Origin of the sequence: Pseudoalteromonas sp. GW168-MNA-CIBAN-0100 (genome assembly GCF_040309225.1) — a bacterium.
Classification (GTDB): domain Bacteria; phylum Pseudomonadota; class Gammaproteobacteria; order Enterobacterales; family Alteromonadaceae; genus Pseudoalteromonas; species Pseudoalteromonas arctica.
This window is the reverse complement of the sequence record NZ_JBEOOL010000015.1, coordinates 57,672-115,342: the sequence shown is the minus strand read 5'-3', so window position 1 is coordinate 115,342 and position 57,671 is coordinate 57,672. Positions and strand designations below refer to the sequence as shown.

Here is a 57,671-nt window from a genome sequence, read left to right as displayed (position 1 = left end):
CACTTTGATCAGCCATTGCAGCAGCTGAACATGTTAATAGTGAGCTAAGAGCGATAGTTTTGATAAGTGTAAGTTTCATGGTCATATTCCTGATTAGTTAAGCCGTGCTTGTTGCCGACAACTGAACTTTAGTGAATTACCACAACCCCGACAAACGATTAAAACAAACCTAATAAGTGAGAAAAATTAACCTATAGACCTTAGTCTAATACGTTTAAACTTTTTCTATATATTTAAATAACTTACGCACCATCTTCCGTGCCTAAAATCGCTACTTTGCATTTTAAAATACATATAATTATTTATGCTTTTATTTAGTCGGTTTTATTTTAAGCACCTTGTTTTTGCATAGCTGAGTAACAATCAAACAAATTTATACATTTAATTACATGCAATACTAAGTTATGTATTTATAATTACGGCTCTGGTAACTTTTCATCATTAATGGGTTAACTTTTTTGAAACACACACTTCCTCTTTTTGTTTTATTAAGCACGCTTTTATCATTTAGCCAAAATGTTAACGCAAGGCTTTTGCTCGGTAATGACATGCCTAACACCGGTATGTTTATAAAATCAGAATTTAATGGCGATAGCAGCATTACATCTGCGGGTGTAGAAATGATGGTCAAACAAAATTACAGTAACTTTGGTGTTGTTTTTACCAGCGCAATTGGCGCGGCAGTAATCAATAATAAACAAGGCGAGCAAGAAGAATTTATAACGTGGGACAATGGCATGAAGCTTGGTTATTTTAATGACTTTTTTATATACGCCGAGCTTGGCTTAGATCTGTTCGAACTCGCCTTTAAAAACGATAGAGGCGATAACACCTACCAAATAGAAAAATCGAACAACGACATAGACGGTTACGCAGGTATAGGTGCGGGTTATCACTTTAAGCCATTTAAAATAGAAGTATTTACCCGAGCACGCCAAATAGATGGCGACTACTGGGCAGCACAAGAACATATTTACAGCGGTTTGCAGCTCAGCTTTACGTTTTAATTACCCTTTTTTATAAGAAAAATAAAAAGCGTGTGAAATACAGCTATTTCACACGCTTTTTAAAAAATTACATTTAACAGGTTTGATCCAACCAATTTATATTTAACGGATAGTTTTGGCTACTTTACCAATACTCAAACCCTGAATTAAAATTGAAAACACCACAACCGCATAAGTGAGAGCCAATAAAATATCGCGCTCGTTCCCATCAGGTAACTGCAATACCAGTGCAACCGAAATACCACCACGCAAGCCACCCCAGGTTAAAACTTTCCATGCGCCAGATGGCAACTCTAATTGCTTATTAAATGTAGTGGTTGTTATACCCACAACAATTAAACGTGCGAGTAACGCTATTAAAATTGTTAAGCCACCAGCAATAAACAAATTACTCGAAAATGCAATCATGACGACCTCAAGCCCTATGAGTACAAATAAAATGGCATTTAAAATTTCGTCAATCAGCTCCCAAAATAAATCAACGTAATGGCGTGTTTTGTCGCTCATAGCCATACTACGACCATGATTGCCCACCATTAGCCCCATCATTACCATTGCAAGTGGGCCCGACAAATGCCAATGGCTTGCAAGTGCATAACCACCAATAACGCCCGCCAAAGTAAGTAATACTTCTTCTTGGTAACTATCAATACTTTTAAGTAAGTAATATAAAATACCACCTAATACCAAACCAAAAACAATACCGCCACCGGCTTCAACCGCCAGCGAGTGTGCTACATAATAAGTTGTAGGAATATCACCACTTGATAAAACACCCAATAAAAGCACAAAAATAACCACGCCTATACCATCGTTAAACAACGATTCACCCGCAATCACGGTTTCAATACTTTTAGGCGCCCCCGCAGATTGTAAAATTCCCATTACCGCAATCGGATCGGTTGGCGAAATTAATGCGCCAAACAGTAAACACCAAATAAACGCTAAATCAAAACCAAGCAAAGGAAGTACTAAATAAAGCGCGCCTGCAATAATAACCGTTGATAGCAACGTACCAACACAGGCCAAAATACCGATTGGCAATTTATAGCGCCTTAAATCGCTAACATTTACATGTAGCGCCCCAGCAAAAAGCAGCATAGAGAGCATGCCATCAAGCAAAACTTCAGTAAAATCTAACTGATCGAGCAAGCTCACTTCGTAATCTATAAGATCATCAAACCCTAAAAAGCCCAAAAATATAGCGCCGATAGATAAAAGCATCGAAATAACCATAACGCCAATGGTTGTTGGCAAGCCAATAAAGCGATGGTTTACATAGGTGAGTAACGCGGTAATTGATAAAAATATCGCACTTATTTCAAGTACGCTTAGGCTGGTTCCTGGTGCCATGGTTTAAATCTCAATATTTATTTAATGATGCCTTGCTCAAAATAAGCAAAGCAGAAGGGTTATTAGTTTTTATACGGTTATCTCGCATTATATTCGCGTAGCCTAAACAAGCATACCCAAAATATTAATTATAAATACACACCCTACTCTATTAACATATTTAAGGTATTAACTTACGCATTAAATAAAACAAAAAAGCCCATGTTAGGAATTAACCTAACATGGGCTTTTTTACTCTCGCTATTTTATAACATGCTTTTGGTAAGCACTTTATAAAGTGTTTATAAAGAAAGCTCTTCTTTAGCGCGAGTTAAGTTGTGCGATACCATTGTACTTGTAGACATTTGGTTTGCTTCGTATAAATCAGCAAGGCCAGCAGTGTCGTTGTTCGCTTTTAAACGTGCAACACCACGGTTACTTAATGCAAACGATGTAAGTTGGCGTACTTTAAATTTAGGGCCATCTGCGTCTTTTAAAAGCGCAATTGCTTTAGTACAAATTGCTTCAGCCTCAGCGTAATTTTTTGACTTAACATTCAGTGCGCAGCTATTAAATGATTGCTCAAGTGGCTGTGGCGCTGTTGCAGTTTCAATAACCATTAATTTGTAATCACTTTGCTCAGCCATTGCAGCAGCTGAACATGTAAGTAGTGAGCTAAGAGCGATAGTTTTGATAAGAGTAAGTTTCATGGTCGTAGTCCTGTTGGTTAAGCCGTGCTTGTTGCCGACAACTAAACTTTAGAGAATTAACACAAAACCGACAAACGATTAAAACAAACCTAATAAGTGAATAAATCTAACCTATAGACTTTAGTCTAATGCCAAATTACTAATTTATGAAAATTGATATTTATAAAAACAACCAACGAAACTTAAACTTATTGAGTGCGTTCAAGCAACTTCACTACTTGGGCTACAACCATTTCTGGCTCATCATTTTGCGAGTAGTGATAGCTTTTATTTGTGGTAAATTATTCATAATCAAAGATGAAGCGACATGATTTTCAGAAGGAAAGGCACTAATACTAATAAACAGGGTAGCTTTATTGATATTAGTGATTAGCCTAGACTCAATGTCAATAAATACGAACTTATACTTTTGTAATTAATTTTCTGAATTCAGAAGTAGTTAATATATTGAGTCAAATAAGTTATCTAAATGGATATTCCTGATTTATGACCCTTTAACTTCTTGAAGGTATGTTATCAACTCATGCATATTTGTACTTGGGTTCATATTATTTGACCCTTTTGCTCTATCATATATCTGCTGAGAATAATTTAGTGCTGTATTTAATGAACCATTATCAAGTGATGTTTTAAAAATACCTTTTTGAGTTTTTTTATACTTTGGCATATAAACTTTCAAGTCATCTATTACTTGATCTCCTACACTTTTACCCTGTTTGGGTTGATACGGTTTCGTTGAATAATTGAAATGCAACAACAACCAAAATTCAAAAGATGGATCTGAATGAATTGCATTAAATATAGGCTCATTACTTATATTTTCTTGAATAAGGTTATTATTAAGCACATCTACATATTTTATTGCTTCTAAATAAGTAGTGTGATTATCCCTGTCAAACACACAAAACACTTGATTGTATAGCCCTCCACTAAGAACTTCCTTTTTGAATATAGATTCTGCATGCTTCACTACTGATATAGGACTCGAACCACAAGTTCCATCGATCATAATATTCGCAGAGTCAAGCTCTAGTTCAATTCGAGCTTCTTCAAGATATATTGGTTCAGTTTTACTACCTTCGCAGACTATTAAAATACGATCGTAAGGCTTTCTTGATGAAACCTTACGTTCTAAATCTTTCTGTCTTTTAGCTTTATGTTTATGAAATAAATCCTCACTACCCAAAATTTATTCTCCAATATATTCTAATGCTGAGATTAAAGGCAAAGCACCATATCTACCTGTCAAATATGCTTTTTCTAAATTTTCAACACCTTTTCTAGGACTGAAATCTGTTAATGGATAAAGCGATGTAGATTGATTCTTTTCTTTATTACAAAACCATACTTGATCTCTTCTAAAGATATTTTGATCTAAAATTGATGTTTCATGTGTAGTAAAAATTAGCTGAGCGTTATTAGGATTTGTTTTTTTATCATGAAACAAGCTAACTAAAAATTTAACAATGCTCGGATGTAAACTATCATGTAACTCATCAATAAAGAGCACTTTACCTTTGTTTAAACTATCAATCCAAGGTCCCGCAAACGCGAAGATCTTTTGAGTTCCATCAGATTCGTCACTTAAATCAAATGACATGTTTTTACCTGAAGAAGTTTTATGTATTGTCTTAATTTCGTGGAACTCTTCGCCTTCTAATTCTTCTAACATTTTTTCTTTGATAGAAGCAGGTAGTTCATCAGGAAAATATGTTTTGTCCATTTTCTTTGTATCAACCCTAATATCATCAATATCTAAATCAGCAGCTTTTAAAAAATTTAATACATGCTCTTTGCTCTCATTTTTTTGACAAAGTTTAGCTGTATATTCCATATTCCATCCACTAATACCAGATAGCTTAAGTGTTTTATAAAACCAATCGTAAACTGGTTTTAATTGCTCACTATTCAACATAATTGCAGTAGATAGAAACAATGAATTTGATCTAGTTGCTTCTTTCCAGAGTTGTTTCTTCCCCATTAGATAAGACCCAAAATCCCAAACATATTCACTAGTTTCTGGATCTAATACACGAATAAACCATCTTTGGGGCTTTCCGTTTGGAAAAGCGTATAACCACTCTGCTGTGATTTGTGTTGAGTTTGTAGAAAAGCCATATTGATATTTAACACTATCAGCAATAAAAGTAACCTCAAACTCAGTTGGCTCATCTATAGTTGAGTCACAAAGTTTAAAAGGCTGGACGGGTAAATTATAGCCCCTTTGTCTATCTTTAGCAGACATAATAACTATTTCTTGCATTGTTGATAATGCAAGGATGAAATTAGATTTTCCCGCAGCATTTGCTCCATAAATTGCAGCACTTTTAAGTAAATCCGATGTCCCAGGGGCTAGTGGATTAAATGAATTGTTATCTGCATCTCCAAAGTTAGATTTTACAAGACTTAAACGTTGTTTTTCTTTAATTGAACGAAAATTTTCAACTACTAGCTCAATAATCATATACAAACCCAATTAAAAGTCTTTTTTTGGCTATAAATGCCATATTAGACAGAATTATTGCTATTTAAGCTTACTTATACATTGTTCTAACATTTATGCAAGTAAAGTTTTACTCATACTTTGATTCAGTTATTTATAAATAATTTTGCTCCTCAAGCAGACTTTAAAGTTAATTAGTTAATATATAAAAGTAGAGACAAAAGAATAAATTCTTGTCTTACATACTTGAAAAAGATCAACCTGTACATCATTTATCATCCAAACCTATAAACTCCCTCGCCCATATGCCATAATCTAAATAATTCATTATTTTAGTAACTTGGCACGCATTTAGGCGTTTTTAAGTTAACTACTCAGGGTTTTCAGCATGGCATATCAAGAGCAAAATCAAGCAACAATCTACTGGCACGACTACGAAACTTGGGGAGCAAGCCCTCAAAAGGATAAGCCGAGCCAGTTTGCGGGTGTTCGTACCGATCTTGATTTAAATATTATTGGCGAGCCGCTTATTGAATATTGTAAGCCGCAAGCGGATTACTTGCCTCACCCTGAGGCGTGTTTAATTACGGGTATTACGCCACAAGTGGCGATGAAAAAAGGCTTAGTTGAAGCTGAGTTTATAGCAAAAATTCATGCCGAATTTAGCGTGCCAAACACCTGTGTTGCCGGTTATAACAGTATTCGGTTTGATGACGAAGTAAGCCGTTATAGCTTTTACCGTAACTTTTACGACCCATACGAGCGTGAATACAAAAATAACAATAGCCGCTGGGATATTATTGATTTAGTACGTGCTTGTTACGCACTGCGTCCTGAAGGCATTGAATGGCCGTTAAAAGAAGACGGCAGCCCAAGCTTTAAGCTAGAACATTTAACCGTAGCCAATGGTATTGAACACGCCGCAGCGCACGATGCACTAAGCGATGTAACCGCCACTATTGCACTGGCTAAGCTAATAAAAGAAAAGCAACCAAAGCTATATAACTTCTTTTTTGGGCTGCGTGGCAAAAAAGCCCTTGCTGAATTGGTTGATGTATTTAACATGACGCCGCTTGTGCATACCACGTCGCGCATACCTGCAACACAAGGCTGTACAAGCTGGGTTGCACCAATGAGCTTTCATCCAGTAAATAAAAACGCGGTTATTTGTTTTGATTTAACCCAAAACCCGCAAGTGCTCATTGATTTAAACGTAGAAGAGTTACGCAAACGTTTATACACCAAACGTGTAGATTTAGCCGAGGACGATTTACCTGTTGGCTTAAAGCTTGTGCATTTAAACAAGTGCCCTATTTTAGCCCCAGCTAAAACATTATTGCCTGAAAACGCCGCCCGCCTTGGGATTGACCGCGAGCAGTGCTTAGCTAACTTAGCTATTTTAAAAGCCAATACCGACCTTCGCGATAAAGTAACCGAAGTGTTTAACGAGCAAGGCGATTACAGCGCAACCACTAACGTTGACTACTTACTTTACGATGGGTTTACAAGCCATGCTGACAAAGCTAAATTTGCTATTATTCGTGATGCTAAACCAGATGAATTAGCTGGGTTGAAGTTAGACTTTGAAGATAAAAAGTTTAATACGTTGTTGTTTAGATACCGCGCCCGTAACTGGCCTGAAACGCTAAACCAGCAAGAGCTTGATCAATGGCGCCAGTATTGCCAAAACAAGTTAATGCACGGGGAAGATCAACCGTCGATTAATGCGCAAGATTTTATGATCACCCTTGAAAACCTAGCGCATGAACATGACGACAGCGAAAAAAATCTTACAATTTTAAAGGCGCTGTATAACTACGCTCAAAGCATGTAATTTACTTTAATTTTGTTTATATAACGCATTAAAAACGCGACACTTTAGCAATAAAGTGTCGCGTTTTTTGTTTATAAATATCTGTACCACTTCAAAAAAAGAAAAATCTATTTCACAAAGAGAAGCGAATGAGGAGTAAATGAGAAACATAAAAACAATAATTTTTTAGATCTATTACTTCCTCTAAAAGCGCAGCGCCTCATAACCTCTTTGTGAATAAGTCACTTTACGGGCTTTGCCCATCACGCAAGCAAGCTTCGCGTCTCCAAAAACAACCATAAATCTATACTTTGGGGTAAACGTAGAGCTTGCTCACGTGAAAAGCACAGCTTTTAATTACTTAAATAAAACACTATTCACAAAGAGAAGCGAATGAGGAGTAAATGAGAAGACATAAAACAATAATTTTTTAGACTTATTACTTCCTCTAAAAGCGCAGCGCCTCATAACCACTTTGTGAATAAATTACTTTACGGGCTTTGCCCATCACGCAAGCAAGCTTCGCGTCTACAAAAACAACCATAAATCTACACTTTGACGTAGACGTTGAGCTTGCTCACGTGAAAAGCACAGCTTTTAATTACTTAAATAAAACTCTATTCACAAAGAGAAGCGAATGAGAAGTAAATAAGTAAACATAAAAGCAACAACCGTTTTAGACTTATTACTTCCTCTAAAAGCGCAGCGCCTCTAAACCTCTTTGTGAATAAATCACTTTACGGGCTTTGCCCGTCACGCAAGCTTGGCGTCTACGAAAAAAACACAAATCTATACTTTGGCGTCTACATCTAAATACTCAACGTAAACGTTACTTTTTATGCAGCGCTTCAATGCGTGCTAGTAAGCTTGAGGTGTCGTGTCTGCCGCCGCCAAGTGCTTGTACATCGGCGTAGTATTGATCGACCGTTGCGGTCATTGGCAGTGTTGCGCCGTTGTTTTTAGCTTCATCGAGTGCAATGCCTAAATCTTTACGCATCCAATCTACGGCAAAACCAAACTCATATTCACCCGCCCACATTGTTTTGTAGCGGTTTTCCATTTGCCACGAACCGGCTGCACCTTTAGAAATGGTTTCTATAACTTTTTCACCATCAAGCCCTGCTTGTTTGGCAAAATGTAAGCCTTCGGCTAAACCTTGCACTACACCAGCAATACAAATTTGATTAACCATTTTACAAAGTTGTCCTGAGCCAACGCCACCTAGTAATTGGCTAAAACGACTAAACGCCGCCATAACTGGCTGCACTTTAGCAAATACAGCTTCACTACCACCCGCCATAACCGTTAATACGCCGTTTTCGGCGCCAGCTTGTCCGCCCGATACAGGCGCATCTATAAAGTCGATATTTTGCAGAGCCGCTTTTGCAGCCACTTCGCGTGCTACTTCGGCAGAGGTTGTGGTGTGATCAACCAAAATAGTGTGCGGCAACATGCCCGCTAACACGCCATCGTCGCCATACACAACTGAGCGTAAATCGTCATTGTTACCAACACATATAAATACGATGTCGGCATTGCTTGCAGCTTCGCGCGGGGTTGGTGCAAGGCTTCCTGAATGTTCTGCAGTCCACGCCTGTGCTTTAGCTTGAGTACGGTTATAAACGCATACGCTGTGCCCTGCTTTTGCTAAATGCCCCGCCATTGGGTAACCCATTACGCCTAAACCTATAAATGCGACTTTCATTGACATAAAAATGACCTATTTAACTGATAACTTAGAAACTAGACCTCGATTATGTCAATCGGTCGATAAAAAAGCGAATGAAAGTCTTTATAAAATTTCCTTAGCGGGAAAGGTAAGTAGGTAACCTATGGACAGTATTTATCAATTTAATGCACCACTTTTTAACAGCGAAAATTTTTCTCTTAGCCAATTACAGGGCAAAACCGTCCTTATTGTTAATACAGCGAGTAAGTGTAATTTTTCGGTGCAATTAAATGCGCTCGAAAAGCTCTATCAGCAATACAAAAGCAATGGTTTTACTGTACTTGCGTTTCCCTGTAACCAGTTTGGCCAAAATGAGCCGCTTGATAATTTAGCCATTAAAGACTTTTACCAAGATCAATTTAATACCTCGTTTGAGGTATTTGGTAAGGTAATGGTAAACGGGCCAGAAACACATCCGTTGTTTAATTATTTAAAGTCGCATACGCGAGGTATTTCGCAAAATCGTGCAATTAAGTGGAATTTCACTAAGTTTTTAATTAACTCACAAGGGCAACTTGTTGCACGCTATGCACCGCGTACTAAGCCCGAAACACTTAAACAAGTAATAGAAAGCAACCTACTGCAAGCCGCAAAGTTAAGCGCTGCTAGAGGTGGTAAAAAAGTATCGTCAAAAATACCTTTGTTTACCTCAAGTAAGGCTCCGCTTAGGGCTTAATTTAAATCAATAAAATGCGTTTTACTTGGGCGCTTACTTGTAAAGTAGTTTAGTGTATTAAAGGTTAACTACCCTACAAACACTCAAGCGTCGAGGCTATTACCATGAACATTGCTTTTTTTAGTACTCAAAAGTACGAACTGCCTTTTTTTGAACAAAGTACACGCGGTCACCGCGATATAAAAATAACGTATTTTGAACAAGCCCTGAGCGAACAAACGGCTATTTTAGCAAACGGGTTTGATGCCATATGCGTATTTGTTAACGACACTGTAAACGCCACTGTTATTGAACAATTGGCAAGCCAAGGCATAAATACTATTTTGCTACGTTGTGCAGGATTTAATAATGTTGATTTACCTGCAGCAAAAGCACATAAAATTAAAGTATTACGCGTACCAGCATACAGCCCAGAAGCAGTAGCCGAGCATTGTATTGCACTTATGCTAACGCTTAGCCGTAAAACCCATAAAGCGTATAACCGCGTACGCGAAGACAATTTTGATTTAAACGGATTACTAGGCTTTAACTTGCACAATAAAACCGTGGGTATTGTAGGTTGCGGTAAAATTGGCCTAGCGCTGTGCAACATTTTAAATGGCTTTGGCGCTAAAGTATTAGTGTGCGACCCCTACGCACAACCTGGCAATTATACAATTACCGATATAGACACCTTACTTAGCCAAAGCGATGTGATTTCTTTGCATTGCCCTTTAACGGAGCAAACTCATCATTTAATAGATGATGAGGCATTTAGTAAAATGAAAACCGGCGTTATGCTTATTAACACCTCTCGCGGTGCACTGCTTAACAGCAAAGCGTGCATTAATGCACTTAAAACTAAAAAATTAGGCTACTTGGGGCTCGACGTTTACGAGCAAGAGTCGGAGCTGTTTTTTAAAAACCACAGCGACGAAATAAATCAAGACGATATATTTTCGCGCTTAGTGAGCTTTAAAAATGTTTTAGTAACGGGGCATCAGGGCTTTTTTACCCAAGAGGCACTCACAGAAATTGCTAATACAACAATACAAAATGCACTTGAAGTAAATGAAGGTAAGCCTCTAACTAATGAGGTTTTATAAATACCTTGGCTGTACCTAAATAACAAGCACAAAAAAGCGAAGTGCGTTTTAAGCTCACTTCGCTTTATTAATCTATTTTTAGGGTTTAGATAAAATTAACCAAAGGCAACGTTTGCAAATACCAAGGTCATTAATATTGGGCAAACAAAACGAATATACTGAGCAAACCAGTAATGTACGCCGGTTGTTGCTTGGTGTAATTTATTACCACGCTGCCACATCCACCCTACTGTAATAAAGTAAAACAAGCCCATAAGCGGTAATTGGTATTGGGTGAATAGCATAATAACTAAGCCAAATAACCAATCAAAATTTAATATAATCGCGCTTGCACACACGAGAACAACGGCGCTCACTGCCCATGTTGCTTTGGTGCGGCTAACGTTGTGGTTTTCGACTAAAAACGCTACCGGAATTTCGGTGGTCGATATTGTTGACGTAACCGATGCGATAGACATTAATACAAAAAACAATAAACCAACTAATAAGCCAATTTCGCCCATGGTGCTAAATAGCTCAGGTAAAATAGCAAAAATAAGTTGCCCTTCGCCAATCAGTTTACCACCACTAAATACCTCTACACCGTTGTGCTGCGCCACATAAATAGCAGGAATAATAAGTAAGCCCGCTAAAAACGCGACACTGGTATCGAGTAAAGCAACACCTGCGGTGAGCTTTGGTAAATTAGCATCTGGCTGTAAATACGAGCCGTAAATCATCATACAGCCTACACCTAACGAGAGCGAAAAGAACGCTTGCCCCATTGCGGCAATAATTAAGTTAGGGTCGAGTATTTGGCTAAAATCAGGAATTAAATACGCAGCAAAGCCTTCGCTTGCGCCATCGAGTGTTGCAATGTAGGCAATCAAACCAACAAGCAATACGAGTAGCAGTGGCATTAAACGGCGCGACCAGGTTTCGATTCCCGATTTAACACCTTTTAAAATAATACTGGCAGTTAAAATAAGCATAAGCGGCGTAAATACAAAATTACGCAACACTGAGTCGCTATGTAAAAACTCGCTTGCGCCTGTAAACCCAAAAAAGGTGGTTATGGGTTCAATAGCGTATGAGAGCATCCACCCAGCTACTATTGAGTAAAAACTTAGCATAACAACTGCGCCCGCAAGGCCTATATAACCTGCCGCAGCACCAACCTTACGGTTAGTGTTTTGCCATGCATCGCCCAATGCTTTTACAGGGTTAGCTTGTGCTTTGTGACCTAAATAAAGTTCGGTATACAGCGCAGGAAGCGCAAGTAAAAATATAACAATAAAGTAAACCAGTAAAAATGCACCGCCACCATGGTTGGCCGCTTGCGTAGGAAAACCCCAAATATTACCTAAACCCACTGCTGCGCCAGCAGCGGCTAAAACAAAACCAAGTCGGCTTTGAAACCCATCACGCACTTGTGCCATACATCTACAAATCTGTTATTATTTTGATTATTGTGAATTAAACCATATTTCATGCCAGCTGAGTAATAAAATTGTACCCAGTCTGTATTAGTGGCGTTAACCGCTCACAATATCAGCGACTTCTTTTGCTTTAGGGCTTTTATGACTGAACACTATTTTAAAAACGCCTTGAGTATTACTTCAACTCAATTGGCAAATTTGTCTTTTGCGAGTAACAGTATTTTATTATTTAATGCTAAAACACTTGAGCTTAGTGACTTTAATTTGCCCGATTGCTTAAGCCCATTTGAGTTAAACATTATAAACCGCCGTAAAAGCCCACAAGCTAAGCAAGAGTATTTAGCGACGCGGTTATTGTTAAAACACCTTATTAAAGTAGCGCAGCCGCAACATGCGCACGTAGCCCTTAATAAAATGAGTACCGAATTTGACGAGGCAAGCTCAAAGCTGCAAATACACGTAAATGGTGATGTTATTAATACCTGTATTTCGCACTCGCATGGTTTGGTTGGCGTAGCGCTAAATTTTGATAAAAGTGAGTTTGGGTTTGATATTGAAAAAGTAAGCCTAAAGCGCCCGTTTGAAAAGCTCGCTAAGCATTTTTATCATAATGATGAAATTACACTTATCACCAAGCCTACTAATACCCAAGCCCAAGCAGATACATTTTTTAGAATTTGGACATTAAAAGAGTCACTTGCTAAAGCCACCAGCCGCCCTATTGCAAAATTACTTAGCCCCAATGTGTTTGACGAATTACATAGTGCAAAGCTGAGTGCTTGCAGTAATCGCGTTACTGTAGTTGATAGCAGTGACAGCAATGTTTGTTTTGATGTAAGTGTGGTGCATAAAAAAAGCATCGACTGGCGATGCTTTTTATTAAATGATTTTGTTAAGTAACTTTATTAAGTGACTTTACTAGGTAATTTTACCAGATAATTCCCCTTAATAACCGTTACTTACGCAGCAAAATCATTTTCTAATAAACGGCTATGAATAGACTGTACTACGTTATCTGACTCAGTTTGCTCTACTAAAAAGCACAGGTTGTGCTTACTAGCACCGTGACAAATTAATCGAATGTTAAAGTCTTTTAGTACACTCATTAAGTTCATTTCGTGTTGGCGTAATTGAATCTCAGAGCCAATAAGTGCCACCAGTGTTAGGTTGTTTTCTACCGAAACATGGCAAAACTCTGCAAGCTTATCTAGGCATTCTTGATCAAGCTCTGGGCGCGATGCGTTTTGCGCGTTATCAAGGGTTATAGCTACGCTGATTTCTGATGTGGTTACCAGGTCTACCGATATATTGTATTCACTTAATAGTGTAAATACGCGTGCTAAAAAGCCGCTTGCTAGGAGCATTTCTGGGCTTTTAAGCGTAAGCAATATTTGGTTTTTACGTTGCGTTACTGCGCGTATACCTGGTTGCTGCGATTTTTCGCGCTCAATCCACGTACCGCCACGCTCAGGCTCTCGGCTAGAGCCTACAAATACATTAATGTGGCTACGGCTCGCTGGTAAAATAGTCGCTGGGTGCAATACTTTTGCGCCAAAGGTCGCCATTTCAGCGGCTTCGTCAAAACTTAAACGTGCAATTGGCGTCGCTTTTGCGCACAAACGCGGGTCGGTGCTAAAAATACCCACTACGTCGGTCCAAATATGCACGCTTTTAGCGTTGATTGCTTCAGCTAATAATGCAGCGCTATAGTCAGAACCACCACGTCCAAGCGTTGTGGTTTGGCCGTATTCGTCACTGCCAATAAAGCCCTGAGTCACAATTACTTGAGCGTCTAATAACGGAATTAAATGCTCTTTAGCAGCTTGCGCTGTGGCTGCAACATTAGGCGTTGCTTTACCAAATTGGCTGTCGGTTTTAAGCACCTTGCGCACATCAAAGCGATCGGCGTTTAAACCTTGTAAACGCAGTACCTGAGCAAACAAATACGACGATAAACGCTCACCAAAGCTAAGTAGCTCGTCGTGTTGCTGATCGGTTGTTAGTGGCTCTTGAGCCAATGTTTGAAATGCTTTTAGGGTTTCGTTAAAGCCAACCGCTAAATCGGCATCTAGCGATAACTCATCTAAAATAGTTTGTTGAATAGCAAGCACGCCGTTTATGTGCTCTTGGCGCTCACTTGAGGTAATGCTTGATTTACACAGTGCAACTAAATGATTAGTTACGCCGGCACTAGCGCTCACGGCAACAATACGTACGCTTTTATCTGCAACAATAATTTCGCTACAGCGACTCATCGCTTCAAAGTTTGCAACACTTGTTCCGCCAAATTTGGCAACGATGTAGTCTGATTTTGCGCTTAACTCTGTTTGAGGCACTGTTTGTGGCGCTGATTGGGTAGTCATTTAGTCTCCTTTCGCGATATCCAAATCGCAATAAAACAAGAAGAACTTGGCAAAGGAATGCTTGAAGATAAGTCCACTGCCAGAAGCTCTCCACCTATATTGGTGACAGTTTTGAGGATTCAGCCCCATAAACCGAAAAATAATGACGACGTACCATTATTTTCCTCGGCGAGTACTTCCCTCCTTAATGATCATCGGCTTTCGTCGCCTAACATTAAGTACCTAAGTATCGCACCTCTTCTGAATGCTTTATTAACCAGTGGCTAATAAAACAAAACCCCACTAAGTAGCGGGGCTTTGAAAGTTATCGTTTAGACGTCTAGCTGTCAAGCATTTAATAATTTATGAGTTAAATAAAACTGCCCATGTAATACGAGCCCGCATATCCAACCGTGTAACAAATTAATAAATGCAGCGATAAACGCAAGTAGCTCATAAAGGTAAGCGCTTTAACTTTGCTCATGGCAATAATGCCCGCAGCCGACCCAATGATAAGCATTGAACCGCCCACGCCCGTTGCATAAGTAAACGACAACCAGTGTTGTTGGCTCATTACTATATCGGCTTTTAATAAAGCAGCAGTAAGCGGTACGTTATCGACCCCTGCTGATAATATGCCCATTAAGTAGTTTGCGTATTCAGGTGCCATTACCGTATATAGGTCGGTAAATTTACTCAACATACCAATTTCTTTAAGTGCGCCAACAAGTAAAAGTACACCTACAAAAAACAATAATGTGTCGTATTCTATATCGCGAACAAAATCGATTATGTCTTTGTTAATGTCTTTTTTGCGCATTAAAAATTGCGCTACTAAAAACATCACTGATAAGCCAAACAAGAAGGTTAATAAAGGCGGTACGCTGTAAACTACACTCAGCATAAGTGTGCTCACTACGGTAGATAAAAATATAACGGCGATGGTAATGTCGGTTTTTTCAATGCGGGTTTTACCTGCACCAGCAAACTCAACACGCCCTTTCATACCGATAGACAGTAACGCAGCTAGCAGCATAACGCTTGCAAGAGCTGGCGCTATAAGTAGTAATAAATGAGCAATGGTTACTTTGCCATCTAAAAATATCATCAGTGTGGTTACGTCACCTGTTATTAGCGATACCCCACCTGAGTTAACCCCAAACACAATAAGCGTGGCGTATTTAATGAGCTTTTTAGGTTCAAGTTTTAACGACATAACAACCGCGAGCGATATAAGCGTAGCTGTTACGTTGTCTGAAATCGACGAAAACAAAAATGCAAAACCACCCACCAAAAACATGAGCTTTTTTTCGCTAATACTTTTTGGCATAACACGGTGCACAATATTTTCTATAAACCCCTTTGAATTTAAATACGCTACAAAGGTCATTGCAGCCATTAAAAATAGCCATAGAGAGGCAATTTCTAAAATATTTTCGTTTAAAAGGTGTTGAATCGTATCGGGGCTTTGCCCGTGTAGAGGGTATATAAAAAGAAGAATCCAGCAAAGCGTACCAAAAAACAGCGTGGTTTTAGCTTTATTGACATGGATTATATCTTCTATAACGATCAGTAAAAATGCAATCGCTATCAGGGTTAGAATAATCGAGGAAACCATGGTAGTTAAACAACCTTTGATATAGTTTTAAAGAACACACAAATAACATTCCATTTCATGTGCCTATTTTCGGCGCGAATTTTAGCACTGCCTCTATGCAAAAACTATTATTAAATGGTCTTAAAAACGAATACTATATACAGACAAGGTTAATTAAAAATACGTAATAATGAGTCTTCTAAAAGAACTCAATAATAAAATACTAGGATGTTGTAACCTCTTATGATCCCAGCTAAAAAGCTGCTAAACACCATAACCGAACATTGGGGTGTATTAGAGCTATTATTTAAACGTTTTAAAATGGCTGACTTTAGCCTAAAAGACGTACAAAACGCGATTAAGCAAAAGCAGCCTACGTGGTCAAACGAACGCATTTATAAAGAAACAAATCGTTTGTTAAACCAAGATATTTTAATTCCACTGGCTAAATCCTCACAGCTTGAAATAAATCGTGCCATTGCCGATTTTGCTACGTTTTTACTGCAAGAAGAGCATTTAGGCTTAGCGCAAGAAATTAGCGTATTAGTCGACGACCTCGCACGTTTAGGTAACCGCCTAGATAACGCTGGCGAAATAGAAGACTTTGACGATTTACGGCGCTACAGCCGCATTATGGATGATCGGGTGCGTAAAATAATGAAGCTCTATACGCACAACGAAAACGCTATTTTAAATATTGTTGAACAAGCTAAATCTAATAATGCGGTGCAATCGCTGCAAAAGCGTTATAAAGCGGTAATAGAAGCGTTTGACGAATACATAGAGCCCATGCTTGAAATGATTGATATTCGTGGTGAATTTCATGCGTGTTTTACCCTCATTGAAGAGCAAATAAGTAAGCAAATACTGCACATTGAGCGCTCAGGTAAAGCGTACAACGACAAACGTATGCTTGAGCAATTACGTACCCGTATACTCGAAATGCATTTAGTGGGTCGAGAAAGCTTACGTAAAAGTGCCGATATGCTTATGCCGCTGCGCGAAGAGTTACGCCGTAATAACTTAATTACTCGCCAAGCAGCCAAAGTACTTGGGCTTGTGCGCAAAAATGGCGTAGACAATATGCTAAGTGCGGTGCAGCCACATTTTGTGAGCGACGCACAGCGATATTCGCTTGGTCAGCAACGCCATATTGTGGCTTACATGGCAAGCTTGGTTGAATTTGAACACGAAGAATACCAATTGCCAGATCAACAAGACGTGCCTGCATTTGTTACGCCTAATATTCCTGACTACAACGATGTTAAAACTAGCTTTGCTAAGCGCTTTAATAAAAAACGCAAAAAGCCACAGCCCTTGCTGCAATTTTTAGACGAAAGCTACCCAGATCTCGATGCCGACGAAATGCTATTTTTGTATCAAAAATTGGTCAGCGACAGCGATATTAAAATAATTCAAAGCGATGAAAAAGCCCGCGTAAAAATTGCCGGTCAGCACTTTTCTTTATATCCATTTAATTCAGAGCCTCAGCCAGATTCAAAGGCAGGTAAATAAACCATGACACACATAAACTTAGACGAGCTAACCCACCTACAAGCCATTAATAAAAAATTAGTAGCGGGTTATCACATTTGCGAGCAAGACAACGTAATGTGGCAAGAGCTTGACCAACACATAGAAGACTACACCGCCCTATTTACCGCTTTAGGTAACGATTTAAAACGCGACAGCCGTGGCTTTTATTACTTTGGTAGCGACGAAAGCACACCCAATATGGGCAAAATATCTCGCGCTATCGCACTCACCATTTACATTTTAATTGAGCACTACGCCAATACGGGTAAAGACCCAATGCGCGCATTGTTTGACGACGTAAACGATTTAGAGCTTATGCAAACGCTGGTGCAAATTAACAAACATTTGTTTGATCAGCTTGAGATATTTTCGGGATCTGATTTGCGCAAAGACGTATACCTGCGCATGGTGCGCTTGGGTTTAGCCCGTGAAGTAGAAGGCGGCTTTATGTTACAAGCGCCAATTCACCGCTACATAGATGCACTCATGGAAGTAAACGAAGAAACCTACATTACAGAGGACGAGGAATGAAAAATCTATACGGACTAAGTAAACTCGCCCTACTTAACACCGCAGGCTATGCAAAATGTGTGATCCCGCTTGATAAAAGTAGCTCTATTTGCGCGCCCAATAACACCGGTAAAAGCTCGGTTATTAACGCCCTGCAGTTCCCGCTTATTAACGATTTACGCTTAACAGAATGGGACGGACACGATTTAGATGAAACCCGTAAGTTTTATTTTTCATCCGATCAGTCGTACATTTTACTAGAAGCTAACTTGCCTCATGGCTCGGTAGTAATAGGCGTTGCGGGACTTGGTAAAATTGCCGGTTACGCGCATCAGTACTTTTGTTACCAAGGAAAGCTTGATTTAGAGCAGTACACGCAAGGTAAAACTATTATTAAATTTACCAAGCTGTTCAACCATTTAAAATCGCTTAACTACAACCCTATTGAGCTTAAAGCACAAGAGCTAAACGCACTACTTACTGGCGGCGCAACGCCTTTTGACGGCGACATTAACTTAAAAATGATCCCGCTCAATAATGTGCAAGACTCCTCTATTTATAAAGAAATATTTAGACGTATTCTTAATTTACACAAATTAGGCGCAAGCGACGTAAAACGCTTTATGCTACGCGTGTTTGAACGCCATATGTCGAACTCTAAGGTCGATTTTTATGAAGTATGGCGTCGCTCGTTTGATAAAGTAAATCGCTCAAAACGCGAATTAAAAGCCCTTGAGTCAATGCAAGAGCCAATAGCCGCGCTTGAATCAATGCTTGAAAACCAAACCGTGCTTAAAGGTAAATTAGCCGCGTATGCGCCTAAAATTGACCAAGCACTGATTGATTTTGATACCTATCAAGAATCGCAACTTAATGAGCTGGGTATAGCGCTTGAAGATATAGAGCACGAAAAACACGAGTTTGAGCAAAAGCAAAGCCTATACGTACAGCAATCGCGTGATATAGAGCGCAGACAAACTCAAATTGAGCAGTGGTTTTTAGATTACGATGCGCTTAAAAGCGAATTTGAACTGGTAAATAAAGCCACGCTTAAAACCAGCCTGACTCAGTTAAAGCAAGATTACGAGTCGCTTTCACACTCTATAACCAGCGCACAAGGACAAAGCCTACATACGCTTGACTACCGGATTAGCGAAACACAAAAACAAATTAAGAGCTTAAAGCTGCAACTTAAAAACCTTGAGTTTAATTTGTTTACCCGTATGCGCGAAGACCTCTCGTTAAAAGAAGTAGAAGAAATATCGCGGATTTTAAACCCAGATATTCTCTCGTTTGCAACCACCACTAATGGCGATATAACCATTGATGACGAAGATGCGTTTGGGGAATTTTTATCGCTGTTAAGTGAAAACGTTAAAGGCGGCGTATTAACACTACCAGGTGCGAGCATTAAGCTTAAAAAGCTCTCGCCTGTGCAAATGCAAAGCGGCGAAAACAAAGAGCAATTAACCGCTCAGCTCAGTGCACTTGAGCATTCACTTAAAGAGTTTAAGCAACAGCGCGATGTTGCTGCAAACGTTGCCGACAAGCAAAAAGAAAAAGACGCGTTATACGATGAGCTTATGAGCGCAGAGAGCGCCCTAAAACGCTTAGAGCAGTTTGAGGTAATGCAGCAGTCGGTTGAAGCGCAAGCCATGCTAAAAGAGCAATTATTAGCTGAGCGCGAACAAGTTGACGACTACTTGCAAGATATTCAAAAAAATAGTGGCTCAATTGCCGATCGTCGCTCGTTAATTAAATCGAAACAAGAGCAAATTAATCGCCAAACTGAGCGCTTACGCCAAGTTAAAAGCGAGCGAATTGACCACACGCTTGATTTATACAGCGGCAAAGTGACCCCGTACATGATTGATATTACGGTCGACTTTGATAACTTAAGCGATCTTGTTCATCACTTTAATAAAGACTGCCAAGAGCTGCGTAATTTTGACATAAACGTGCGCAACACCTATTTGCATGTATATAACGCGGGTATAACTAAATTCGACAACGAAAACGACGAATATACTAAGTACCAAAAGCTAATAAGCGCCTTTCATAATATTGATAACGAACGCGACGCGGTTGAGCGCCAAGCTCGCGTTGCGCTTACCGAAGTGGCCGCAACTATTAAAGGCTTGCGAGAAGATTTAGACCGCCTTCGCCGCGAAATGAACAGCTTTAATAAAGGCATAAGCCAGCACCGTATTTCAAACCTGCAAGCGTTTAAAATTAACGTAATACCGCGCAAAATGCTGGTTGATAGTATAGATACCATTATCAGCACGTCGCATCAGTTTGAGCAAGGTGACACGCTTGATTTACTTAGCCAAGAACCGTACAGCGAAAGTGCGGTAAACGAAGCGAAAGATCACTTAATTAAACTCGCCTCAGATAAAGCGGGTTTAACACTTACCGATTTATTTGATATTCGATTTGAAGTGGTTAACCGCGCAGGTGAAACAGAGCACTTTGAAAAAATAGATTCGGCGGGTTCAAACGGCACACGTATTACGATTAAGTTATTGTGTGGCATGTTGTTTATTCGTTACTTATTGAGTGACCAGGAACAAAACCTATACCGTATACCAATTTATATAGATGAAGCGGCCGACATTGACCCACAAAATCAAAAAGCAATTATAGAAACCGCACTAAGCTTTGGTTTTGTGCCTATATTTGCCTCAGTTAAGCCACAAATAAGTTGTGACTACATTGTGCCTATTCGCTCGGTAAAAGACGGTGCACAAAACTGGGTAGATGAAAAAGATTGGATTGAAGTTGAACACAATTAATTGGCCGTTAAGGCAAACCAACTAAACTAAAATATAGGACGTTTAAATAATACACATTTAAACTATGTGTGTTATTTTAAATTAATGCATTTTATTGGAGCAAACGTAATGAAAAATATACTTATTGTTGCAGCGCTAGCACTTCTTACAGCCTGTACACAAACCCCAGATTGGGATTACGATAAATCAGCTAACTTTAGTAATTTTAAAACATTTGCTTGGGTAGAAAACGCCAGCCTAACTAAAGACACAAATAACTATCAAATTAATGGCCTAATGGAAAAGCGTGTTCGCACTGCCGTTAATGCAGAATTGAGCCAAACACTAGGTATGAGTTTAGTTGATGCAGCGCAAGCTGATGTACTTGTTAACTATCATGCATCGGTAGACAAAGAGCTTGAAGTAGACAACTTCAATATAAACTACCGCCCGCATTGGGGTTATTGGGGTACTGGTTTTCAACGCGATACAACTGCGCGTGAATACGAAGTGGGTACACTGATTATCGATATTGTGGATCGTGAATCTAACCAGCTAGTATGGCGCGGCGCAAAAGAAGGTCGATTAAAGAAAAATCAATCGCCAGAACAACGTGAAGCATCAATTAATAAAACAGTGAGCGAAATTTTAAGTAACTTCCCGCCGCAAAAGCAGCAGTAAGTTAAAATTAGCTATAAGTAAGTTTTAAAAGAGCTCACAGTACGTGAGCTTTTTTGTGGGTGTGTATTTTTGGGAATTTTAAAATAAAGTAATTACGAGCTACGCCCGTCACGTCAGCAAACTGCACGTCTACAAAATAAACACCGGATTAAACTTTTTACCTGTAGGCGCTAAGCTTGCTTGCGCGAGAAGCGATAGCTTCTAATTACTTATCTTTGTGCGCTTACACTACTCAAATTTACGATTTATACTTATGCAGTAACTCAAGCGGTATGTGGCAGTAATCATCAGGATGATTAGTTAAGCGGTCTTGATGCTCAGGATCGCTTGGCACGTAGTTAGTTAGCAGCTCTACTCCTACCACAATCTTATCAGCATCACTTCGCTGGCTTATATAATTGCTAGCAACCTTTAAATGATCTTGGCTTTTGCTATAAATGGCAGTGCGATATTTAGGGCCTACGTCATCCCCTTGTTTGTTAACGCTATACGGATCAATAATCTCAAAAAAGAAGCCAAACAGCTCGTTTAAGCTAACCGCTTTTGTACTAAATATTACTTTTACACACTCAGCATAACCGTCGTATTCACCTTGTGTATTATCGTTTTTTCCATTAGCCCGCCCTGCTTCAGTACTTATCACACCAGGTAAGTGCTTTAAAAACTCTTGCACGCCCCACAGGCAGCCACCTGCAAAGTAAATAGTATCTTGCTGTTTTATATTCATAATAAATGTGACCAAATTTGTTAGATGCATTAACGTTGCAAATGATTATCAAATGCAGTTTTTAATGAATTAATGTACAATCGCGCCAAAATCGCAGTTGTTTAATTGAATTATTTTATCACGCCTTAAAAGTGTGTTCTGAATTTAATTGTTACCGTAATTGCATATAAAAAATGAGACACACAACATGAAATGGTCACCGCACTTTATACTCCCTGCACTGCTATGCAGCGCGAGCAGTTTTGCCTACGGCGAAGCTATAACTGATAAAACTGAAGCATCACCGGCAATAGAAAAAATAACGGTTGAGGCATCGCCCACTGCAAACACATTACCTGTAGGTACATTTGACTCTCCAGTATCTAATTTAGAGTATGACCCACGTGTTGATTTGCAATCACGTAATATGGCTGAAGCGCAAGCCGATGTAACTATACGTGGCGGTATTTTTGAAAATACCGGCTTTAGAGTTGGTAGTGCTACTTTACTTGACCCACAGTCTGGGCATTACTTTGCTGAAATTCCTATTGCACCGCAAATGCTTACCGGCCCTTATATTTTAACAGGCGCAGACAATGCGCTTAATGGTGCTAATAGCTCTGTAGGCACTGTATCGTTTGGCTGGAAACCAATTAGCACGGGCGGCAGTGTATCGGTAGGTACTGGCACAAATGATTTTAACTTACAAAGCTTACATGCGGGTGTAAGTATGCCCCTAGAAGGCGCAAAGGATTGGAAGCTTGGTTTTGAAGGCGAGATTTCTCACTCACAAAGCGATGGCACTATTGATAACGGCGATCACGACTTTACACGTGCATCGGGTCGCGTTCAATTAGCTGGCGCTGATTCTCAAACCGATTTGTTTTTTGGCTCACAAGATAAGTTTTTTGGTTGGCCAAATTTGTACACTCCATTTGGCGTTAACGAAACAGAAGAGCTAGAAACCCGCTTATTAATGCTAAACCATAAGCAAAATTATGCGCAGGATAGTAACTTTGAAGTGTCGGCTTATTACCGCACACACGACGATCATTATATTTACTCTCGCGAAAATCCAAGCGCTTTTGAAGCGTTTCACAAAAGTGAAGTTAAGTCGTTAGCGCTATCGGGGCATCATGCTCAAAGCGATGTATTTGCTGTAAATTATTCAGCACAGTTTATTGACGACTCAATTGAATCTACCACGCTTGAAAACAACTTTACCTCTCGTAAGTATTATAAATTAAGCGTATTGCCTGAATACAAAATGGCGCTTGAGGATAATAAACAACTTACATTTCGTTTAGGCGCTGCGTTTGACGATACAAATAGAGACGACTCTGAACTGTCACTTATTGGTGATATAACGCTTAATACACAAAACAGCAAAGGTTTTGAGCGCACGTTTTATTTATCGTACGCAGAGGCAAGCCAAGTAGCAGGCTATACCGCCATTGGCGGAAGTGATTCGGGCGGGTTATTTAGAAGTAATTACACCCTTGAGCGCGAAACGACTAAAAGCCTAGAGCTAGGTTTATTAGTTGATGAGCAAACTTGGCAACTTAATTCGGCTATTTTTTATCGCAAAGATGACAACTTAACCGATTGGACGTTTAATTTTGATTCAAGCTCTGCGCGCTTTGCAAACCCTGTAGATATAAATACGACGGGCATTGAGTTCTTAGCAACTAAACACTTTGAAACAACCGAAATTGTAGCGAGTTACACCTACCTTCATAAATCAGAAAATTACGGTGCGGCAGATATTGACGCTAGTTTTTACGCATTAAACTTTCCTGATCACCGCCTAACACTCGGCGCAGTGTGGAATCCTACTGATATATTGCAGTTTAGAATAGATAACGAGTGGCGCAAACAGCACGAAAATGCGCTGCGCGGTAGTGACGACGATGCTTTATTTACCCATTTAACGTTAAAAATTACGCCGCCAATGCTAAAAAACTTATTTATTACTTTAGCAGCAGATAACTTATGGGGTGAATCGTTTGAAGAGATACCTGGTACACCAGGGCGAGGTGAGCAATATACGTTAAGCGCAACGTATAGTTGGTAGAATTGAGCTATCACATTCAAAGACCTGTTTATTTAAGACAGGTCTTTGAATAAATATTCAGCAAAAAATAAACGGCATACTAAATATTAAGAGCTTTGATTACTCAGCTTATATTGAACCAGAACGACATTGTCTTTTTCTTAGCTCATTATCAATTTGTAAAGGGCGACTAAGCTCATCTGTAAGAACCTGCGAAACAACCGTACCGGTTTCAACTTCTTGTATCCAGATTGATATTTTATCCCCTTCCCTTTTTCTATTTAGCATGTAGCTTTTATCAGAATCTAAATTAACGTTAAAATTAACAAAAGCTTCTTTTTGACTATTTAAAACATCAGGGTTTGAAACACTCGCCTTTACCCATAAATCATGATCACCACTGATATACTGCTTTGGTTCAGCCCATTGTGTAGGTTTTTTGTTAAAGCACATCAAGTGGACATATTCTAGATCTACTCCCTGCTCTCTTTTAAAGTTTTCGAGTCTAAAATGGTCTTCTTTAATATCGGTTTTAATGGGTAAGTTTGAACAACCTAATAAAGTCACACCTAATGTAAATGCTGTAAGTAAATTTTTCATTTTTCTTTCCTTTTAAAAATTAAGATTGAACGAAATCACCTATAAATGAGATTTATAAAAAGTATCTTACAATTTCCTATATTAGCAACAAAATTAAATATGTCTAATATTTCACCATCAAATAAATTAACGACTGCTTTTAATAACCTTGTGAAGATTTTTATTAATAATATATTGTAAATAGATGTGTATTAAAAACGAGGATTAAGTTAGCTCTTCAAGCTCTGTAATAAGTGCTAAAGCTTGTGCATTTGTTGACCCGCACACATCAAGCGTGGCGCTAAAATCACTGCATACTTTAGGTCGGCTTGAATCACCAAATAACTTACATAAATTACGTTCGTCCAGCTGAATACAGCGCTCTCCGGCCTTTTTACCATTTGGCATACCTGGAATAGGCGAACTAATACTTGGCGCAATACAACATGCGCCGCAGCCTAGCCTGCAACTCATCGATTCGGTTTTCATAATATCCTCTGAATAAAACACACTTACTTTAATTCCTTTTTAGGAACGTAATTAGCCGCATGTTGAGTTGTAATGTACATATGTAATGCTTTGTTACATCTTAAAACGCCTTGTAAACACTTTATTGCGTATTATTGCTCTGTCACCACCAATTATGAAGGAATGCCTTGTGGCTACTACAAAACAAATAATACTCCCAATTGCTGTTTTAGCAGGCGGTATTGCTTTAGCTTTCGCCTTTATGGCAATGAAAAAACCACCCGAAGAAAAGCCAGAGCAAGATTTACGCCCTTTAGTTGCAACACAAAGCATACTTTTAGATTCTATAACGCTCGATGTTAAATCGTACGGCATAGTAAAACCAAAGGACCGTACCGAGCTGATAGCACAAGTTAGTGGGCAAGTTATTTCGGTATCAGATCAATTTGTTGAAGGCGCGTTTGTAAAGCAAGGCGATATTTTAGCACGAATTGATGCAAATGATTACGAGGCAGACTTTATTGAAGCGCAAGCAGGTTTAGCACAAGCAAGCTCAGCACTTGAAATAGAACGCGCACAAGCACATGTAGCAAAAGCTGAATGGGAGCGTATTAAATCGGACTCAAGCGAAGCTATCGCCTCAGAACTTTATTTACGTAAACCACAACTGGCCGAAAAACTAGCGCGTTACCGCTCTGCTCAAGCAAGTGTTAAACGTGCTAGCCGCAATCTTGAACGTACTTATATTAAAGCCCCATACGATGCCATTATTAATGAACGCACAATTAGCTTGGGTTCAGTAGTAAACCCAGGTAATAGTTTTGGTGCATTGAGTGCAACCTCAGTTGCAGAGGTACGTTTACCCGTTGCCGACCAAGAACTACAATATTTAAAAAACGGCGGCGTAGGCTCAAATGTTACATTTAACGCAGAATACGCGGGTAAGCAAACAATGTGGCAAGCCAAAGTAATTCGCACCGAAGGTGTGGTTGATCAAACAAGCCGTATGAGCTACTTGGTTGCACAACTTGCAACACCTTATGGCGATAAAACACGCCCTCTTCGTTTTGGTTCATACATTAACGCTACCATTGAAGGTCGCCCGCTTGATAACGCAATTATTGTTGCGCACCATTTAGTTAAAGATAATAAAATTGTAATTTTAAATGACGATTTAACATTATCGTTTAAAACTCTCAATATTATACGCGAACAAAACGGCATGATTATAGCCAGCCAAGGGCTAAAAAATGGCGAGCAAATTGTTACCTCAGCGCTTGAGTATCCAACTGAAGGTATGGCAGTAAAAGTTGAAGATATTGCGCCTGATAAAACTGATGTAACTCAACTTGCGCTGAAAGAGGAATAATCATGAACACTCGTGAAACAGGGTTAATAGCATGGTTTGCCCGAAACCCGGTTGCTGCCAACCTACTAATGATATTTATATTAGTCGGTGGTATTTTAATGGCGATGACAATTCGCAAACAAATGTTCCCACAGTTTGAAAGTAACTGGATAAGCGTACAAGCGGTTTACCCAGGTGCAGCCCCGCAAGAAGTTGAAGAAGGAATAACCATAAAAGTTGAGGAAAACCTCGAAGGTATTGAAGGCATTAAACGCCTAATTACTTACTCTAACCGTGGTTTTTCACAAGCGTGGATTGAAATAGAAGAACAATACAATCCACAAGAAGTACTTGATGAAATTAAAGTACAAGTTGATTCAATAAACACCTTTCCTGCGGGAATGGAGCGCCCTGTTGTTCGCCGCGATAAGTTTGAGCAAGAGGTAATGATACTCGCGCTTTATGGCGACATGAGTAACTACCAGTTAAAAGAGCTTGGCAACGATATAAAAGACGAGTTACAAGCACTGCCTCACGTTAACCTTGTTAATTTTAACGGCGGTTTAGAGTACGAAATTGGCATAGAAGTCAGCCCTGATAAACTGCGCGAATATGGCTTAACATTTAGAGATATTGCAGGCGCTGTACAAAACTTTTCGGCCAATATGTCGGCGGGGCAAATACGATCTGAAAACGGTTATATTTCGATGCGTGTTGAAAAACAAGCCTACCGTGGTTTTGAGTTTGAAAAACTCCCCCTTATTACCCTTGCTGATGGCGCACAAATTTATTTAGGCGATGTTGCAACTATTAATGATGGCTTTGAAGAAGGTCTGCAGTATTCAAAATACAATGGTAAAAATTCACTCTCGTTTGAAGTTAATGCATCAAAAGATCAAGATATTACCGATGTAGCAAAAGTTCTTAAAAGCTACATGGCGGCTAAAGAGCCACTTTTACCAGCAGGTGTTAAGCTATCCCCTATTGTTGATTTAACTTACTACCTTGAAGGTCGACTTGATATGATGGTCGATAACATGATTTGGGGTGGCTTGTTAGTAATGATAGTGCTGGCACTATTTTTACCACTACGCTTGGCATTTTGGGTAATGATGGGCTTACCGGTGTCTTTTCTAGGTGCCTTTTTGTTTATGCCCATTGGCTTTTTAGACGTAACAATTAACCTAGCCTCTCTTTTTGCCTTTATACTTGTACTCGGGATTGTAGTGGATGACGCCATTGTTGTGGGCGAGTCAGCCAGTGCCGAAATAGAAAAATACGGCCATACACTTGATAATGTAGTACGCGGCGTAAAACGTGTTGCGATGCCAGCAACCTTTGGTGTACTAACAACTATTGCGGCATTTTTACCACAAACACTCGCAACCGGCCCTGGTGCTGCTTTTTCTAAGGCAATTGGTGGCGTGATTATTTTATGTTTGATTTTTTCACTCATTGAATCAAAACTTATTTTACCTGCGCATATTGCAGCAATGAACCCGCGTAAACCAAATCCTAAAAATCCATTACATCGCTTACGTATGGTGATTGATAGTGGTTTAAAAGGCTTTGTGAATAACTACTACCTTCCTTTTGTTAGCCGCTGTATTCACTACCGCTATACCGTAATTGTTGGCTTTATGTGTTTGCTTATTGTAAGCGCAGGTATGTTTGCAGGTGGTTTAGTTAAGTTTGTACCAAACCCTAAAATACCGCACGACTTTCCACGTATTGATATAGAAATGAACCTTGCTTCATCTGAGCAAGCAACGCTTGAAACTGCACGTAAAATAGAAAGCGTGTTGTTAAAGGTCGATCAGCAACTACAAGAGCAATACGGTAAACCGATGATCCGCGATTTATCGGTAAGCCTGCGCGGGCGAACTGAAGCAAATATTATGGCCATTTTGGTAGAGCCTGACTTACGCCCTATCGACACCTTTGCCCTAAGTGCATTATGGCGTGAGCAAATGCCCGCTTTACCAGGCATTAAAACCATGACCATTCAAGACAGTATAATGAATGGCGGTCGAGATGATGGCGACGTTAGCTTTAAACTTGAAGGCAAAAATGCTGACGAGCTAAAAGAAGTGGCTGGTAAATTAAAAGCCAAATTACAAACAATGGAAGGCGTTGGCGACGTAAACGATTCAATGCAAAGCGCTACCGACGAAGTGCAACTTGATTTAAAACCACTCGCTTACAGCATGGGTTTAACGCTTGCTGATGTAGCATCGCAAGTTAGCTTTAGTTACTACGGCTTAGAAGCGCAGCGAATATTGCGTGAAGGCGAAGAAATTAAAGTTATGATCCGCTATCCAGAAGACGAACGTAACTCAATAAGTGACATAGCAAGTGTGCGTATTATTACACCTACTGGCGCTGAAGTACCGCTAAGTGAAGTAGCCGAAGTTAAGCTTGTTGACGGTGTTAACCGTATTCGCCGCGAAAACTCTAAACGTACTGTAAACGTATGGGCTGCGGTAAATACTGACCAAGCCGAACCATTTGCAATTGCAGAAGAAATTCGTGATGAATACTTACCAACATTACTTAAAAGCTACCCTGGCGTTACAAGTGATGTAGCTGGGCGCATTCAAGAAGAGATGGATAGCGCTTCAGAGCAGCTTCGTGATTTTGGTATATCAATGATGATTATATTTGCCTTGTTAGCCATTCCGCTTAGATCTTACTCGCAGCCACTTATTATAATGTCGGTTATTCCGTTTGGTGTAGTTGGCGCCATGTTTGGGCATATGATTTTAGGCATGACCATGAGTAGCTTATCTATGTTTGGCATTATTGCTGTAGCGGGTGTGGTCGTAAATGACTCCCTCGTTATGGTTGATTTTGTAAACAAAGCCCGCGCTGAAGGTGTTTCGATTAAGGATGCTGTAATGCAAGCCGGTGCTCGTCGCTTTAGAGCAATATTACTCACCTCAATCACTACCTTTATTGGTGTAATGCCAATTATTTTTGAAACGAGTTTACAAGCTAAAATTGTTATCCCAATGGCTGTATCACTTGCTTTTGGTGTGTTATTTGCCACAGTAATTACACTGATACTTATACCGTGCCAGTACGTTGCACTAGAAGATGCTAAACGATTAGTACGTAAAATGCGTGGCAAGCCACCACTATTAGATGCTCAACCAGCGCCTACTCACAGCTAAATTAAGTAACATCCCAACCAAAAAAGCTCGGCATATTATGCCGAGCTTTTTATTTTTAGCTTAAAAATAATATTCACCTATTTACTAACAATACTTCTATTACTTATTTTTTAACACGCAGGATAACTTTGGCAACAGTCCTAATAATTGAGAGAAATATTGCTCGTTTTTTATCCCTAATACGTTATGGTATTTAAATAATAAATAGACATAATAAAATTAAGGAACAGCCATGAATACATCTCCCTCTGATCATATTCCTCAAGAAGCCTTTGATTGGTATGACGAATACGCCCACGGTTTAATGGACCGACGTACTTTTATGAAAAAACTCGGTGGCCTTGCTGCTCTTGGCTTTTCGATGGCTGTACTTACATCAGCATTATTACCTAACTATGCACTTGCTGAACAAGTATCGTTTAATGACGATGATATTAAAGCAACATACGAAGAATTCGATTCGCCAGACGGGCACGGTAAAGGCAAAGGTTACTTAGCAACCCCTAAAAACATAGAAGGTAAGCTTCCTGTTGTACTTGTGATACACGAAAACCGTGGTTTAAATCCTTACGTAAAAGACGTAGCAAGGCGCTTAGCTAAGGTCGGTTTTATTACGTTTGCTCCCGACGCGCTCTTTCCACTGGGTGGCTACCCTGGTAATGATGATGAAGGACGCGCTATGCAAAAAACCATGGATCGCGCTAAAATTCAAAACGATTTTGTTGCCGCAGCGCACTTTTTAAAATCGCATGCTAACAGTAACGGTAAGTTAGGCGCTGTCGGTTTTTGTTTTGGTGGCTATATTGTTAACTATTTAGCGGCTGTAGATAGTAATTTAATCAGCGCCGGCGTACCTTTTTACGGCACTCCAGCCAGTGGAAGTTTACGTAAAAATATTAAAGCGCCGTTAATGATTCAATTAGGCGAGCTGGATAAACGTGTAAACGCGTCGTGGCCACAGTACGAACAAGACTTAAAAGCCAATAACGTTGAATACACTATGCATATGTATAAAGGGGCAAATCATGGTTTTCATAACGACTCTACAGGTCGATATGATAAAGACAATGCCGAGCTTGCATGGCAACGTACCGTTGAGTTTTTTAATAAAAAGCTAAGTTAGCTAATAAAGAATAATGCCACTAGCTCTAAGCCAGTGGCATTATTAAAAATACTTAGTTTTTTATTAACTTTAATTTTTTTTGCTACGCATAACTAATAACGACAACAAAACGAGTAAATAAATACTCAAAGAGCCACCGCTACTAGAGCCATCTTTATTTTCGATTTTTGCAATTTTTTCTTCTTTAACACGTGTTTTAAAGCTTGCTAGTTCTGCATCTAAATTAGTACTCATATCACTAACCGCTAGATTAAAACCTTCAGCCGACTTTTCAGATAACGTTTCATCAATACCTATTGCTGTTGTTCTTTTTTCAAGCTTACTTATACCAGGTGCTCTAAATAGCATTTTTCTACTTTTAATATCAAAAACAGCTGTATCCACAAAGGTTTGTATTGTATTTTCATTACCTGGAATAGCGTACATACCCACTATTGTCCAATAAAGTAAGGCTGCATTGTTTTCATAAGATTGCGTAACTTGATCATATGAAACCAGTGCCATTACATCTACATCGTAAAGCCTCCCGACTTGCTCGAGTGTTGCGAAGCCTTCACCTCCTTTTAAATAGGTACTTGGTATAACTTCAATGCGGTCAATGTAATCATATTGTAGAAATGACTTTTTTACTTTTTCGAGTAACTCAACTTGGTTTTGGGTCTCTAACCCGTCTGGCTGCCAGTTTTTAGACGGTACAAATGCAATTCCAACAGTAACAGGGAGTTTTAAAACAGGTATTTCAGGTTTATAGGTAGAGCGACTTTGTTGATCAGGATATAAGAAATCCATTAAGCTACTAGATTGCGTATTTTTACCTGTATTGTTGCTCACAAACGAACTACAAGAAGCCAGTAAGGTCGCCATAAAAATGATTATATATTTATTAAATTTCACATTTATTCCTTTTTTATTTTTAATTTAATTCAGTTACGTGCCAAAGCTCACCCGATGGTCCCCATAAGTAAATAACGCTACCCCAAGGTTCTTGTTTTATACCCTCAAAGCGGATATCAAAACCGTTTAGGTTACTAATGAGTTCGTATGCTTCATCTATATTTAACACACAAAGTTGCAGCATTAAGTTTTCAGCAAACGTTTTATTATAATAACGCTGTAAAAAGAACGTACATTCGCCAAAGGTACACACACATAAATCATTTGAGGCATCTTCAATCTTAAATCCAAGCGCTTTATAAAAGCGCTGAGATTGCTCATAATTTTTACAGGGAATAAAAATTCTAATATCATCAACTTGCATAACTCTTCCTTAATTAGCTCAGTACGCTTTTATTAATAATTCCTTTATTTACCAACTGTTGCAAAATAGCTTGGGATTTTGCTCTGCATGCATCACGTAGTAAACGCACCGCTGGGGTTATTGACTGCCTACTTGGGCAAATAAGCCAAAGTTCACCATTAACATGTTGATAATTTGGCATAACAGTAACTACCCTGTCATTAAGTAAATCGTCAGCTATATCAAGTGCCGACTTTACAGCTAAGCCCTTACCCGCAACGCACCAGCGCCTGACTAAATCGCCATCGTTTGAGGCGCGCCTGCCATCCATTTTAACTTTATATTTTGATTCACCATCGGTGAATTCCCACGTATTATTTATAATATCCTGCAACTGATAAAACAAACCTTGATGCGACGCTAAATCATCGGGATGCACAGGGCTTCCATTTTGTAGCAGGTATTCTTCGCTAGCACACAACAAGCGCGGTACGTTACAAATTTTAAAACCATAAACGCTTGCATCATTAGGCGAGCCATAACGAAGCGCTATATCAACTGAGTCACGGTAAAAGTCGATATTGCTATCACTTATATGGGTTCTTAAACTTAGCTTTGGATAAGTGTCCATGAGTTCATCAATCCATGGGATCACCAAGTTACGCCCTAAGTCAGATGAAAGTGCAACACGCAATTCGCCTTCTATTTCGTCGTGTTCACCTTTAAGGTTTTGTTTTGCGAGCTCAAGCACTGCTAAAGCCTGTTCACATTGTGGTATGTAGCGCTCCCCAGCAGCCGACAACCTCAAATGACGTGTGGTACGAACAAACAGCTCGCTACCAAGCGCTGACTCCACGCGTTTAATAGCGGCGCTTGCTGTGGCTGTACGCATATCTAACTTAGCAGCTGCTAGCGTAATACTTCTAAACTCAGCGACTTTTAAAATAAGTTTTAAATCTTCTATGTTCATATTATCTATTTATATTTGATAATGATTCAATAATTATGCTGTTTATCTAATGCAAAGCAAGCTGTATTATCTTCGCATAAAGTAATTAACACGTACTTTTAATCGCAAACCCTATAACTTTTGGAGATTAAAAATGGCTCACCCAATTATTAATGACTTAGAAAAACGCTACACTGCAAAACGTTACGACGCCACTAAGCGCGTATCGCAAGACGATTTAGCCGTTATTTATGAGGCTATGCGATTGTCTCCTTCATCTATTAACTCGCAGCCTTGGAAGTTTATAGTTATTGAATCTGATGAGGCTAAAGAGCGTATGCATAGTACATTTGCTAATAAATTTGCGTTTAACCAGCCACACATTAAAACAGCTTCGCATATAATATTATTTGCTCACAACCCTAAATATACCCGCGATGATTACGCACAAGTAATTGATGCAGATATTAAAAATGGTCGTACTAAAGCAGAAAATCGCGAACAAGCTTTTGGTGCTTACGCGTTTGTTGATATGAATACTGATGAGCAAGGCGTTAATGAAGAGTGGACTAAAGCACAAACTTACATTGCACTGGGTAACACTATGCATGCAGCTGCACGCTTAGGTGTTGACTCTACTCCAATGGAAGGCGTAGATGCCGAGCTGATTGGCGAAGTTTTTGAAAAAGAACTTGATGGTTACGTATGCGACGTGGCATTAGTACTTGGCTATCACGATAGCGCTGAGGATTATAATGCTAAATTACCTAAATCTCGCTTAGCAAAAGAGCAAGTTATTCAGGTTTTATAAGTAATACGTTATAAACTTAAATGATAACAATATTAAAAAACCACTTATTTAAATAAGTGGTTTTTTGCTTTAAAGCAGTTTAACTTACTTGAAGCTGCGCAGCCTGAATGTATTGCACTAAATCTTCAATAGAAACCACAGTCATATTATGTTTATTAGCATAATCACTCACCTCAGGTAAGCGCGCCATTGAACCATCTGGATTTGTTAGTTCGCAAATTACGCCAAATGGTTTTAAGCCGGCAAGTTGCATTAAATCAACGGATGCTTCGGTATGACCACGACGAACTAATACTCCGCCCGTTTGTGCTTTTAAACCAAATACATGCCCAGGGCGCGATAAATCACTTGGTTTAGCGTTATCGCCTGTCGCTGCTTTTATAGTAGTTACTCTATCAGCAGCAGACACACCTGTTGTAACACCATGCTTAGCTTCAATAGTGACTGTATAAGCGGTGTTATTTTGACTGGTGTTGTGGGTTACCATTTGCGGTAAGTCGAGCTGTTTAATGCGCTCCTCCCCCATGCATAAGCAAACAATACCGCTGCCTTCGCGGATCATTTCGGCCATTTGAGAAGTCGTTAAATGCTCAGCTGAAAATACAAAGTCGCCTTCATTTTCACGGTTTTCATCATCAACAACAAGTACGCCTTGCCCTTGCTGTAGTGCAGTAATTGCGCTTTGTACGCGGATATGGCTTTCGCCGAATTGAGTAAGTAGAGACTGAATCATCATTATATTCCAAATAAAAAATAATAGATTCAGGACTGTGAAAGGATCAGTAATATATCGCTTTAAATTTAAAACGATCACTACCAAAATAGCTTAAATAAAATAACAAAAAGCACGCAGCAAAAAGCAGCGTACAGTGTTATACCAACGGCATTAAATTAGTGACCTATTATAACGCTAGAAAAATAGCTCACTTAACGCGATACAATGATCGTGTCTTTAATAAAATTGATATTAGTATAATAAGCCATATTCTCTTTCATCCGGACTGTAACCGTCGGCTCTGGCATCTCACCAGATCTGCTTGACCTTTACTTAACCGAGAAAATAAGTTAAATAAAGCGCTCGCGGGCTCGTTTAAGTTATAAATAACATTAAACATACCGCCGGTGGGGAATTTCGCCCCGCCCTGAGAATGTACTTTTAGAACTAAAGCGCTATAAAAGCGGGCTTATTATACCCTTTAACTTAATTACTTATCAAAGGTAAGTGAATAAACTTCTAACAAAGCTCGGTATTTAATGAGGCTTTGACTACTTTACCTTCATTTATATCAGCGGTGATTGTACAAGTAGCGCCGTTTACTAAATTTAAGTTAGGTGGAGCATGACCAATATCGGCATCAACAATCACAGGAAATAAACACCCACCTAGTGCAACATCAAGCGCGTGGCGGTAATCAAAAGAAGCATCTTGACCTTGAGTGATCACGCTGCGACCAATAATAATACCGTTTATATCGTCAAATATACCTGCTAATTTTAATGAAAGTAAAAACCGTGCAACGGTTGTTGGCGTCAGCTCTGAGTTTTCTAGGTATAAAATAAGCCCTTCGGGTGCACTGTGTTTTTTAAATTCATGTAGTGCCAAAAATGGAGAGTCGAGTAATAAGCCGACTGTATCTAAACAGCCACCAAATAAGCGACCCGACATTTCAATAGTGCGTGCATCAAAGTAATTTAAACACTGCCACTGAGTAACTTCTGTGTGTTCAAACAATGCATTTGGGTTTTGTACGTAATCAGGTCTATTTTTTTGATAATGCGATGACGGGCCTTGCTCAAATTTGCTACCTGCTTCATAACTTAGTGTTTCAAATATTTGCAGGCAATAAGGACTTTTTTCGTCAGGATGTAACTGCATAAGATTAGCGCTGTGTAGTGTTGCCCATTGGCATTTTGCCGTGAGTGCGCATGCAATGGTGCTTACATCAGAGAACCCAACTAACCATTTAGGCTTTGCTTCTTTAATTGCATTAAAATCAAGTAGGGGCAGTATTTCCATTGCAAGCTCGCCACCAAATGGAGGCATAATTGCATCTATCTCATCATCTAATAAAAAACCCATTAACTGCTGAGCGTGCGCTTTAGCGTTAAGCTGTCCATGCGGTTTGCTTTGGCGTAAAAACTCTCCTTCAACAACATCATATCCTCGATGTTTTAATCCATTAATAACAATGTCTAACCGTGCATGGTACTTTTCTTTAAGGCCTGATGAAAGTGAACAAATTGCTATTTTTGATCCTACTTTTAAAGGCGCTGGGTAAAGTATATTAGGCATATATTTTCCTTTTTAGAGAATACGTTAATACCAATTACATTAAATCAGCGAGTTATTTGATGCGCTAAATGCTCATGTTTTTAGTAAATTGATATAAGTACCTACTATACCAACATAGACCATATTTATAGAATATGAATACTGTACAAACACGCCTACCATTAAAGGTTAAATTACAGACATAAAAAAACCGATGTAATTACATCGGTTTTTATTTAAAAACGTTAAAGTGAGTTATGCGTTAAAGATACTCAACTTCAATGATTTCGAACTCAACAATACCTTTTGGCGTTTGAATAGACACTGCGTCGTCCATTTGTTTACCAATTAAGCCACGTGCAATCGGTGAGTTAACAGATATTAAGTTGTTTTTAATATTTGCTTCGTCATCGCCCACAATACGGTATTTTACTTCAGCATCGGTTTCTATATTTACAATAGTTACCGTAGTGCCAAAAATAACTCTACCGGTATTTGGCATTTTAGTTACGTCGATAATTTGAACATTTGAAAGTTTAGCTTCAATTTCTTGAATACGCCCTTCACAAAAACCCTGTTGTTCACGCGCAGCGTGGTATTCAGCGTTTTCTTTTAAGTCACCATGTTCACGTGCAACCGCAATATCACTTACGATTTTAGGACGGGTAACTGTTTTTAATTCGTTAAGCTCTTTACGCAGTAAATCTGCGCCACGAACTGTCATCGGAATTGATTGCATACTTTTCTCACTTAACACCAAGGCCCTAGTTGGCCTTGGCACATTTCCTTAGTTCAATCGCAGATGTAGCTCTTGAACTGACGTCACTTTGCTGCGGTCATCTGCTTTATTAGCAGTACAGTTAGCGAATGCCGCGTTCAAGGTTGTCGTATAGTTGGTTTTATTTTGCAATGCACCACGACGTAACACCTTCGAATCTTCGATCGCTTGGCGACCTTCGGTGGTATTAACGATATAGCTGTACTCTTTATTCTTGATATAATCAAGAATATGCGGGCGGCCTTCATATACTTTGTTTACACGTCGTACTTCAATGCCAGCTTCTTCAAGAGCTTGTGCCGTGCCACCAGTTGCGTCAAGTTCAAAACCTAAGTCGGTCATGATTTTGGCTAATTCAACAATACGTGGCTTATCGCTATTACGAACAGATAATAGCGCGCGACCACCGCGTGGTAAAGTGTTGCTTGCACCTAATTGTGCTTTTGCGAATGCTTCGGCGAAAGTATCACCAACACCCATCACTTCACCTGTTGAACGCATCTCAGGACCACGGATTGGATCCACACCCTGAAACTTAGCAAATGGTAAAACAACTTCTTTAACGCTGTAGTAAGGAGGGATCACTTCTTTAGTAATACCTTGGCTTGCTAAAGACTGCCCAGCCATACAACGTGCAGCTACTTTTGCAAGCGCCACACCGGTTGCTTTTGATACAAACGGTACAGTACGTGCAGCACGCGGGTTAACTTCAATTAAGTACACTTTGTCTTCTTTAACTGCAAACTGTGTATTCATCAAGCCAACAACACCAAGTTCAAGCGCCATGTCGGTTACTTGCTTGCGCATTACGTCTTGCACTTCTTGTGATAAAGAATGTGCTGGTAATGAACAGGCTGAGTCACCCGAGTGAACACCCGCTTGCTCAATGTGCTCCATAATACCGCCGATAATTACTTGCTCGCCGTCACAAATTGCGTCAACGTCAACTTCAATCGCGTTATCTAAGAAACGATCCAGTAATACAGGTGCTTCGTTTGATGCTTGTACAGCTTCGGTCATGTAGCGACGTAAATCATCTTCGTCGTATACAATTTCCATCGCACGACCGCCTAGTACATACGACGGGCGTACTACTAACGGGAAGCCAATTTCAACTGATTTAAGTAAGGCTTCTTCGGTTGAAGTTACTGTTGCATTTTCTGGCTGAAGTAAGTTTAAACGCTCAACAAGTTGTTGGAAACGTTCGCGGTCTTCTGCACGGTCAATCGCATCAGGTGAAGTACCAATCACTGGTACGCCATTGGCTTCAAGCTCACGCGCTAGCTTAAGTGGTGTTTGACCACCGTACTGTACGATAACGCCTTTTGGCTTTTCAACACGTACGATTTCGAGTACGTCTTCAAGCGTAATTGGTTCAAAGTATAACCTGTCAGATGTATCGTAATCGGTAGATACCGTTTCAGGGTTACAGTTAACCATAATAGTTTCGTAACCGTCTTCGCGAAGCGCAAGCGAGGCATGTACACAACAGTAATCAAACTCAATACCTTGACCGATACGGTTTGGACCACCACCAATAACCATGATTTTATCACGATCTGTTGGGTTAGCTTCACACTCTTCATCGTAAGTTGAGTACATGTAAGCAGTGTCTGAGCTAAATTCTGCAGCGCACGTATCAACACGTTTGTATACTGGCACGATGTTTAATAAATGACGTTTTTTACGAATTTCAGCTTCAGATACACCTGCAATTTCTGCTATACGCGGATCTGCAAAGCCTTTACGTTTAAGTTTACGTAGGAAGTCAGCATTTAAACCCGCCATGCCTACTTTCGCTATTTTTGCTTCGTCTTTTAAAATGTCTTCTATTTGTACTAAGAACCAGCGGTTAACTTTAGTCAGTTCGTAAACATCATCAACACTCATGCCATGGCGCATTGCATCGGCAATGTACCAAATACGCTCAGCGCCTGGCTCGCGTAGTTCACGAATGATTTTTTCTTTTGCTTTAGGATCATCAAGCGCAACTATCGGATTAAATCCCGTTGCACCCACTTCAAGACCACGTAATGCTTTTTGCAACGACTCTTGTTGGTTACGACCAATTGCCATTACTTCGCCAACTGATTTCATTTGCGTAGTTAAACGGTCGTTTGCACCGGCAAATTTTTCAAAGTTAAAGCGAGGAATTTTTGTAACAACGTAATCGATCGAAGGCTCAAAAGACGCGGGAGTTTTGCCACCAGTAATGTCGTTTTGAAGCTCGTCAAGCGTATAACCTACTGCTAGTTTTGCTGCAATTTTAGCAATTGGGAAACCCGTTGCTTTTGATGCTAATGCAGATGAACGTGATACACGTGGGTTCATCTCAATGATAACCATACGGCCATCTTCAGGATTAATACCAAACTGCACGTTAGAACCACCAGTTTCTACACCAATTTCACGTAATACTGCCATAGAGGCGTTACGCATAATTTGGTATTCTTTGTCGGTTAGCGTTTGCGCTGGTGCAACGGTGATTGAATCGCCAGTGTGAACACCCATAGGGTCAAAGTTTTCAATGGTACAAACAATAATACAGTTGTCGTTTTTATCACGTACAACTTCTGTTTCGTACTCTTTCCAACCAATCAGTGATTCATCAATTAGTAATTCGTTCGTTGGCGATAAATCTAAGCCTCGTTCACAAATTTCTTCAAACTCTTCTAAGTTATACGCCACACCGCCGCCGGTGCCGCCCATAGTAAAAGAAGGCCTGATAATACATGGTAAACCAATGCGCGTTATGATGTCTTTGGCTTCATCCATAGAGTGAGCAATCTCAGCACGAGGACATTCAAGACCAATATTTTTCATTGCTACGTCAAAGCGTTCACGGTTTTCTGCTTTGTCGATTGCATCAGCCGTTGCACCAATTAGTTCAACGCCATGTTTAGCCAATACACCGTGCTTGTCTAGTTCAAGCGCACAGTTTAATGCCGTTTGACCACCCATTGTAGGCAGTACTGCATCTGGCTTTTCTTTTTCAATAATTTTTTCTACCACTTCCCAGTGAATAGGTTCGATGTATGTTGCATCGGCCATATCAGGGTCGGTCATGATAGTTGCAGGGTTTGAGTTAACTAATATAACTCTGTAGCCTTCTTCTCTAAGTGCTTTACACGCTTGAGCACCAGAGTAGTCAAATTCACAAGCTTGACCAATTACAATTGGGCCTGCGCCTAAGATAAGAATGCTTTTTATGTCGGTACGTTTTGGCATTATTACTCCAGTTAAATTAGTGTTTACGCGCTTGCATCAAATCGATGAAGTGGTCAAATAATGGGGCTGCATCGTGCGGACCAGGGCTTGCTTCAGGGTGACCCTGGAAGCTAAACGCAGGTTTATCTGTACGATGAATACCTTGAAGCGTTCCGTCAAATAACGATTTGTGCGTGGCACGAAGCGTACTTGGCAGGCTTGACTCTTGAGCTGCAAAACCATGGTTTTGAGCTGTGATCATAACTACATCGCGGTCTAGGTCTTTAACTGGGTGGTTAGCGCCGTGGTGGCCAAATTTCATTTTTTCTGTTTTAGCACCTGAGGCAAGGGCTAATAACTGATGACCTAAACAGATACCAAAAATTGGTGTGTCGGTTTCTAAAAAGGTTTTAATTGCATCAATAGCGTAAGTACATGGCTCAGGATCGCCAGGGCCATTAGATAGGAAGATACCATCAGGGTTTAAAGCCAGTACGTCAGCGGCAGAGGTTTGCGCTGGTACTACTGTAAGTTTACAGCCACGGTCTACAAGCATACGTAAAATATTACGCTTTACACCGAAGTCGTAGGCAACAACATGAAACTTTTCATCAGCAGCATCAAGGGTTTTAAATCCTTCGCCTAATGTCCAGCTTGATTCGCGCCACTCAAAATTTTCCTTGGTTGAGACAACTTTTGCTAAATCCATACCTTTTAAGCCTGGGAAGGCTTGCGCGGCTTGTAGCGCTTTATTTTCGTCTAGCTCGTCGCCAGCAATAATACACCCGTTTTGTGCGCCTTTATCACGCAAAATTCGAGTTAACTTTCTGGTGTCGATGTCCGCAATACCTAAAATATTACGTTCTTTTAAGTAATCATCTAACGATTGCTCGTTACGAAAATTACTTGCTAGCAGTGGCAAATCACGGATCACTAGGCCTTTAGCCCAAATTTGATTCGCTTCTTCGTCTTCGCTGTTGGTACCCGTATTACCGATATGTGGGTACGTCAAAGTTACGATTTGTTCCGCGTATGATGGATCAGTCAAAATTTCTTGATAACCAGTCATAGACGTATTGAATACTACTTCACCGACTGACATGCCGTCAGCGCCGATTGCAGTACCGCGAAACACTGTGCCGTCTTCTAGGACTAACAGAGCGGATTTAGTCAAGTTAAACCTCCTAACAGTAAAAAACGGGAGTAAGCAATTGCTTAACACCCCGCCAATACCCAGAGGGATCGTCAAAACCAGATTTTTGTGAGCTTAAATTGTTTTACGCAGTCTTAAATGATGCAGATGTAAAGCATTCAACCTTCAATCATTTTTTCTTGCCTAAAACTATTTTTATTCCCACTGAAACCCCGGATTTACTAGCCACTTGGGTATAATTGGAAACACGCATTTAGTAATTTTTGGCAAATTGGCTGCATATTACATTAAGTTAGCTTTTAGGTCTAATATTATTTAGTAAATTGTTACAAACAAGTCACTGTAGGCAAAATTAGACCCAAACAGTTAAAAAAGTAACTAAACTACTTCAGATCTAGTACATCTTGCATATCATAAAGTCCTACAGGTTTATTTTTCAACCAGCTTGCAGCCCTTACAGCACCTAGAGCGAATGTCATTCTTGAACTTGCTTTATGGGTTAATTCGAGTCTTTCGCCCATTGTGGCGAAGTACGCGGTGTGTTCACCTACTATATCGCCCCCTCTTAGCACTGAATAGCCAATTTCATTTTGCGATTTAGCTGTCTCCACTTGGCTTCGGTCGTATACGGCAACCTCGTCGTGGTCCCAGCCTTTAGCCTGTGCAATTGATTCGCCAATGGCTAATGCTGTGCCCGATGGCGCATCGATTTTATGACGATGATGCGTTTCAAATATTTCAATATCTAAATCGTCACCAAATTTGGTCGCTGCGGTTTGCACAAGGTTCAGTAATACATTGACTCCAACACTGTAGTTTCTAGCAAACACAATAGGAATATGCTTAGCGGCATCGTGTAAAAGTGCCATATCGTCGCTTGTTAAACCCGTTGTACCAATAACCATAGGGATTTTTTGTGCTACAGCGGTTTTTAAATGGTTTTTCATACCAGCGGGAAGCGTAAAGTCGATTAAAACATCTACATTATCTATTGTGGTTTCTTCGCTAAAGCTAACACTGTTATCGGCTGCGCTATTTACTTGATTTACATTAATACCTAATAACGATGAACTGCTACGAACGTATGCACCTGTAAGTTGTGTTTGCTCTTTAATTGTCGCTGCTTCTAATAGAGCTAAGCCCATTCTGCCATTAGCACCAAAAACGCCTATTCGATTTGTAGTCATTGTTTTTACCTAATTTAAATTTGAATCCGTTTTTTACTAATCTGAGTATATATCCGGAGCATTGCAAATACGCGCTTGGGCATTTTTATGCAGTTGGACAAATATTAATCGCTGAAAATAGCGTTACTTTGTAGATATTATCTAAAAGTCATGCAATAGTCAGGTGACCTTTTAATTTAATAATAATAACAATACCAGTTTACTTTAGCCATCTATACATTTAAACTTCTCTTTCGCGTCGATTTGGTCTTTGGCTTGCGGGCGCTGCACTCTCCTAATTTTGTTAATGATTAACATAGTAGGTAGATTTGCTAAATTCAGCTAAAAGAGGAATTTTTGGCTGTTGTAAATTAACTGGTTTCGAGGATTATGATGCAGCCATCATTTAACAAAAACAAAGCAATACTTTCTTTACTACCCCTTTTAACCTTTGTAGCACTATTTTTGGGCTCTGGTTTATATTTACAATCGCAAGGGGTTGACTACGCTTTTTATCAACTTCCTGCTCCAGTGGCTATATTACCCGCCATTATGCTTGCGTTTATTTTAAATAAAGGCACAGTAAACGAGTGTGTAGAGACCTTTATTAAAGGTGCCGGACACAACAATATTATTACCATGTGTTTAATTTACTTACTTGCAGGTGCGTTTTCTGCCGTTGCCAGTGCAACTGGTGGTGTAGATGCGGTAGTAAATGCTGGATTATCACTTATTCCTCCTGCGTTATTGCTCCCTGGCTTATTTTTAATTGCAGCGGTTGTATCAACAGCTATGGGGACGTCAATGGGAACAATCGGTGCCATTGGGCCTATTGCTTATGCGGTATCAATTAAAACCGGTATAGATCCAGCATTAATGGCAGGTACGATTGTATCTGGCGCTATGTTTGGCGATAACCTATCAATTATTTCCGACACCACTATTGCAGCCACACGAACGCAGGGCTGTGAAATGAAAGACAAGTTTAAAGAGAATCTTAAAATTGCAGTACCTGCTGCAATACTAACTATTGGCTTGTTGTTTTACTTAACACCTGCAGCACAAGTAGTTGAGACCAAAGATTACGATATTTGGTTAGTACTTCCTTATGCCTTTATTTTAGTGTTAGCAGTTGCTGGCTTGAACGTATTTGTAGTGTTGTTTAGCGGTATTATTTTTGCTGCATTAATGGGCTTTACAGGAAGTTATGAAGGCGCAAGCTTTGTAAAAGATATTTACAAAGGCTTTACCGATATGCAGGAAATATTTTTACTATCAATGTTTATTGGTGGCTTATCTGAATTTATTCGTATTAACGGTGGCCTTGATTTCATTGCCCAAAAAATTCAAGCCATAACTAAAATCATCGCAAAATGGCACCGTAAAGTGGCCGATCAATTAGGTATTGCAGCATTGGTTATGACAAGTAATATGTGTATTGCCAATAATACCGTATCAATTATTGTTGCTGGCCCTATTGCTAAAAAACTAGCAGATGACGGTGAAATAAGCGGTAAACGTTCAGCTAGTTTGCTAGATATTTTTGCTTGTGTAACACAGGGTTCATTGCCTTATGGCGCACAAGCCTTATTACTGGGCGCTACTTTTAAAATAAGCCCGTGGGAAGTATCAACGTCTTCTTATTACTGTTTTATTTTAGCATTTACGGCGATTACTATTATTTGTTTGCGCCGTAATAAAGCGTAATAAATTGAGTCATTACATGTTGCAGTTTATTAAGTAAGCTGCAACATGTGTTAAATTAGCGATCAACAAATCAATCTCTTCTGCTATAATTGCCGCTTCCGCGTGTCACTAAAATTATAGTTATTAAACAGTTATGAAATTTAAAAAATTACTCCCTTTTATTACCCTTACTTCTCTAGCTTTATCATCGTCAGCTTTCGCTGCCAATTGGAGCAGTACAGCAGTACATATAAATAATGGCAGCCAAAAAAATCCATTCACTGAGCAAGAATCAGACACCACTGTTTACTCGCTTCAACATGCATCGGGCTATGACTACGGCGATAATTTCTTTTTTATTGATTACAGTAAAGACGATATAGATGACGGTTACCAAGATGCTGATTTTTATGGTGAGTGGTACTCAACGGTTAGCTTATCTGCCATCACTGGTAAGCAAATTGGCTCTGGCGCATTATTAGATGTTGGCCTAACGGGCGGTATTAACGTTGCTGGTGATGCAAAAGTAATGAAGTATCTACCAGGTGTAAAATTAAGCTGGGATGTACCTGGGTTTAACTTTTTTCAAACGCTGTTCACAGCCTACATTGACGATAGTGAAGGTGTAGCAAAAGGCGGCGCACCTATCGAAACTAATAGCTGGATGCTTGATGTAGCTTTTGAATATCCTTTCACTATTGGCTCACAAAAGTTTAGCTTTAAAGGCCACGCTGAATACATCGCAGAGCGTGAAGATGAATTTGGTAACGATGTACAAGCTTGGATACTAGCACAGCCTATTTTAGTGTGGGATATGGGTCACGCCCTTCAAATGAAAGAAAACACACTACTGCTGGGAATGGAATTACAATACTGGCACAACAAATTAGGTACTGAAGTCACTGAATCGGTACCACAAATCCATATTGAGTGGACATTTTAAGCTTCAACAATCAGCTCTTTACTCAGTAATAATAAGCGAAGCACTATTTTAGCTTCGCTTTTTTTCGTCCACGTAAAACATTTAATTGAACAGGTTTAAATACTTAGTTATTGTTGTACTTCTTTTTAAGCCAAGCGCTCGCCTTTAATAGGAGTAACTGAATGTCGTCGATTAAAGTTATTTGTTTCTCTACATTATTAGTACTAACAAACAATGCCTTAGCTGGCACTTCTCAAGATACATCCGCCCTTTCTTATGATGCACTATTAAGCAATTACGAATACGACTTTAAGGTAAATTACTTTGCACTTGAGTCGCAAAAACAATCATTAAAAATGGCTTATATTTACTTAAAGCCTACTAAAGCCGGTATGCCTACAGTTACACTTATGCATGGCAAAAATTTTAACGCTGACTACTGGACTACAACCGCTCAGTGTCTGCAATCTTTAGGTTACGGCGTATTAATCCCTGATCAAATTGGTTTTGGCAAGTCGTCTAAGCCAACTAATTACCAGTATTCGTTTGCGACGCTTGCTCATCATACTCACGCGTTAATAGATTCTCTTAATATTAAAGAGTCGATTGTACTTGGGCACTCTATGGGCGGGATGCTAGCGAGTCGTTTTACATTAATGTACCCAAACGCCACTAAAAAGCTAATTTTATTAAACCCTATTGGGCTTGAAAACTACTTGCAGTATGTTGATTACAAAGATACTAATTTTTTCTATAAAAACGAGCTTTCAAAAACACCTGAAGGTGTAAAAAAATATCAGCAAAAAAATTACTACGATGGTAAGTGGAATACAACATATTCAGCCTTAACTGACTTTATAACAGGACAAATACAAGGCCCAGATAAAGAACAAATGGCATGGGTGAATGCAAAAACATACGATATGATTTTCACTCAACCTGTAATAACCGAATTTAAAGATTTAACTGTGCCGGTTAAATTAATTATTGGTACACGCGATAGAACCGGTCCAGGCCGTAACTGGAAAAAAGATGATGTTGATTACGAGCTTGGTCGATACGATAAATTAGGCAAACACGCTGCAACACTTATTCCTGACGCACAATTATTCGAACTAGATAACTTAGGGCACCTGCCGCACATTGAAGATTTTGAACGCTTTAAAAATGTATTACAAAAAGCGCTTACAACTAAATAAAGGTAAGTACTGAATACAAAAACCCCTGTAAGTAATTACTCACAGGGGTTTTTATTTAGTAATTAAACTAAATTATACCAATCTGCTTATATATGGGGTCTATTTAACGTTAAGAAAATTACGCTAGGACTAGGCAAAAATTTTTGTATCTAGTTGTTCTAAATAAAAAATTTTTAACGACGTTATAGTGAAATTTAATTCGTTAAATTGATCAAAGATTTATGCAGGTTGGTATTACAACTTACATTGTGGGTTTTTACCCTGTGCTTTAGCTGTACTTTGCTCACTAAGTGCTTTACTCATTTGTGCCTGTAAGTCTTTAATACGACTGCTTGGCGCTGGGTGAGTTGATAAAAACTCAGGTGTTGTACCACTACCTGCTGCACTCATATTTTGCCAAAGGGTTACTGATTCTTGTGGATTAAAGCCTGCTTCAGCCATTAAATCTAAGCCAATTTCATCAGCTTCTGACTCGTGCGAACGGCTAAATGGCAAAACAACACCATACTGTGCGCCTAAGCCTAGACCCTGCATAATTTCATTACGGTATTGAATGTTACCCATTTCAAGTGCTGCACTACCAAGTTGCATACCGGTATCTAAAATAGAGCTTTGTGAAACACGCTCATTAGAATGATCAGCAATTACGTGCCCTACTTCGTGCCCTAGCACTGTTGCTAGTTGGTCTTGATTGGTGGCTATTTTTAATAAGCCCGTATGAACCCCAATGTAACCTCCAGGTAGTGCAAAAGCGTTAGCAGATTCATCTTCAAATACAACCACTTCCCAATTTTGTGACGCGTATTCTTTTGGTAATACAGCCACTACTTTTTCAGCAATGCAATTTACATATGCATTTGTTTTTGCATCTTTATTAATTGGTTGGTTTTTTTTCATATCTGCAAAACTAGCAGTGCCCATTTCACTCATTTGTTGATCTGAGTAAAGCGCTATTTGAGTGCGTCCTGTTGGTGACGTTTTACAACCGGCTAAAACGGCTGTCGCTAATACTACAAGTACTAGTTTTTTCATGATAATTCTCTTAAGTAATCAATTTTTTATTGCTTGTAGAATAGCAAACACAGTACCAATTTAAAATATTTGCTTTATATACCTTTATACTAAAAAGATGCGATAAGACGATAAACTTAGCAGGCAAACTAAGTTTATCCAAATACAATGCCCTGTTACACTATAGCCCTTGTTTTTAGTGATTGTTGAGTTTACACATGGACGCCTCAGCCTCGTCTTTTAATACCCGTATTTTATTGCCTTTATTAGCCAGTATCGTGGCGATTACTCCTTTGGCTATTGATATGTATTTGCCCGCCATGCTGGTAATTGCAAGCGATTTACAAACTAATATGCCAAATGTACAAATATCGTTGAGTATTTACTTAGCGGGTTATTCATTGGGGATGTTATTTTTTGGCCCTATTGCCGATCAAATTGGCCGCCGTAAGCTCGCACGTATTGGCTTAACCCTATTTGGCGCAAGCTCACTTGCACTCGCATTTACAACCGAAATCCATGCGTTTTGGACTCTTAGAGCAGTGCAAGCATTTACGGGAGCTGCAGCTACCGTAGTCGTACCAGGTATTATTCGCCATATTTATCAGCAAAATACAGCTAAGGGAATGTCGTATGTGTCGATGATCATGATGGTAGCACCGTTAGTAGCCCCCTCTGTTGGTTCGTTTATTTTAGGATTTTCTGTTTGGTCAACCATATTCTTGGTGCTTGCTGGGTATAGCTTTTTTATATTGGCGTTTGTGCAAGTGTATCTAATCGATATTCCTATTCACAAAAACGAAAAAAAGGGGCTCGCTCTATTTTTTGATAGCTATAAAACAGTACTCAGTAATAAAGACGCACGTGCGGATATACTCAGTTCTATGTTTGTATCGTTTGGATTTTTTTGCTTTTTAACCTCAGTACCTTTTATATATTTGGATTTATATGAAGTATCAGAACAATTATTTGGTGTGTTATTTGCGTTTAATGTAATGGCGCTGATGTTTGGTAACTTTTTAAATACGCGAATTGTACCAAGGCTGGGCTCTCGAAAAATGCTCTATATTGGGCTTGTATGTGGGTTTGTATCGGGGCTTGCGCTGTTAACATTTAGCTTATTGCACTTATCACTTTATTATATTGTGGCTGCTATTGCGCCATTAATGATGAGTTTAGGTGTCACTGCAAGTAATGCTGATTCGCTAATATTAATGAAGTTTGAAAGAAACACAGGTACAGCAACGGCCGTAATTGGCACACTTCGTTTTGGTAGTGGTGCATTAGTTGGCCCGCTACTCGCCATTATGCACGCAAAAAGCGCAGTGCCATTTTCAAGTTTAATGTTTAGTGCTGTATTACTCACTATGCTCGTACAGCTAATTCACTATAAAAAAGACAAAAAAAATGCCTCAATATGAGGCATTTTTATCAAAGCTAATAATCTTAAATTAATTAAGCGTCAGCAGCTTTAGAAACCATAACCATTGCAGGGCGTAATAAACGACCATTCAATGTGTAACCTTTTTGCATAACAGCAAGTACTGTATTAGGTGTTACATCGTTACTTGGTTGAATTGACATTGCTTGATGAAAATCTGGATTAAACTGCTCACCTTGTGGGTTTACAATTTCAACACCAAATTTAGAAACAGCGTCATTAAAGCTCTTAACCGTCATATCGATACCTTCAAGCAACGGCTTTAGTGTCTCATTTTCTTTATCAGAAAATTCAATAGCACGTTCAAGGTTATCAATTACAGGTAGCAATTCGTTAGCAAATTTTTCTAGTGCAAATTTATGCGCTTTTTCTACATCTTGTGCGGCACGACGACGAATATTATCTACATCTGCTGCGGCACGAACAACGCCGTCTTTTTGATCAGCAATTGTTTGCTTTGCTGCTTCAAGCTCTGCATATAACATCGCAATTTCTGCTTCAGGGCTTTGTTCTTGTTCTGCATGCTGATCAGCGGCTTCTACTGCTGCTTCTACATCAGCCTGCATTTTAGAAATTTCTTCGTTTAATTCTACTTCTTGCTCAGGGTTTTGTGTCTGCTCAGACATAAAATACGTGCTCCAATTCTTTACAACTGCGGTAATTATGGGGATTGAATAAAAAGATTCAAGAGTTAGATGCCTCAATTAATTTAAATTCTTGAATTATTTCTTCAATCTGCGCTGATTTAGGACAAATTATACAAAAACGGCTTTGATATTCTTGATTTTTAAAGTACGGCACGCTTATTACAATTAATTCATCGCACTCAGTAAAAGGTAATTTTTCGCTATTAAGTACCGATACACCATTTTTAAAAGCAAGCTTATCTTCTACATAATTTAAAAACGAAACACCAATATTTAAACTTTGTTCGCAATCGATTTGTTTGTAGAGGTAATTTTCACCAACAACAATACTATTATCTGAGCCTAATTTTTGGCTTAGTTGTCGCGTCCATTGATTAAGCGAATCATGACAATTTCGAGGCGCTGTATTTGCCATAGCTTGCATACGGTACAAACCTTCCATTAAGGTTTGTTGGCTAAATACAGTATTCAACCACGTGGCAAATTGATAACGAACAGAGTCTGACGAATCATGAGGTTTATCAATACAAATATTGTGACTCTGCCCTGCCCTATCTATTAATAAAATAAGCCAGTCGGTAGAATCAAAATCAAGCACTTCTACTCTAAACACTTGCTGTGAACTGGCTTGAGGTAAACCAACACAACAACATACTTGGTATTTTTGGCTCAAACCATGCGCTAGCTCAACGAGTTGTGACTGCTGTGGTTGCCAATAATTAGCAATATCAGCAAGCACAAAAAATTCGTCAAACCAATAATCAAACCCTTCATTTGTCGGCACTCGCCCTGCGGATGTATGAGGTGAATACAATAAGCCCACTTTTTCTAAGCGAGCCATAGCATTACGAACCGTAGCCGAACACACTGCCATGCCTTTGAGCTTGGCAATTTTTGTTGATGGAACAGGCAAGCCTTCACCATTACAGTACATGTTCATAACAGCTGAAAAAATTTGCTGATCTCGTGGGTTTAGTTTCATGGTATCTACATCTTGTTGCATGAAAGAGATATCGGGGCGTTTAGTTCTTTTTCAAGTCGTGCAGCTAACTCACTGCGAATAAAATTGAAGGTTTATAGTATTGCTATAATCTGTATTTTCAAACACTTCTGTTTTGAGTTACTCTACTATTATTAAATCTCTTTGTGCGTACATTATGGACTCTCCTTTTAACACCATAGGCCTAATTGGCAAACCTAATCACCCGGGAGCCGCTGCTACCCTTCAGCGTTTACATACCTTTTTACTTGCGCTTGGCTTTGAGGTAATAGTAGAAAAACGCACAGGGAGTCAGTTAGACGATATTCCGCATGACAAACTTGTTAAGTTAGTCGACTTAGGTGAACAAGCCGATTTAGCCATTGTTGTAGGCGGTGACGGTAACATGCTTGGCGCAGCACGCGTACTTGCGCGCTTTAACATTGCTGTAATTGGTGTAAATAGAGGCAACCTTGGTTTTTTAACTGATTTAAACCCCGAAGGGTTTGAAGCGAGCTTAGAGCAAGTACTCAGTGGTGAGTATCTTGAAGAAAAACGCTTTTTATTAGAAGTAGAAGTATATCGCCACAACGAATTAAAAAGTGCAAACTCAGCCGTTAACGAAGCGGTACTTCATGCCGATAAAGTAGCGCACATGATTGAATTTGAAGCTTTCATAAATAATGACTTTGTGTTTTCTCAGCGCTCCGATGGTTTAATAGTATCAACCCCGACAGGCTCTACGGCGTATTCACTTTCAGGTGGCGGTCCAATATTAACGCCAGAACTAAATGCTATATCGTTAGTACCTATGTTTCCTCATACCTTATCTAGCAGACCTTTAGTGGTAGATGCCGATAATGAAGTTCGCTTAAAGCTAAGCCTAGAAAATACAGATAGCCTACAGGTAAGTTGCGACAGCCATGTTGTGCTTGCCGTATTACCCGGCGATGAGGTAGTAATTAAAAAAGCGGATAAACAATTGCGCTTAATTCATCCAAAAAATTACTCGTACTACAACGTTTTACGTACAAAACTGAATTGGGGTAGTCGTTTGTACTAATTTTATTGCCAAATTTAGTACTATAAAGCAAAATGGCGACTTAAAATAATAATCAACTAATTTAGGAACGAGTAGCAATGACTTATGTAGTATTCTTTGCTTTACTGCTATTAATTACACTTTTATACAGTTACCTCAAAATTGAGAGTAACCGTAAAAAAGCGATAGAAGCTAGAAAAAAGCTATTTAATGAACGTGTTTCGCATGTAAATACGCGCCTTAAAGCAAAGCTTAATGATCTACTTGATGCTAAAATAATTCGCCCAAAATACGTTCCTCGCATTCAAGCTATTGTAAATAATTTTTTTGTTGTTCAATCACATACAGACGAGAACTTGCAACAGCTTGAAGATACCGCCGACCTACTAATTAATACGTTGTCCAACGAGTTAATTAAAACCAATCAAACAAATATAATTCAACCATTGATCGATAATATACAGTACTTTGTATCTGAGTTGCCCCAGCAAGGAATTTTGTACAATAAGAGTTTTTATATTAATACATTACCTCCCCTCATTGCTCTGCTTAAAACCGAAGAGAGTATACAACCTACTGATATTGTTGATGATCAAATTGATGCATCTTCCCAAACTTCCGATACACAGTTTACTCAAGATGTAAGTGTTGCGTAAATAATAAAAAATTAATTTGCAAAAAACCAAAACACTGTATAAATTAACAGTTAATTGACTGGATGGATAAACAGTATGTTAATTGGTTTAGAAGTTAAAAATTTTGCAATCGTAAGTAATTTAAGCACCGAATGGCGCAGCGGTATGACTGCGATCACAGGTGAGACAGGTGCTGGTAAATCTATTGCTATTGATGCCCTATCGCTATGCTTAGGTGAGCGCGCTGAAGCATCAGCAGTTCGCCCAAGCTCTGATAAAGCAGAAGTATGTGCACAATTTGACTTAACAGATCTACCACTCGCTCAAGCATTTTTAGAGCAACATATGCTAAGCACTTCTGACAACGAGTGCTTATTACGTCGTGTTGTTTGTAAAAATGGCCGTAGTAAAAGCTATATTAATGGTAGTGCAGTTACCGTATCACAATTAAAAGAACTTGGTCAATATTTAATATCTATTCATGGACAACATGCCCACCAATATTTATTAAAAGCAGAGCATCAGTTACAGCTTTTAGATGCCTATGCAGGGCATCACCACTTAGTAAACTCAGTAAATAAAAACTATAAACAGTTTGCTAACTTACAAAAAGAATTTAAACACTTAGAACAACAACAGCAGCAACAAGCAGCGCAAAAACAATTGTTAGAGTATCAAGTTGCTGAGCTTGATGAATTTGCATTACAAGAAAATGAGTTTGATTTAATTGAGGCTGAGCATTACAAACTAAGCAATAGCCAAACAATATTAGAATCGTGCCAACGTGAGTTACAACACTTATATGAAAGTGATGAGCAAAACGCTTGCTCATTACTACAGCACAGCGCTCAACAATTTACCGAACTGGCTCAATATGACGAAAGTTTAGCAAGCGTAGCTGCTATGCTTAGCGAAGCCGCTGTACAAGTTGAAGAAGCAAGCCGCGAAGTGCGCAATTACACTGAGCAAGCAGATTTAGACCCGGCACGCTTAGTTGAAGTAGAAAATAGGCTAAGTGGAGCGATGGATTTAGCGCGTAAGCATCATATAAAACCACAGCAGTTAGTTGAGTTTCATCAATCGATTGCTCAAGAACTTGAGTCAATAAGTAATAATAGTAATCGTCTGGAGCAGCTTGAGTCAGAAATAGAAAGCGCGTTACTTAGTTACAAGCAAACTGCTGATGAATTAAGTAAAAGCCGCTGCGAGTATGCTAATACACTTAACACACTAATAAGTGAAAGCATGGCTAATTTATCAATGGAAAACGGTGTTTTTGAAATAGCCTTAACTCAAGAGAGTAATCGTACACCAAACAGCCTAGGCTTTGATAATGTCTCGTTTTTAGTATCAACTAATCCAGGGCAACCACTTCAGCCATTAGCTAAAGTAGCATCAGGTGGTGAGCTTTCTCGTATAAGTCTTGCTATACAGGTAATTATTGCCCAAAAAGTAACAACCCCAACACTTATTTTTGATGAAGTTGATGTAGGTATTTCTGGCCCAACGGCATCTGCTGTAGGTAAGTTATTACGCCAATTAGGTAAATCAACTCAAGTAATTTGTGTTACTCATTTACCGCAAGTTGCCAGTAGTGCACATCAGCAATTTTTTGTAGCTAAAGAAATAGCACAAGGCGAAACGTTTACTCATATGCTGCCTTTAAATAAAGATGGCCGTATTAATGAAATAGCCCGTTTACTTGGCGGCGATAACATAAGCAAAACAGCTAAAGCAAATGCTAAAGAACTAATAATGGCTCACGCCTAATGTGTTAGTAAATAACGTCTTCAAGGATTAAATAATGCACAGTACTTTAGTTGATTTTTGTATAATTTTAAGTTGGTTGTTATTAGTACTAAGCACCTGTTTAATTATATTTAGTAAATATAAACATACTTGTTTTAAACAACGTTTATTTAAGTTTTTAAATAGCTTTTTAGTTTTTCAACTAATCGTTGTGGCCTATTACTTTACTAGCGAAAAAATAAATGGACTAAGTGATTTAGGTGTTAGTTATTGGGTTTTAATTACAATGCAGATTGCGTGTATTGTAATATGCTACATGAGCTTAAAACGCAGAAAGGCTAAAATAAGGCCATCCCTTGATTCGTTTTCAATGGATTAAAGTAAATAAACATTTAAAAAGAGCACGTTCTGTTTTTACCTTGCTCTTTTGCTTTATAAAGTAGTTCATCAGCATGCTTAATATCTAGGTCAATTGAGCGCTCAGCGTTTGCAGCTGTGATGCCAATACTTAGCGTTATATTTACACTATCTGAAAATAAGCTTACAGCTGAAGCTTTAAGGGCATTATGGATTTTTTCTGCAACGAGCTCGCCCTCATCAACGGTTACATTTGGAATCACAATTAAAAACTCCTCACCGCCCCAACGTGAAGCAATCGCATTTTGCGGAATATTATTTTCAAATGTTTTGGCTAAATGGATAAGAGCTTCATCGCCAAAATCATGGCCGAATTGATCATTAATTTTTTTAAAATTATCTACATCAGCTAATAGTATTACAAATGGAATATTATTATTTTTAAGCTCATTTTTAAAAGCTATAAGCTTATTCATAGTGAAACGACGGTTTGGCAGATTAGTGAGTGGATCTATAGTTGCTAAAAATTCATTTTTTTGGCTTAAAGCAATTAATTTACTGCTGTATTTTTCTCTTGAAAATTCGTAATAACCACTCAGCGATGCAACAATTATAAAAGCGAGTATGATTCTGACTGGAAACTGCTCAGGATTGTAGTCATATATATTAAATGTATCAGCGCAATAGAAACCGAGAACAATCGCCGATAAAAATAAAATAATATCAAACGTCCCTCGTTTAAGCCCTCGAATTGAATAAGTAACAGGAGACACTATAAATATCCATATAGGCCCTGTACCTTGTGCTCCTCCTGTAAGTACCAGATAAAACATCAGTGCATACAGGTTATATAAAATTACAGTTGCAGACTTCTCTACACCTCTGCCTATATTAAACGCCGATAAGTAAACAAACGAAGAAACAACCAAAGTAAATGCTAATAAATAGCTGCTGTTAATAAATGCTAAGCTAGCCATCGAAAACGTTGCTATAAAGCCTATTGAGGAAAAGAACCGAACAATGAGCTTCCTTTCTAAATTGTTTGAATATTCGTACATAATTTCTATTTATTTATTAATGTATAAAAGCAAACTTATAGATATAAAGTAAGCAAACCGTAAACAGCGTGCAATAATGAACCTACTTTATATTTAAATCAACTATTAAGGTTAGTAATTAGCACTGACAATTGTGCACATATTTTTAGCCTCTTGCATTTATCTCAGGTAAGTACATTTTTACGATATTAAATTGCTCGGCACTAATACCATTTGCTAAATTATATAAGTACGCCCTTTTATTCCTGCAATAATCGAACTGACTGGTAGTCAAAAAATAATTTAAACCTGCATAGTTAAAGATGGTAGTAACTATTCTATGAATTGTGCCTGGACCGAGTAAACAACACATTAATCAATAAAAGTGCCGTTACAAAAAAAATACACGCATTATACCAATCCGCGATAATACTCAATCAATTTCAAGGATTGAACTTGGCGCTAACTGCGTTAAAACTTTCGAGATACGACTGCATGAATACAAAGCAATGTAGAGGTAATTGCCGAGAACACCTAAGTAACGAAACTTTAGCCTCATTATCGACATAATTTTGTTATTTCAAAATAGATTACTTAATTAAGCGAATTGGTATTAGAGTATATAAACGACATAGAAGAAAGAAGTGTCGATAACGTTTATATATATGAAACGAGCCCTGAAAGCCGCTTAGTAGATACCCAAAGAAATCGCATTTGGCTTAGAAAGAACAACCCATAATAACAAAGCAGTTTCTCTGAAAGTTACTATATAAGGTTTCTACATGAAGTTACTAACAAAAGGTGTTGTTCAAGAAAGCCATACAAAAGGTGGTATAAATATAGCCCCATTTGTCACTAATTACGTTGACATTACATTTGGATAAAACAAATAAAAAAGCAAGCCACTTGGCTTGCTTTAAATATCGTTATTTTAACACGAAAAATTAAACTTTTAAGTAATCCATAATACCTTCTGCAGCGTTACGTCCTTCAAAAATAGCAGTTACCACTAAATCTGAACCACGTACAATGTCGCCACCAGCAAATATTTTAGGGTTAGTAGTTTGATGTGTAAACTCACCTTGTTCTGGTGCGTTAATACCGCCCCAGTTGTTTATTTCTACATCGTATTTTTCTAACCAATCCATTTTGTGAGGTTGGAAACCAAACGCCATAATAACTTGATCAGCTTCAATAACATGTTCTGAACCAGGTACTTCTTCAGCACGGCTTCTGCCTTTTGCGTCAGGTTCGCCTAATTTAGTTTTAACCATTTTAACGCCGGTCACTTTACCTTTATCGTTCAATACAATGCCTTTAGGCTGAACGTTATACGTAAATATAACGCCTTCTTCTTTCGCGTTTTTAACTTCACGTTTAGAGCCTGGCATATTTTCTTTATCACGACGATAAGCACACGTTACTTTTGCAGCATTTTGTCGAATAGACGTACGCACACAGTCCATCGCTGTATCACCACCGCCAAGTACAACTACTTTTTGATTAGCCATATCAATACACGGTTGTTTTGTCTCGTCGTAGCCCATTACACGGTTCGTGTTACCAATCAAAAACGGCAATGCATCGTGAACACCCGCTGCATCTTCATTTTCAAGACCTGCACGCATACTCTGATACGTACCAACCCCTAAAAACACAGCGTCGTAATCAGCTAAAATTTGATCAAGTGTAATATCAACACCTACTTCAACATTTAACTTAAATTCTACGCCCATTTCAGTGAAAATTTCACGGCGCTTTTGCATTACTGATTTTTCAAGTTTAAAAGAAGGAATACCAAATGTGAGTAGTCCACCTATTTCTGGGTGACGATCAAACACCACGGGTTTAACACCGTTGCGCACCAAAATATCAGCACACCCTAAACCTGCAGGGCCCGCACCAATAATGGCTACTTTTTTGTCAGTCCATGTTACATAAGACATATCAGGCTTCCAGCCCATTTTAAATGCCTCATCAGTAATGTATTTTTCAATATTACCAATTGTAACAGCACCAAACTCTTCATCGAGCGTACACGAGCCTTCACACAAGCGGTCTTGTGGGCAAACACGCCCACAAACCTCTGGTAAGCTATTTGTACGATGAGAAAGCTCAGCCGCCTCTATAATACGGCCCGTGCGTATTAACTTTAACCATTGTGGAATGTAGTTATGTACTGGACATTTCCACTCACAGTATGGGTTACCACAATCTAAACAACGGTCAGCTTGTGAGTTAACCTGATTCTCTGAAAAGGGTTCGTAAATTTCTACGAAAGATTTTTTAC

Annotated in this window: 47 protein-coding genes, 1 pseudogene and 2 riboswitches (2 of these 50 cut by a window edge); of the genes and pseudogenes, 21 read left to right on the top strand and 27 right to left on the bottom strand. The window is 39.0% G+C overall.

Annotation, left to right across the window (positions count from 1 at the left end):
- Positions 1-79: the beginning of a hypothetical protein gene (locus AAEY62_RS11165; protein WP_024590869.1), read on the bottom strand. It extends 329 nt beyond the left edge of the window; 79 of the gene's 408 nt are visible here — the first part of the coding sequence; the start codon lies at positions 77-79; its stop codon lies off the left edge, out of view.
- Between the two features lie 469 nt (positions 80-548).
- Between AAEY62_RS11165 and AAEY62_RS11160 the strand changes: the two genes are divergently transcribed.
- Positions 549-1,007 carry a hypothetical protein gene (locus AAEY62_RS11160; RefSeq protein ID WP_350634949.1) on the top strand — a complete coding sequence of 153 codons (459 nt, stop codon included), beginning with the start codon at positions 549-551 and terminating at the stop codon, positions 1,005-1,007.
- A gap of 102 nt (positions 1,008-1,109) precedes the next feature.
- On the opposite strand, the gene AAEY62_RS11155 is transcribed toward AAEY62_RS11160, so the two are convergent.
- The 5 genes and pseudogenes from AAEY62_RS11155 to AAEY62_RS11135 all read right to left on the bottom strand — a co-directional run bounded on the left by AAEY62_RS11155 (position 1,110) and on the right by AAEY62_RS11135 (position 5,513).
- Positions 1,110-2,360, bottom strand: coding sequence for a cation:proton antiporter (locus AAEY62_RS11155; RefSeq protein WP_350634948.1), 1,251 nt, complete (start codon positions 2,358-2,360; stop codon positions 1,110-1,112).
- A gap of 281 nt (positions 2,361-2,641) precedes the next feature.
- Complete coding sequence (locus tag AAEY62_RS11150; protein WP_101162764.1) at positions 2,642-3,049, bottom strand: hypothetical protein; 408 nt, start codon at positions 3,047-3,049, stop codon at positions 2,642-2,644.
- Between the two features lie 188 nt (positions 3,050-3,237).
- Positions 3,238-3,324, bottom strand: a pseudogene (locus tag AAEY62_RS11145) (alpha/beta fold hydrolase); the annotation flags it as partial.
- Between the two features lie 209 nt (positions 3,325-3,533).
- Entirely contained in the window at positions 3,534-4,235 is a 702-nt protein-coding gene (locus AAEY62_RS11140; protein ID WP_309166475.1) for an RloB family protein, read from the bottom strand.
- A gap of 3 nt (positions 4,236-4,238) precedes the next feature.
- Positions 4,239-5,513, bottom strand: a complete 1,275-nt coding sequence (locus AAEY62_RS11135) for an AAA family ATPase (RefSeq protein WP_309166476.1) — start codon at positions 5,511-5,513, stop codon at positions 4,239-4,241.
- A gap of 367 nt (positions 5,514-5,880) precedes the next feature.
- Here AAEY62_RS11135 and sbcB point away from each other — a divergent pair, with 367 nt between their 5' ends.
- Positions 5,881-7,326 (top strand): exodeoxyribonuclease I, encoded by a 1,446-nt coding sequence (gene sbcB, locus AAEY62_RS11130; RefSeq protein WP_197173868.1) that lies wholly within the window; start codon positions 5,881-5,883, stop codon positions 7,324-7,326.
- Positions 7,327-8,134: 808 nt separating this feature from the next.
- Here sbcB and AAEY62_RS11125 read toward each other — a convergent pair.
- Positions 8,135-9,016: an NAD(P)-dependent oxidoreductase gene (locus tag AAEY62_RS11125; protein WP_350634947.1), complete on the bottom strand. Its 882-nt coding sequence runs from the start codon at positions 9,014-9,016 to the stop codon at positions 8,135-8,137.
- A gap of 121 nt (positions 9,017-9,137) precedes the next feature.
- Here AAEY62_RS11125 and AAEY62_RS11120 point away from each other — a divergent pair, with 121 nt between their 5' ends.
- Both AAEY62_RS11120 and AAEY62_RS11115 read left to right on the top strand, forming a co-directional pair.
- Positions 9,138-9,710 carry a glutathione peroxidase gene (locus AAEY62_RS11120; RefSeq protein ID WP_350634946.1) on the top strand — a complete coding sequence of 191 codons (573 nt, stop codon included), beginning with the start codon at positions 9,138-9,140 and terminating at the stop codon, positions 9,708-9,710.
- A gap of 104 nt (positions 9,711-9,814) precedes the next feature.
- Positions 9,815-10,795: a 2-hydroxyacid dehydrogenase gene (locus AAEY62_RS11115; protein ID WP_350634945.1), complete on the top strand. Its 981-nt coding sequence runs from the start codon at positions 9,815-9,817 to the stop codon at positions 10,793-10,795.
- Positions 10,796-10,890: 95 nt separating this feature from the next.
- Here AAEY62_RS11115 and AAEY62_RS11110 read toward each other — a convergent pair whose 3' ends face one another.
- Positions 10,891-12,213 carry a sodium-dependent transporter gene (locus AAEY62_RS11110; RefSeq protein ID WP_169060330.1) on the bottom strand — a complete coding sequence of 441 codons (1,323 nt, stop codon included), beginning with the start codon at positions 12,211-12,213 and terminating at the stop codon, positions 10,891-10,893.
- Positions 12,214-12,354: 141 nt separating this feature from the next.
- On the opposite strand from AAEY62_RS11110, the gene AAEY62_RS11105 reads away from it, so the two are divergent.
- On the top strand, positions 12,355-13,113 hold the full coding sequence (locus AAEY62_RS11105) for a 4'-phosphopantetheinyl transferase family protein (protein WP_350634944.1): 759 nt from the start codon (positions 12,355-12,357) through the stop codon (positions 13,111-13,113).
- A 59-nt stretch (positions 13,114-13,172) separates the two neighbouring features.
- Here the strand turns inward: AAEY62_RS11105 and lysC are convergent, their stop codons facing one another.
- Together lysC and nhaD are read right to left on the bottom strand one after the other, a co-directional pair.
- The gene (gene lysC, locus AAEY62_RS11100; protein WP_350634943.1) at positions 13,173-14,576 is read right to left on the bottom strand and encodes a lysine-sensitive aspartokinase 3; all 1,404 of its coding nucleotides are present in this window, start codon (positions 14,574-14,576) and stop codon (positions 13,173-13,175) included.
- 75 nt (positions 14,577-14,651) lie between these two features.
- Positions 14,652-14,824, bottom strand: a riboswitch (Lysine riboswitch).
- A 101-nt stretch (positions 14,825-14,925) separates the two neighbouring features.
- Positions 14,926-16,173, bottom strand: a complete 1,248-nt coding sequence (gene nhaD / locus AAEY62_RS11095) for a sodium:proton antiporter NhaD (RefSeq protein WP_007375803.1) — start codon at positions 16,171-16,173, stop codon at positions 14,926-14,928.
- A 222-nt stretch (positions 16,174-16,395) separates the two neighbouring features.
- Between nhaD and AAEY62_RS11090 the strand changes: the two genes are divergently transcribed.
- The 4 genes from AAEY62_RS11090 to AAEY62_RS11075 all read left to right on the top strand — a co-directional run bounded on the left by AAEY62_RS11090 (position 16,396) and on the right by AAEY62_RS11075 (position 21,653).
- Positions 16,396-17,667: an MksB family condensin complex protein gene (locus tag AAEY62_RS11090; protein WP_170070695.1), complete on the top strand. Its 1,272-nt coding sequence runs from the start codon at positions 16,396-16,398 to the stop codon at positions 17,665-17,667.
- A gap of 3 nt (positions 17,668-17,670) precedes the next feature.
- Positions 17,671-18,219, top strand: a complete 549-nt coding sequence (locus AAEY62_RS11085) for a condensin complex protein MksE (protein WP_010553432.1) — start codon at positions 17,671-17,673, stop codon at positions 18,217-18,219.
- Complete coding sequence (locus AAEY62_RS11080; RefSeq protein WP_222713680.1) at positions 18,216-20,993, top strand: Mks condensin complex protein MksF; 2,778 nt, start codon at positions 18,216-18,218, stop codon at positions 20,991-20,993. Before AAEY62_RS11085 ends, AAEY62_RS11080 begins: the two co-directional genes overlap by 4 nt.
- A 108-nt stretch (positions 20,994-21,101) precedes the next feature.
- A complete protein-coding gene (locus AAEY62_RS11075; protein ID WP_008134542.1) occupies positions 21,102-21,653 on the top strand; it encodes a DUF4136 domain-containing protein in 552 nt (183 codons plus the stop codon).
- 238 nt (positions 21,654-21,891) lie between these two features.
- On the opposite strand, the gene AAEY62_RS11070 is transcribed toward AAEY62_RS11075, so the two are convergent.
- Positions 21,892-22,380, bottom strand: coding sequence for a peptide-methionine (S)-S-oxide reductase (locus tag AAEY62_RS11070; RefSeq protein ID WP_007581898.1), 489 nt, complete (start codon positions 22,378-22,380; stop codon positions 21,892-21,894).
- Between the two features lie 187 nt (positions 22,381-22,567).
- Between AAEY62_RS11070 and AAEY62_RS11065 the strand changes: the two genes are divergently transcribed.
- Positions 22,568-24,433, top strand: coding sequence for a TonB-dependent receptor plug domain-containing protein (locus AAEY62_RS11065; RefSeq protein WP_350634942.1), 1,866 nt, complete (start codon positions 22,568-22,570; stop codon positions 24,431-24,433).
- A 108-nt stretch (positions 24,434-24,541) separates the two neighbouring features.
- Here AAEY62_RS11065 and AAEY62_RS11060 read toward each other — a convergent pair whose 3' ends face one another.
- A complete protein-coding gene (locus AAEY62_RS11060) occupies positions 24,542-25,012 on the bottom strand; it encodes a hypothetical protein (protein ID WP_024590855.1) in 471 nt (156 codons plus the stop codon).
- 204 nt (positions 25,013-25,216) lie between these two features.
- Positions 25,217-25,480: a YkgJ family cysteine cluster protein gene (locus AAEY62_RS11055; protein ID WP_007581895.1), complete on the bottom strand. Its 264-nt coding sequence runs from the start codon at positions 25,478-25,480 to the stop codon at positions 25,217-25,219.
- Positions 25,481-25,649: 169 nt separating this feature from the next.
- On the opposite strand from AAEY62_RS11055, the gene AAEY62_RS11050 reads away from it, so the two are divergent.
- From AAEY62_RS11050 to AAEY62_RS11040, 3 genes are all read left to right on the top strand, one after another.
- Positions 25,650-26,828 (top strand): efflux RND transporter periplasmic adaptor subunit, encoded by a 1,179-nt coding sequence (locus AAEY62_RS11050; protein ID WP_007581894.1) that lies wholly within the window; start codon positions 25,650-25,652, stop codon positions 26,826-26,828.
- A 2-nt stretch (positions 26,829-26,830) separates the two neighbouring features.
- Positions 26,831-29,980, top strand: coding sequence for an efflux RND transporter permease subunit (locus AAEY62_RS11045; protein ID WP_350634941.1), 3,150 nt, complete (start codon positions 26,831-26,833; stop codon positions 29,978-29,980).
- Between the two features lie 232 nt (positions 29,981-30,212).
- Positions 30,213-31,103, top strand: a complete 891-nt coding sequence (locus tag AAEY62_RS11040; RefSeq protein WP_350634940.1) for a dienelactone hydrolase family protein — start codon at positions 30,213-30,215, stop codon at positions 31,101-31,103.
- A 69-nt stretch (positions 31,104-31,172) separates the two neighbouring features.
- Here AAEY62_RS11040 and rhlP read toward each other — a convergent pair whose 3' ends face one another.
- Genes rhlP through AAEY62_RS11025 form a run of 3 tightly spaced genes read right to left on the bottom strand, consistent with a single transcriptional unit; the run spans position 31,173 to position 33,310 of the window.
- A complete protein-coding gene (gene rhlP / locus AAEY62_RS11035) occupies positions 31,173-31,967 on the bottom strand; it encodes a rhombotarget lipoprotein (protein ID WP_350634950.1) in 795 nt (264 codons plus the stop codon).
- A 49-nt stretch (positions 31,968-32,016) separates the two neighbouring features.
- Positions 32,017-32,361 carry a VOC family protein gene (locus AAEY62_RS11030; RefSeq protein WP_007375815.1) on the bottom strand — a complete coding sequence of 115 codons (345 nt, stop codon included), beginning with the start codon at positions 32,359-32,361 and terminating at the stop codon, positions 32,017-32,019.
- A 13-nt stretch (positions 32,362-32,374) separates the two neighbouring features.
- A complete protein-coding gene (locus tag AAEY62_RS11025) occupies positions 32,375-33,310 on the bottom strand; it encodes a LysR family transcriptional regulator (RefSeq protein ID WP_350634939.1) in 936 nt (311 codons plus the stop codon).
- A gap of 133 nt (positions 33,311-33,443) precedes the next feature.
- On the opposite strand from AAEY62_RS11025, the gene AAEY62_RS11020 reads away from it, so the two are divergent.
- Positions 33,444-34,100 (top strand): nitroreductase family protein, encoded by a 657-nt coding sequence (locus tag AAEY62_RS11020; protein ID WP_350634938.1) that lies wholly within the window; start codon positions 33,444-33,446, stop codon positions 34,098-34,100.
- Positions 34,101-34,179: 79 nt separating this feature from the next.
- On the opposite strand, the gene ribB is transcribed toward AAEY62_RS11020, so the two are convergent.
- From ribB to dapB, 6 genes are all read right to left on the bottom strand, one after another.
- Positions 34,180-34,833 (bottom strand): 3,4-dihydroxy-2-butanone-4-phosphate synthase, encoded by a 654-nt coding sequence (ribB, locus tag AAEY62_RS11015; RefSeq protein ID WP_290294023.1) that lies wholly within the window; start codon positions 34,831-34,833, stop codon positions 34,180-34,182.
- A 247-nt stretch (positions 34,834-35,080) separates the two neighbouring features.
- A riboswitch (FMN riboswitch) is annotated at positions 35,081-35,254 on the bottom strand.
- Between the two features lie 80 nt (positions 35,255-35,334).
- Positions 35,335-36,393: a S66 family peptidase gene (locus AAEY62_RS11010; RefSeq protein ID WP_350603469.1), complete on the bottom strand. Its 1,059-nt coding sequence runs from the start codon at positions 36,391-36,393 to the stop codon at positions 35,335-35,337.
- A gap of 241 nt (positions 36,394-36,634) precedes the next feature.
- Complete coding sequence (gene greA, locus AAEY62_RS11005; protein ID WP_010553419.1) at positions 36,635-37,111, bottom strand: transcription elongation factor GreA; 477 nt, start codon at positions 37,109-37,111, stop codon at positions 36,635-36,637.
- Positions 37,112-37,159: 48 nt separating this feature from the next.
- Complete coding sequence (gene carB / locus AAEY62_RS11000) at positions 37,160-40,378, bottom strand: carbamoyl-phosphate synthase large subunit (RefSeq protein ID WP_010553418.1); 3,219 nt, start codon at positions 40,376-40,378, stop codon at positions 37,160-37,162.
- Positions 40,379-40,394: 16 nt separating this feature from the next.
- The gene (gene carA, locus AAEY62_RS10995) at positions 40,395-41,531 is read right to left on the bottom strand and encodes a glutamine-hydrolyzing carbamoyl-phosphate synthase small subunit (RefSeq protein ID WP_007375827.1); all 1,137 of its coding nucleotides are present in this window, start codon (positions 41,529-41,531) and stop codon (positions 40,395-40,397) included.
- A 362-nt stretch (positions 41,532-41,893) separates the two neighbouring features.
- Positions 41,894-42,697 carry a 4-hydroxy-tetrahydrodipicolinate reductase gene (gene dapB, locus AAEY62_RS10990; RefSeq protein ID WP_024590844.1) on the bottom strand — a complete coding sequence of 268 codons (804 nt, stop codon included), beginning with the start codon at positions 42,695-42,697 and terminating at the stop codon, positions 41,894-41,896.
- 372 nt (positions 42,698-43,069) lie between these two features.
- Here dapB and AAEY62_RS10985 point away from each other — a divergent pair, with 372 nt between their 5' ends.
- The 3 genes from AAEY62_RS10985 to AAEY62_RS10975 all read left to right on the top strand — a co-directional run bounded on the left by AAEY62_RS10985 (position 43,070) and on the right by AAEY62_RS10975 (position 46,483).
- Entirely contained in the window at positions 43,070-44,383 is a 1,314-nt protein-coding gene (locus AAEY62_RS10985) for a Na+/H+ antiporter NhaC family protein (RefSeq protein WP_024590843.1), read from the top strand.
- A 133-nt stretch (positions 44,384-44,516) separates the two neighbouring features.
- Positions 44,517-45,305 (top strand): nucleoside-binding outer membrane protein, encoded by a 789-nt coding sequence (locus AAEY62_RS10980; RefSeq protein WP_024590842.1) that lies wholly within the window; start codon positions 44,517-44,519, stop codon positions 45,303-45,305.
- A gap of 161 nt (positions 45,306-45,466) precedes the next feature.
- Positions 45,467-46,483, top strand: a complete 1,017-nt coding sequence (locus AAEY62_RS10975; RefSeq protein ID WP_024590841.1) for an alpha/beta fold hydrolase — start codon at positions 45,467-45,469, stop codon at positions 46,481-46,483.
- 234 nt (positions 46,484-46,717) lie between these two features.
- On the opposite strand, the gene AAEY62_RS10970 is transcribed toward AAEY62_RS10975, so the two are convergent.
- On the bottom strand, positions 46,718-47,515 hold the full coding sequence (locus AAEY62_RS10970) for a M48 family metallopeptidase (RefSeq protein ID WP_024590840.1): 798 nt from the start codon (positions 47,513-47,515) through the stop codon (positions 46,718-46,720).
- 197 nt (positions 47,516-47,712) lie between these two features.
- On the opposite strand from AAEY62_RS10970, the gene AAEY62_RS10965 reads away from it, so the two are divergent.
- Positions 47,713-48,915, top strand: coding sequence for a Bcr/CflA family efflux MFS transporter (locus tag AAEY62_RS10965; protein ID WP_024590839.1), 1,203 nt, complete (start codon positions 47,713-47,715; stop codon positions 48,913-48,915).
- Between the two features lie 34 nt (positions 48,916-48,949).
- Here AAEY62_RS10965 and grpE read toward each other — a convergent pair whose 3' ends face one another.
- Both grpE and AAEY62_RS10955 read right to left on the bottom strand, forming a co-directional pair.
- Positions 48,950-49,561, bottom strand: a complete 612-nt coding sequence (gene grpE / locus AAEY62_RS10960; protein ID WP_007375833.1) for a nucleotide exchange factor GrpE — start codon at positions 49,559-49,561, stop codon at positions 48,950-48,952.
- 58 nt (positions 49,562-49,619) lie between these two features.
- Positions 49,620-50,585: an HrcA family transcriptional regulator gene (locus AAEY62_RS10955; RefSeq protein WP_024590838.1), complete on the bottom strand. Its 966-nt coding sequence runs from the start codon at positions 50,583-50,585 to the stop codon at positions 49,620-49,622.
- 154 nt (positions 50,586-50,739) lie between these two features.
- Here AAEY62_RS10955 and nadK point away from each other — a divergent pair, with 154 nt between their 5' ends.
- The 3 genes from nadK to recN all read left to right on the top strand — a co-directional run bounded on the left by nadK (position 50,740) and on the right by recN (position 54,008).
- On the top strand, positions 50,740-51,624 hold the full coding sequence (nadK, locus tag AAEY62_RS10950) for an NAD(+) kinase (protein ID WP_004335384.1): 885 nt from the start codon (positions 50,740-50,742) through the stop codon (positions 51,622-51,624).
- 77 nt (positions 51,625-51,701) lie between these two features.
- Complete coding sequence (locus tag AAEY62_RS10945; RefSeq protein ID WP_024590837.1) at positions 51,702-52,259, top strand: hypothetical protein; 558 nt, start codon at positions 51,702-51,704, stop codon at positions 52,257-52,259.
- Positions 52,260-52,334: 75 nt separating this feature from the next.
- A complete protein-coding gene (gene recN, locus AAEY62_RS10940) occupies positions 52,335-54,008 on the top strand; it encodes a DNA repair protein RecN (RefSeq protein WP_350634937.1) in 1,674 nt (557 codons plus the stop codon).
- 371 nt (positions 54,009-54,379) lie between these two features.
- Here the strand turns inward: recN and AAEY62_RS10935 are convergent, their stop codons facing one another.
- Positions 54,380-55,321 (bottom strand): GGDEF domain-containing protein, encoded by a 942-nt coding sequence (locus AAEY62_RS10935; protein WP_024590836.1) that lies wholly within the window; start codon positions 55,319-55,321, stop codon positions 54,380-54,382.
- 1,004 nt (positions 55,322-56,325) lie between these two features.
- Positions 56,326-57,671, bottom strand: the 3' portion of a protein-coding gene (locus tag AAEY62_RS10930; protein ID WP_007584567.1) for a glutamate synthase small subunit GltD family protein. Its footprint extends 70 nt past the window's final position; the window shows 1,346 of its 1,416 coding nt (coding positions 71-1,416); the start codon falls outside the window, past its right edge; the stop codon is at positions 56,326-56,328.

What these genes read in the sequence shown, in the direction of transcription:
- AAEY62_RS11160 (WP_350634949.1), top strand. Translation starts at nt 549, where the DNA reads ATGCCTAACACCGGTATGTTTATAAAATCAGAATTTAATGGCGATAGC.
- AAEY62_RS11155 (WP_350634948.1), bottom strand. Translation starts at nt 2,360, where the DNA reads ATGGCACCAGGAACCAGCCTAAGCGTACTTGAAATAAGTGCGATATTT.
- AAEY62_RS11150 (WP_101162764.1), bottom strand. Translation starts at nt 3,049, where the DNA reads ATGAAACTTACTCTTATCAAAACTATCGCTCTTAGCTCACTACTTACA.
- AAEY62_RS11135 (WP_309166476.1), bottom strand. Translation starts at nt 5,513, where the DNA reads ATGATTATTGAGCTAGTAGTTGAAAATTTTCGTTCAATTAAAGAAAAA.
- sbcB (WP_197173868.1), top strand. Translation starts at nt 5,881, where the DNA reads ATGGCATATCAAGAGCAAAATCAAGCAACAATCTACTGGCACGACTAC.
- AAEY62_RS11125 (WP_350634947.1), bottom strand. Translation starts at nt 9,016, where the DNA reads ATGTCAATGAAAGTCGCATTTATAGGTTTAGGCGTAATGGGTTACCCA.
- AAEY62_RS11120 (WP_350634946.1), top strand. Translation starts at nt 9,138, where the DNA reads ATGGACAGTATTTATCAATTTAATGCACCACTTTTTAACAGCGAAAAT.
- AAEY62_RS11115 (WP_350634945.1), top strand. Translation starts at nt 9,815, where the DNA reads ATGAACATTGCTTTTTTTAGTACTCAAAAGTACGAACTGCCTTTTTTT.
- AAEY62_RS11110 (WP_169060330.1), bottom strand. Translation starts at nt 12,213, where the DNA reads ATGGCACAAGTGCGTGATGGGTTTCAAAGCCGACTTGGTTTTGTTTTA.
- AAEY62_RS11105 (WP_350634944.1), top strand. Translation starts at nt 12,355, where the DNA reads ATGACTGAACACTATTTTAAAAACGCCTTGAGTATTACTTCAACTCAA.
- lysC (WP_350634943.1), bottom strand. Translation starts at nt 14,576, where the DNA reads ATGACTACCCAATCAGCGCCACAAACAGTGCCTCAAACAGAGTTAAGC.
- nhaD (WP_007375803.1), bottom strand. Translation starts at nt 16,173, where the DNA reads ATGGTTTCCTCGATTATTCTAACCCTGATAGCGATTGCATTTTTACTG.
- AAEY62_RS11090 (WP_170070695.1), top strand. Translation starts at nt 16,396, where the DNA reads ATGATCCCAGCTAAAAAGCTGCTAAACACCATAACCGAACATTGGGGT.
- AAEY62_RS11085 (WP_010553432.1), top strand. Translation starts at nt 17,671, where the DNA reads ATGACACACATAAACTTAGACGAGCTAACCCACCTACAAGCCATTAAT.
- AAEY62_RS11080 (WP_222713680.1), top strand. Translation starts at nt 18,216, where the DNA reads ATGAAAAATCTATACGGACTAAGTAAACTCGCCCTACTTAACACCGCA.
- AAEY62_RS11075 (WP_008134542.1), top strand. Translation starts at nt 21,102, where the DNA reads ATGAAAAATATACTTATTGTTGCAGCGCTAGCACTTCTTACAGCCTGT.
- AAEY62_RS11070 (WP_007581898.1), bottom strand. Translation starts at nt 22,380, where the DNA reads ATGAATATAAAACAGCAAGATACTATTTACTTTGCAGGTGGCTGCCTG.
- AAEY62_RS11065 (WP_350634942.1), top strand. Translation starts at nt 22,568, where the DNA reads ATGAAATGGTCACCGCACTTTATACTCCCTGCACTGCTATGCAGCGCG.
- AAEY62_RS11060 (WP_024590855.1), bottom strand. Translation starts at nt 25,012, where the DNA reads ATGAAAAATTTACTTACAGCATTTACATTAGGTGTGACTTTATTAGGT.
- AAEY62_RS11055 (WP_007581895.1), bottom strand. Translation starts at nt 25,480, where the DNA reads ATGAAAACCGAATCGATGAGTTGCAGGCTAGGCTGCGGCGCATGTTGT.
- AAEY62_RS11045 (WP_350634941.1), top strand. Translation starts at nt 26,831, where the DNA reads ATGAACACTCGTGAAACAGGGTTAATAGCATGGTTTGCCCGAAACCCG.
- AAEY62_RS11040 (WP_350634940.1), top strand. Translation starts at nt 30,213, where the DNA reads ATGAATACATCTCCCTCTGATCATATTCCTCAAGAAGCCTTTGATTGG.
- rhlP (WP_350634950.1), bottom strand. Translation starts at nt 31,967, where the DNA reads ATGGCGACCTTACTGGCTTCTTGTAGTTCGTTTGTGAGCAACAATACA.
- AAEY62_RS11030 (WP_007375815.1), bottom strand. Translation starts at nt 32,361, where the DNA reads ATGCAAGTTGATGATATTAGAATTTTTATTCCCTGTAAAAATTATGAG.
- AAEY62_RS11025 (WP_350634939.1), bottom strand. Translation starts at nt 33,310, where the DNA reads ATGAACATAGAAGATTTAAAACTTATTTTAAAAGTCGCTGAGTTTAGA.
- AAEY62_RS11020 (WP_350634938.1), top strand. Translation starts at nt 33,444, where the DNA reads ATGGCTCACCCAATTATTAATGACTTAGAAAAACGCTACACTGCAAAA.
- ribB (WP_290294023.1), bottom strand. Translation starts at nt 34,833, where the DNA reads ATGATTCAGTCTCTACTTACTCAATTCGGCGAAAGCCATATCCGCGTA.
- AAEY62_RS11010 (WP_350603469.1), bottom strand. Translation starts at nt 36,393, where the DNA reads ATGCCTAATATACTTTACCCAGCGCCTTTAAAAGTAGGATCAAAAATA.
- greA (WP_010553419.1), bottom strand. Translation starts at nt 37,111, where the DNA reads ATGCAATCAATTCCGATGACAGTTCGTGGCGCAGATTTACTGCGTAAA.
- carB (WP_010553418.1), bottom strand. Translation starts at nt 40,378, where the DNA reads ATGCCAAAACGTACCGACATAAAAAGCATTCTTATCTTAGGCGCAGGC.
- dapB (WP_024590844.1), bottom strand. Translation starts at nt 42,697, where the DNA reads ATGACTACAAATCGAATAGGCGTTTTTGGTGCTAATGGCAGAATGGGC.
- AAEY62_RS10985 (WP_024590843.1), top strand. Translation starts at nt 43,070, where the DNA reads ATGCAGCCATCATTTAACAAAAACAAAGCAATACTTTCTTTACTACCC.
- AAEY62_RS10980 (WP_024590842.1), top strand. Translation starts at nt 44,517, where the DNA reads ATGAAATTTAAAAAATTACTCCCTTTTATTACCCTTACTTCTCTAGCT.
- AAEY62_RS10975 (WP_024590841.1), top strand. Translation starts at nt 45,467, where the DNA reads ATGTCGTCGATTAAAGTTATTTGTTTCTCTACATTATTAGTACTAACA.
- AAEY62_RS10970 (WP_024590840.1), bottom strand. Translation starts at nt 47,515, where the DNA reads ATGAAAAAACTAGTACTTGTAGTATTAGCGACAGCCGTTTTAGCCGGT.
- AAEY62_RS10965 (WP_024590839.1), top strand. Translation starts at nt 47,713, where the DNA reads ATGGACGCCTCAGCCTCGTCTTTTAATACCCGTATTTTATTGCCTTTA.
- grpE (WP_007375833.1), bottom strand. Translation starts at nt 49,561, where the DNA reads ATGTCTGAGCAGACACAAAACCCTGAGCAAGAAGTAGAATTAAACGAA.
- AAEY62_RS10955 (WP_024590838.1), bottom strand. Translation starts at nt 50,585, where the DNA reads ATGCAACAAGATGTAGATACCATGAAACTAAACCCACGAGATCAGCAA.
- nadK (WP_004335384.1), top strand. Translation starts at nt 50,740, where the DNA reads ATGGACTCTCCTTTTAACACCATAGGCCTAATTGGCAAACCTAATCAC.
- AAEY62_RS10945 (WP_024590837.1), top strand. Translation starts at nt 51,702, where the DNA reads ATGACTTATGTAGTATTCTTTGCTTTACTGCTATTAATTACACTTTTA.
- recN (WP_350634937.1), top strand. Translation starts at nt 52,335, where the DNA reads ATGTTAATTGGTTTAGAAGTTAAAAATTTTGCAATCGTAAGTAATTTA.
- AAEY62_RS10935 (WP_024590836.1), bottom strand. Translation starts at nt 55,321, where the DNA reads ATGGCTAGCTTAGCATTTATTAACAGCAGCTATTTATTAGCATTTACT.